The organism is Nocardia sp. NPDC058114 (genome assembly GCF_042884695.1).
Classification (GTDB): domain Bacteria; phylum Actinomycetota; class Actinomycetes; order Mycobacteriales; family Mycobacteriaceae; genus Nocardia.
Window position 1 is genome coordinate 1,202,389 of record NZ_JBHVTK010000001.1, and the last position, 54,685, is coordinate 1,257,073.

The 54,685-nt window shown below is 69.1% G+C and carries 59 protein-coding genes (2 of these 59 running past the window's edge); 27 read left to right on the forward strand and 32 right to left on the reverse strand.

Going from position 1 to position 54,685, the window contains the following annotated elements; genetic code table 11:
• Positions 1-467, forward strand: partial view of a TetR/AcrR family transcriptional regulator gene (locus tag ACFVVI_RS05440; RefSeq protein ID WP_379314750.1) — the 3' portion only. The gene continues 136 nt to the left of window position 1, outside the view; only the last 467 of its 603 coding nucleotides appear in the window; its start codon lies off the left edge, out of view; its stop codon occupies positions 465-467.
• A gap of 51 nt (positions 468-518) precedes the next feature.
• Here ACFVVI_RS05440 and mqo read toward each other — a convergent pair whose 3' ends face one another.
• Positions 519-1,961, reverse strand: a complete 1,443-nt coding sequence (mqo, locus tag ACFVVI_RS05445; RefSeq protein ID WP_387443399.1) for a malate dehydrogenase (quinone) — start codon at positions 1,959-1,961, stop codon at positions 519-521.
• A gap of 90 nt (positions 1,962-2,051) precedes the next feature.
• Here mqo and ACFVVI_RS05450 point away from each other — a divergent pair, with 90 nt between their 5' ends.
• Positions 2,052-2,954, forward strand: coding sequence for a LysR family transcriptional regulator (locus ACFVVI_RS05450; protein WP_387443400.1), 903 nt, complete (start codon positions 2,052-2,054; stop codon positions 2,952-2,954).
• A gap of 6 nt (positions 2,955-2,960) precedes the next feature.
• Here ACFVVI_RS05450 and ACFVVI_RS05455 read toward each other — a convergent pair whose 3' ends face one another.
• Positions 2,961-3,722, reverse strand: coding sequence for a M23 family metallopeptidase (locus ACFVVI_RS05455; protein ID WP_387443402.1), 762 nt, complete (start codon positions 3,720-3,722; stop codon positions 2,961-2,963).
• A gap of 184 nt (positions 3,723-3,906) precedes the next feature.
• Here ACFVVI_RS05455 and ACFVVI_RS05460 point away from each other — a divergent pair, with 184 nt between their 5' ends.
• On the forward strand, positions 3,907-4,245 hold the full coding sequence (locus tag ACFVVI_RS05460) for an ArsR/SmtB family transcription factor (RefSeq protein WP_378987898.1): 339 nt from the start codon (positions 3,907-3,909) through the stop codon (positions 4,243-4,245).
• Here the strand turns inward: ACFVVI_RS05460 and ACFVVI_RS05465 are convergent.
• The gene (locus tag ACFVVI_RS05465; RefSeq protein WP_378988464.1) at positions 4,227-5,201 is read right to left on the reverse strand and encodes a glycosyltransferase family 9 protein; all 975 of its coding nucleotides are present in this window, start codon (positions 5,199-5,201) and stop codon (positions 4,227-4,229) included. The two genes, ACFVVI_RS05460 and ACFVVI_RS05465, sit on opposite strands and share 19 nt — an antisense overlap.
• Before the next feature lie 161 nt (positions 5,202-5,362).
• On the opposite strand from ACFVVI_RS05465, the gene ACFVVI_RS05470 reads away from it, so the two are divergent.
• The 3 genes from ACFVVI_RS05470 (at position 5,363) to ACFVVI_RS05480 (ending at position 6,863) form a co-directional block, all read left to right on the forward strand.
• Positions 5,363-5,947: an HdeD family acid-resistance protein gene (locus ACFVVI_RS05470; RefSeq protein WP_378987895.1), complete on the forward strand. Its 585-nt coding sequence runs from the start codon at positions 5,363-5,365 to the stop codon at positions 5,945-5,947.
• A 98-nt stretch (positions 5,948-6,045) separates the two neighbouring features.
• Positions 6,046-6,396 (forward strand): hypothetical protein, encoded by a 351-nt coding sequence (locus tag ACFVVI_RS05475; RefSeq protein ID WP_379315110.1) that lies wholly within the window; start codon positions 6,046-6,048, stop codon positions 6,394-6,396.
• Positions 6,397-6,476: 80 nt separating this feature from the next.
• Positions 6,477-6,863 (forward strand): VOC family protein, encoded by a 387-nt coding sequence (locus tag ACFVVI_RS05480; RefSeq protein WP_379315109.1) that lies wholly within the window; start codon positions 6,477-6,479, stop codon positions 6,861-6,863.
• On the opposite strand, the gene ACFVVI_RS05485 is transcribed toward ACFVVI_RS05480, so the two are convergent.
• The 3 genes from ACFVVI_RS05485 to ACFVVI_RS05495 form a co-directional block, all read right to left on the reverse strand.
• Entirely contained in the window at positions 6,864-7,664 is an 801-nt protein-coding gene (locus ACFVVI_RS05485; protein WP_387443405.1) for a HugZ family protein, read from the reverse strand.
• Positions 7,661-8,917: a lipase family alpha/beta hydrolase gene (locus ACFVVI_RS05490; RefSeq protein ID WP_379315107.1), complete on the reverse strand. Its 1,257-nt coding sequence runs from the start codon at positions 8,915-8,917 to the stop codon at positions 7,661-7,663. The genes ACFVVI_RS05485 and ACFVVI_RS05490 overlap by 4 nt, the downstream gene beginning before the upstream one ends.
• A 215-nt stretch (positions 8,918-9,132) precedes the next feature.
• Complete coding sequence (locus tag ACFVVI_RS05495; protein ID WP_378987879.1) at positions 9,133-9,849, reverse strand: metal-dependent hydrolase; 717 nt, start codon at positions 9,847-9,849, stop codon at positions 9,133-9,135.
• Between the two features lie 113 nt (positions 9,850-9,962).
• On the opposite strand from ACFVVI_RS05495, the gene ACFVVI_RS05500 reads away from it, so the two are divergent.
• Both ACFVVI_RS05500 and ACFVVI_RS05505 read left to right on the forward strand, forming a co-directional pair.
• Entirely contained in the window at positions 9,963-10,373 is a 411-nt protein-coding gene (locus ACFVVI_RS05500; RefSeq protein ID WP_378627590.1) for a nitroreductase family deazaflavin-dependent oxidoreductase, read from the forward strand.
• Between the two features lie 57 nt (positions 10,374-10,430).
• Complete coding sequence (locus ACFVVI_RS05505; RefSeq protein WP_387443410.1) at positions 10,431-10,886, forward strand: SRPBCC family protein; 456 nt, start codon at positions 10,431-10,433, stop codon at positions 10,884-10,886.
• A gap of 57 nt (positions 10,887-10,943) precedes the next feature.
• Here ACFVVI_RS05505 and katG read toward each other — a convergent pair whose 3' ends face one another.
• Together katG and ACFVVI_RS05515 are read right to left on the reverse strand one after the other, a co-directional pair.
• Positions 10,944-13,172 carry a catalase/peroxidase HPI gene (katG, locus tag ACFVVI_RS05510; protein ID WP_378988462.1) on the reverse strand — a complete coding sequence of 743 codons (2,229 nt, stop codon included), beginning with the start codon at positions 13,170-13,172 and terminating at the stop codon, positions 10,944-10,946.
• Positions 13,173-13,183: 11 nt separating this feature from the next.
• Positions 13,184-13,618, reverse strand: coding sequence for a Fur family transcriptional regulator (locus ACFVVI_RS05515; RefSeq protein ID WP_056809750.1), 435 nt, complete (start codon positions 13,616-13,618; stop codon positions 13,184-13,186).
• 139 nt (positions 13,619-13,757) lie between these two features.
• On the opposite strand from ACFVVI_RS05515, the gene ACFVVI_RS05520 reads away from it, so the two are divergent.
• On the forward strand, positions 13,758-14,276 hold the full coding sequence (locus ACFVVI_RS05520) for a hypothetical protein (RefSeq protein ID WP_378987873.1): 519 nt from the start codon (positions 13,758-13,760) through the stop codon (positions 14,274-14,276).
• A 107-nt stretch (positions 14,277-14,383) separates the two neighbouring features.
• Positions 14,384-15,430: a fused (3R)-hydroxyacyl-ACP dehydratase subunits HadA/HadB gene (locus ACFVVI_RS05525; protein ID WP_379314354.1), complete on the forward strand. Its 1,047-nt coding sequence runs from the start codon at positions 14,384-14,386 to the stop codon at positions 15,428-15,430.
• 34 nt (positions 15,431-15,464) lie between these two features.
• On the opposite strand, the gene ACFVVI_RS05530 is transcribed toward ACFVVI_RS05525, so the two are convergent.
• Positions 15,465-17,660: a molybdopterin oxidoreductase family protein gene (locus tag ACFVVI_RS05530; RefSeq protein ID WP_387443414.1), complete on the reverse strand. Its 2,196-nt coding sequence runs from the start codon at positions 17,658-17,660 to the stop codon at positions 15,465-15,467.
• A gap of 161 nt (positions 17,661-17,821) precedes the next feature.
• Here ACFVVI_RS05530 and ACFVVI_RS05535 point away from each other — a divergent pair, with 161 nt between their 5' ends.
• Entirely contained in the window at positions 17,822-18,166 is a 345-nt protein-coding gene (locus tag ACFVVI_RS05535) for a hypothetical protein (RefSeq protein WP_387443415.1), read from the forward strand.
• Positions 18,167-18,216: 50 nt separating this feature from the next.
• Here ACFVVI_RS05535 and ACFVVI_RS05540 read toward each other — a convergent pair whose 3' ends face one another.
• Positions 18,217-19,668, reverse strand: coding sequence for an MFS transporter (locus tag ACFVVI_RS05540; RefSeq protein ID WP_387443417.1), 1,452 nt, complete (start codon positions 19,666-19,668; stop codon positions 18,217-18,219).
• A gap of 14 nt (positions 19,669-19,682) precedes the next feature.
• Positions 19,683-20,486 carry a thioesterase family protein gene (locus ACFVVI_RS05545; RefSeq protein ID WP_387443419.1) on the reverse strand — a complete coding sequence of 268 codons (804 nt, stop codon included), beginning with the start codon at positions 20,484-20,486 and terminating at the stop codon, positions 19,683-19,685.
• Positions 20,487-20,539: 53 nt separating this feature from the next.
• Between ACFVVI_RS05545 and ACFVVI_RS05550 the strand changes: the two genes are divergently transcribed.
• Positions 20,540-21,022, forward strand: coding sequence for a winged helix-turn-helix transcriptional regulator (locus tag ACFVVI_RS05550; protein ID WP_387443422.1), 483 nt, complete (start codon positions 20,540-20,542; stop codon positions 21,020-21,022).
• Between the two features lie 103 nt (positions 21,023-21,125).
• Here ACFVVI_RS05550 and ACFVVI_RS05555 read toward each other — a convergent pair whose 3' ends face one another.
• Positions 21,126-21,734 (reverse strand): TetR/AcrR family transcriptional regulator, encoded by a 609-nt coding sequence (locus ACFVVI_RS05555; protein WP_378987851.1) that lies wholly within the window; start codon positions 21,732-21,734, stop codon positions 21,126-21,128.
• A gap of 117 nt (positions 21,735-21,851) precedes the next feature.
• On the opposite strand from ACFVVI_RS05555, the gene ACFVVI_RS05560 reads away from it, so the two are divergent.
• On the forward strand, positions 21,852-22,712 hold the full coding sequence (locus ACFVVI_RS05560; RefSeq protein WP_387443424.1) for an SDR family NAD(P)-dependent oxidoreductase: 861 nt from the start codon (positions 21,852-21,854) through the stop codon (positions 22,710-22,712).
• Positions 22,713-22,714: 2 nt separating this feature from the next.
• On the opposite strand, the gene ACFVVI_RS05565 is transcribed toward ACFVVI_RS05560, so the two are convergent.
• From ACFVVI_RS05565 to ACFVVI_RS05615, 11 genes are all read right to left on the reverse strand, one after another.
• Positions 22,715-23,320 (reverse strand): ATP/GTP-binding protein, encoded by a 606-nt coding sequence (locus tag ACFVVI_RS05565; protein ID WP_101467406.1) that lies wholly within the window; start codon positions 23,318-23,320, stop codon positions 22,715-22,717.
• On the reverse strand, positions 23,301-23,675 hold the full coding sequence (locus ACFVVI_RS05570) for a DUF742 domain-containing protein (protein WP_387443427.1): 375 nt from the start codon (positions 23,673-23,675) through the stop codon (positions 23,301-23,303). Before ACFVVI_RS05570 ends, ACFVVI_RS05565 begins: the two co-directional genes overlap by 20 nt.
• A 12-nt stretch (positions 23,676-23,687) precedes the next feature.
• Complete coding sequence (locus ACFVVI_RS05575; RefSeq protein WP_067453425.1) at positions 23,688-24,092, reverse strand: roadblock/LC7 domain-containing protein; 405 nt, start codon at positions 24,090-24,092, stop codon at positions 23,688-23,690.
• Position 24,093: 1 nt separating this feature from the next.
• Positions 24,094-26,439 carry a nitrate- and nitrite sensing domain-containing protein gene (locus tag ACFVVI_RS05580; RefSeq protein ID WP_387443430.1) on the reverse strand — a complete coding sequence of 782 codons (2,346 nt, stop codon included), beginning with the start codon at positions 26,437-26,439 and terminating at the stop codon, positions 24,094-24,096.
• Between the two features lie 221 nt (positions 26,440-26,660).
• Complete coding sequence (locus ACFVVI_RS05585; RefSeq protein ID WP_378987837.1) at positions 26,661-27,068, reverse strand: DUF779 domain-containing protein; 408 nt, start codon at positions 27,066-27,068, stop codon at positions 26,661-26,663.
• Positions 27,068-28,585 (reverse strand): aldehyde dehydrogenase family protein, encoded by a 1,518-nt coding sequence (locus tag ACFVVI_RS05590; protein ID WP_387443432.1) that lies wholly within the window; start codon positions 28,583-28,585, stop codon positions 27,068-27,070. The genes ACFVVI_RS05585 and ACFVVI_RS05590 overlap by 1 nt, the downstream gene beginning before the upstream one ends.
• An 87-nt stretch (positions 28,586-28,672) precedes the next feature.
• Complete coding sequence (locus ACFVVI_RS05595; RefSeq protein WP_378987832.1) at positions 28,673-29,944, reverse strand: transcriptional regulator; 1,272 nt, start codon at positions 29,942-29,944, stop codon at positions 28,673-28,675.
• 154 nt (positions 29,945-30,098) lie between these two features.
• Entirely contained in the window at positions 30,099-30,419 is a 321-nt protein-coding gene (locus ACFVVI_RS05600) for a hypothetical protein (protein ID WP_378987829.1), read from the reverse strand.
• 63 nt (positions 30,420-30,482) lie between these two features.
• On the reverse strand, positions 30,483-31,631 hold the full coding sequence (locus ACFVVI_RS05605) for an alkaline phosphatase family protein (protein WP_387443436.1): 1,149 nt from the start codon (positions 31,629-31,631) through the stop codon (positions 30,483-30,485).
• On the reverse strand, positions 31,628-31,948 hold the full coding sequence (locus tag ACFVVI_RS05610; RefSeq protein ID WP_301900910.1) for a nuclear transport factor 2 family protein: 321 nt from the start codon (positions 31,946-31,948) through the stop codon (positions 31,628-31,630). The genes ACFVVI_RS05605 and ACFVVI_RS05610 overlap by 4 nt, the downstream gene beginning before the upstream one ends.
• Positions 31,949-32,044: 96 nt before the next feature.
• A complete protein-coding gene (locus ACFVVI_RS05615; protein ID WP_387443438.1) occupies positions 32,045-32,668 on the reverse strand; it encodes a TetR/AcrR family transcriptional regulator in 624 nt (207 codons plus the stop codon).
• Positions 32,669-32,782: 114 nt separating this feature from the next.
• Here ACFVVI_RS05615 and ACFVVI_RS05620 point away from each other — a divergent pair, with 114 nt between their 5' ends.
• Both ACFVVI_RS05620 and ACFVVI_RS05625 read left to right on the forward strand, forming a co-directional pair.
• On the forward strand, positions 32,783-33,859 hold the full coding sequence (locus ACFVVI_RS05620; RefSeq protein ID WP_387443440.1) for an NAD-dependent epimerase/dehydratase family protein: 1,077 nt from the start codon (positions 32,783-32,785) through the stop codon (positions 33,857-33,859).
• Between the two features lie 16 nt (positions 33,860-33,875).
• Positions 33,876-34,118, forward strand: coding sequence for a hypothetical protein (locus ACFVVI_RS05625; protein ID WP_387443442.1), 243 nt, complete (start codon positions 33,876-33,878; stop codon positions 34,116-34,118).
• Positions 34,119-34,120: 2 nt separating this feature from the next.
• Here the strand turns inward: ACFVVI_RS05625 and ACFVVI_RS05630 are convergent, their stop codons facing one another.
• From ACFVVI_RS05630 to ACFVVI_RS05645, 4 genes are all read right to left on the reverse strand, one after another.
• Positions 34,121-35,650 carry a polyamine aminopropyltransferase gene (locus ACFVVI_RS05630; RefSeq protein WP_387443444.1) on the reverse strand — a complete coding sequence of 510 codons (1,530 nt, stop codon included), beginning with the start codon at positions 35,648-35,650 and terminating at the stop codon, positions 34,121-34,123.
• Complete coding sequence (locus ACFVVI_RS05635) at positions 35,650-36,075, reverse strand: DUF350 domain-containing protein (protein ID WP_378914280.1); 426 nt, start codon at positions 36,073-36,075, stop codon at positions 35,650-35,652. Before ACFVVI_RS05635 ends, ACFVVI_RS05630 begins: the two co-directional genes overlap by 1 nt.
• Positions 36,076-36,116: 41 nt before the next feature.
• Complete coding sequence (locus tag ACFVVI_RS05640; protein ID WP_387443446.1) at positions 36,117-36,554, reverse strand: DUF4247 domain-containing protein; 438 nt, start codon at positions 36,552-36,554, stop codon at positions 36,117-36,119.
• Between the two features lie 159 nt (positions 36,555-36,713).
• Entirely contained in the window at positions 36,714-37,649 is a 936-nt protein-coding gene (locus tag ACFVVI_RS05645; protein WP_387443449.1) for a LysR family transcriptional regulator, read from the reverse strand.
• Positions 37,650-37,820: 171 nt separating this feature from the next.
• On the opposite strand from ACFVVI_RS05645, the gene ACFVVI_RS05650 reads away from it, so the two are divergent.
• From ACFVVI_RS05650 to ACFVVI_RS05660, 3 genes are read left to right on the forward strand one after another with little or no spacing between them, the layout of a single operon-like run.
• Positions 37,821-38,744: a zinc-binding dehydrogenase gene (locus ACFVVI_RS05650; RefSeq protein ID WP_387443451.1), complete on the forward strand. Its 924-nt coding sequence runs from the start codon at positions 37,821-37,823 to the stop codon at positions 38,742-38,744.
• On the forward strand, positions 38,741-39,796 hold the full coding sequence (locus ACFVVI_RS05655) for an alpha/beta hydrolase family protein (protein ID WP_387443453.1): 1,056 nt from the start codon (positions 38,741-38,743) through the stop codon (positions 39,794-39,796). The genes ACFVVI_RS05650 and ACFVVI_RS05655 overlap by 4 nt, the downstream gene beginning before the upstream one ends.
• Positions 39,793-40,536, forward strand: coding sequence for an SDR family NAD(P)-dependent oxidoreductase (locus ACFVVI_RS05660; RefSeq protein ID WP_387443456.1), 744 nt, complete (start codon positions 39,793-39,795; stop codon positions 40,534-40,536). Before ACFVVI_RS05655 ends, ACFVVI_RS05660 begins: the two co-directional genes overlap by 4 nt.
• A gap of 4 nt (positions 40,537-40,540) precedes the next feature.
• On the opposite strand, the gene ACFVVI_RS05665 is transcribed toward ACFVVI_RS05660, so the two are convergent.
• The 3 genes from ACFVVI_RS05665 to ACFVVI_RS05675 all read right to left on the reverse strand — a co-directional run bounded on the left by ACFVVI_RS05665 (position 40,541) and on the right by ACFVVI_RS05675 (position 43,282).
• Positions 40,541-41,122 carry a class I SAM-dependent methyltransferase gene (locus tag ACFVVI_RS05665; RefSeq protein ID WP_387443458.1) on the reverse strand — a complete coding sequence of 194 codons (582 nt, stop codon included), beginning with the start codon at positions 41,120-41,122 and terminating at the stop codon, positions 40,541-40,543.
• A gap of 67 nt (positions 41,123-41,189) precedes the next feature.
• Entirely contained in the window at positions 41,190-41,801 is a 612-nt protein-coding gene (locus tag ACFVVI_RS05670; RefSeq protein WP_387443460.1) for an HAD family hydrolase, read from the reverse strand.
• A gap of 326 nt (positions 41,802-42,127) precedes the next feature.
• A complete protein-coding gene (locus tag ACFVVI_RS05675; protein WP_387443463.1) occupies positions 42,128-43,282 on the reverse strand; it encodes an LLM class flavin-dependent oxidoreductase in 1,155 nt (384 codons plus the stop codon).
• A gap of 179 nt (positions 43,283-43,461) precedes the next feature.
• Here ACFVVI_RS05675 and ACFVVI_RS05680 point away from each other — a divergent pair, with 179 nt between their 5' ends.
• Positions 43,462-44,961 (forward strand): flavin-containing monooxygenase, encoded by a 1,500-nt coding sequence (locus ACFVVI_RS05680; protein ID WP_387443466.1) that lies wholly within the window; start codon positions 43,462-43,464, stop codon positions 44,959-44,961.
• A gap of 46 nt (positions 44,962-45,007) precedes the next feature.
• Here ACFVVI_RS05680 and ACFVVI_RS05685 read toward each other — a convergent pair whose 3' ends face one another.
• Positions 45,008-45,508 (reverse strand): hypothetical protein, encoded by a 501-nt coding sequence (locus ACFVVI_RS05685; protein WP_387443468.1) that lies wholly within the window; start codon positions 45,506-45,508, stop codon positions 45,008-45,010.
• A gap of 275 nt (positions 45,509-45,783) precedes the next feature.
• Here ACFVVI_RS05685 and ACFVVI_RS05690 point away from each other — a divergent pair, with 275 nt between their 5' ends.
• From ACFVVI_RS05690 to ACFVVI_RS05700, 3 genes are read left to right on the forward strand one after another with little or no spacing between them, the layout of a single operon-like run.
• Positions 45,784-47,055 carry a hypothetical protein gene (locus ACFVVI_RS05690; protein WP_387443470.1) on the forward strand — a complete coding sequence of 424 codons (1,272 nt, stop codon included), beginning with the start codon at positions 45,784-45,786 and terminating at the stop codon, positions 47,053-47,055.
• Complete coding sequence (locus ACFVVI_RS05695) at positions 47,052-48,017, forward strand: glutamate ABC transporter substrate-binding protein (protein WP_378987779.1); 966 nt, start codon at positions 47,052-47,054, stop codon at positions 48,015-48,017. The genes ACFVVI_RS05690 and ACFVVI_RS05695 overlap by 4 nt, the downstream gene beginning before the upstream one ends.
• Positions 48,014-49,186, forward strand: a complete 1,173-nt coding sequence (locus ACFVVI_RS05700; RefSeq protein ID WP_387443472.1) for a hypothetical protein — start codon at positions 48,014-48,016, stop codon at positions 49,184-49,186. The genes ACFVVI_RS05695 and ACFVVI_RS05700 overlap by 4 nt, the downstream gene beginning before the upstream one ends.
• Before the next feature lie 40 nt (positions 49,187-49,226).
• On the opposite strand, the gene ACFVVI_RS05705 is transcribed toward ACFVVI_RS05700, so the two are convergent.
• Entirely contained in the window at positions 49,227-49,508 is a 282-nt protein-coding gene (locus ACFVVI_RS05705) for a hypothetical protein (protein WP_387443474.1), read from the reverse strand.
• Positions 49,509-49,521: 13 nt separating this feature from the next.
• On the opposite strand from ACFVVI_RS05705, the gene ACFVVI_RS05710 reads away from it, so the two are divergent.
• The 5 genes in view from ACFVVI_RS05710 to ACFVVI_RS05730 are tightly spaced (at most 33 nt apart) and all read left to right on the forward strand, a layout consistent with a single transcriptional unit that may run on beyond the window.
• Positions 49,522-51,618, forward strand: a complete 2,097-nt coding sequence (locus ACFVVI_RS05710; RefSeq protein ID WP_387443476.1) for a tetratricopeptide repeat protein — start codon at positions 49,522-49,524, stop codon at positions 51,616-51,618.
• A complete protein-coding gene (locus ACFVVI_RS05715; RefSeq protein WP_378987767.1) occupies positions 51,615-52,625 on the forward strand; it encodes a PP2C family protein-serine/threonine phosphatase in 1,011 nt (336 codons plus the stop codon). Before ACFVVI_RS05710 ends, ACFVVI_RS05715 begins: the two co-directional genes overlap by 4 nt.
• Positions 52,622-53,911, forward strand: coding sequence for a VWA domain-containing protein (locus ACFVVI_RS05720; protein WP_378987764.1), 1,290 nt, complete (start codon positions 52,622-52,624; stop codon positions 53,909-53,911). Before ACFVVI_RS05715 ends, ACFVVI_RS05720 begins: the two co-directional genes overlap by 4 nt.
• Position 53,912: 1 nt before the next feature.
• Positions 53,913-54,605: an FHA domain-containing protein gene (locus tag ACFVVI_RS05725; protein WP_387443479.1), complete on the forward strand. Its 693-nt coding sequence runs from the start codon at positions 53,913-53,915 to the stop codon at positions 54,603-54,605.
• Positions 54,606-54,638: 33 nt separating this feature from the next.
• Positions 54,639-54,685 carry the 5' portion of an SDR family oxidoreductase gene (locus tag ACFVVI_RS05730; protein ID WP_378987759.1) on the forward strand. It continues 808 nt past the right edge of the window, so 47 of the gene's 855 nt are visible here — the first part of the coding sequence; its start codon is at positions 54,639-54,641; its stop codon lies off the right edge, out of view.

The window sequence follows — 54,685 nt, forward strand, 5'->3', positions numbered from 1 at the left end:
CCAAGCCGCTGGTCTACACCTACTTCCAGTCCAAGGACGGGCTCTACATCACCTGCGTGGACCGGGCGGCCACCGTCCTGTTCGACGCGATCGAATCCGCTATCGCCGGGGCCGGCGGTCTCAGCAAGGCGGAACGGACACTCGACGCGATCTTCGTCGCGCTGGAGCCGCGCCCACACGACTGGACCGTGCTCTTCGACCGCTCCCACCCCGACGACGGCCCCGCCGCCGACGCCGTCCGCGCCGCCCGCCGCCGCATCGCCGCCCAGGCCGCGCGCGGTGTCGCCGATGCCATCGGCGCTGTCGAGCTCACCGACCCCACCGACCTCTCGGCGCTGACCGACGTCTGGATGGGCGCGGTGACCTCGCTGGTCCTGTGGTGGTTGCGTCATCCCGACCAGACCGCCGCCCAGATGTCGGCCCGCAGCCACCGCCTCATCGGCGCACTCGTCACCGCCCCGCGGTGAACGCAATCCGCACCCCGGCCGGGGTGCGGATGTGCTTGTCCGACAGGTGTTCTACGACGTGACGTCGGTGGTCGATCGGGCAGGCGGCAGCAATTCGGCGAGCAGTGTGGCCCACTCGTATCGGCGTTCGGGGAAGCAGCGCTCGAGCAGGTCGCTCATGATCGACGGTGCGATGGAGGCACCGGGGGAGGCGCCGAGAAGGCCGGCGATGGTGCCGTCCGCGCCGGTGACCAGTTCGGTGCCGAATTCGAGGACGCCGCCGCGCTCGCGATCGGGTTTGACCAGTTGGGCGCGTTGCCCGGCTTGGACCAGGGTCCAATCAGCGGGGTCGGCGGTGGGGTAGAAGCGTTGCAGTTGGGCGAACTTGCGCCGGGGTGTGGCCAGTAGCTCGGTGACGAGGTAGCGGACCAGATCGAAATTCCGCAGACCGACCGCGACCAGCGGGACGATATTGTGCGGGCGCAGCGTGGTGAACAGATCGGTGAGCTTGCCGTGGCGCAACAGGCGGGTGCTGAAGGTGGCGTAGGGGCCGAACAGCAGCGCGCCGGTGCCGTCGACCTCGCGGCGATCCAGATGCGGGACCGACATCGGCGGTGCGCCCAGCGCGGCCTGGCTGTAGACCTTGGCGCGATGCTCGGCGACGACCTCGGGGTTGTCGGTGCGCAGGAACTGCGCGCCCAGTGGGAACACCCCGTATCCGCGCACCTCGGGGAGACCGGCCCGCTGCAACAGCCGCAACGCGTACCCACCCGCACCGACGAACACGAACCGCGCCCTGACCTGGAACCGCCGCCCACTGTCGAGATCGCGGCCGCGGACGGTCCACAGCCCGTCAGCGCTGCGGGTGAGTCCGGTGATCTCACGATGCATCCTGACCGCGTTGCCCGCCGCGCTCATCGTCGACAACAACGACTTGGTCAGCGCCCCGAAGTCGACATCAGTGCCCGCGGTGTGCCGGGTGGCGGCCATCGCCTCGCCGTCGGCCCGGCCGCGCACGAGCAGCGGCGCCCAGCCGGCGATCACCGCACGATCCTCCGTGTACTCCATCTCCGCGAACGCGGGCAGCGTGCGCAGCGTGGCGTACCGCCGGCGCAGGTAGGCGATGTCTCGCTCGCCGAAGACCGCCGTGACATGCGGTGTCGAGGTGAGGAACGTGTCGGGCGCGAGCTCACCACGGTGGGCCAGCGCCGACCAGAACCGGCGCGAGAGCGCGAACTGATCGGCGATCCCGGCCGCCTTGGCCCCGTCGCCCGCGTCGGGCATGTAGTTGAGCTCGCACAACCCGGAGTGTCCGGTGCCCGCGTTGTTCCACGGATGGCTGCTCTCGGCGGCCGGTTCGCCGAGCCGTTCGAACAGTGCGATCGACCAGTCGGGCGCGAGGGTGCTCAGCAGGGCGCCGAGCGTGGCCGACATGATGCCGCCGCCGATGAGTACCGCGTCGAGAATGTCGTCGCCGCTGCCGGTGCTGGGCCGTGTGGGTGTGGTGTCGTTCATGGTCGAACCTCCCGTGAGCTGTGTACCGCCATCGTCACGCCGGAAACAGCGATCCGTCCAATACGGAATCGCCGAGGATATGATCCGGATATGGATGATTCAGCGGAGGCGGGAGCACAGGCACTGGCTCCGCTGCTGACCGCCTTCGACGCGGCGGCCGAAGAAGGCCACTTCACGCGCGCGGCCCAGCGACTCGGCGTGCCGCAGTCCTCGCTCAGCCGCCGGATCAGAACGATGGAGCAGCTCCTCGGCGTGGCGTTGTTCCAGCCGATCGGGCGCGGGGTCACCCTCACCCCGCAGGGGCGTGATCTCTACGCGCACACCCGGGGACTGGTGCGCGCACTCGACGACGCGGTGCGGCAGGTGCGCGCCGACGCCGACCCCGACAGCGGGCTGGTGCGGTTCGGATTCCCGCTCACGCTCGGCCCGGTCAGCATTCCGTCGTTGCTCGCGCAGTTCCACACCCGCGCGCCTCGGATCCGGTTGCATCTGGTGCAGGCGCACGGCGAGGCGCTGGCCGAGCAGGTGCGCGAGGGCAGGCTCGACCTCGCGGTGATGATCCCGCCCCCGGCCGACCTGCCGACCGTCGATCTCGGCCGTCAGCGCATCGACCTGCACGTGTCGCGCACGCATCCGCTGGCCCGGCGCGCCCGCGTCGACCTCGCCGAACTGGCCGATGAGGCGTTCATCGCGAACCCGCCCAGCTACCAGCTGCGCACCCTGCTCGACAGCTGGTGTGCCGCAGCGGGTTTCACACCGCGAGTGGTCTTCGAGATCACCGAGTTCGAAACCCTGCGCGCACTGGTCGCACTCGGGCAGGGCGTCGCGCTACTGCCCGCCGCCGAGGTCGCGAACCCCGACCTGGCGGTGATACCCATCGATGGCGAACGCGACCGCGAGGTCGGCCTGGTCTCGGGAGACCATGACTCGACGCTCGCGGTCGCGCGGCTTCGGGAATTCCTGATCGCGCGCCGGGCGGCGATCAGTGGGTGAGCGGTATCAGTCCTGGGCGACGCCGGCATCGACGCCACGCGCGGCGAGCCACGGGTGCGGGTCGATCGGGGCGCCGTAGAGCGAGCCGTCGGGCACATGCACCTCGTAGTGCAGGTGGGGGCCGGTGGAGTTGCCACGGTTACCGACGGTGGCGATGGTGTCACCGGCGTTGACGTGCTGACCGACCTCGACCAGGATGTCGTTCACGTGGCCGAACACACCGATGGTGCCGTCATCCTGCTGGACGCGGACCCACAGGCCGAAGCCCGACGCCGGACCGGCCTCGATCACGGTACCGTCGGTGACGGAGAAGATCGGCGCGCCGATCGGGTCACCGAAGTCGATGCCGTTGTGCGCGGTGCCCCAGCGGGCGCCGTAGTAGGAGGTCAGCCTGCCGCTGACCGGGCGAACGGTCTGCGGGCGCGGCGGCGGCGGGGGAGCGATGAACGGCAGCGGCGGCAGTTCCAGGCCGACGGCTTCGCGGTGCTCCTCCCACGGGATCGGGGCGGACGCGGGGGTCGCGCCCTGCGGGCCCTGGGCCTCGGCCGGGGTGTACGCGGTGAAGCGGTACGGCGACTGGCCGGCGTTGATGGCCTCGGTGGCGTCCGCGGCGATCGTGGTAGTGGGAACAGGGCTCTCGGGCTCACTGAAAGTGGCGACGGAGGTACCCACGAGTGCGGACAGAGCCACCGCACCCGCGACCACGCCTCCCCAACGACCTGCGAAGGCGTCGGAGACTCGAGCAGATAACGGGTTGGTCACGAACATGGTTATGAACGTAGCTAAACCGTAACCGTCGCGGCCAATCCTGTGGCTGCGATCACGAAGCGCTATAACCCCAGTTGATCTATAACGATACTCTAACGAATGGCCAACATCCTGTTACTCACCGGGTGAAATTGCCCTGGTCAAGATCGTTGCCGAAATTCCGCATCCCAGGGACACTGATTCAGTGGACGCTAACGGAGTCCGTGCCATCACGGCGTTATCCGACCCCACCCGGCGCGCGATCTTCGAATTGCTGCCGCAGGGTCCCCGCTCGGTGGCCGACCTCGCCGCCGCCACCGGAATCACCAGTTCAGCCGCGTCGCAGCACCTGCGCGTCCTGCGCGAGGCCCACCTGGTCCGCATGCGCCGCGACGGGAACAGGCACCTTTACTCCCTCGACCCGCGCGGCCTCAACGACGCGCGCGACTACCTCGACAAGTACTGGCCCAGCGCGCTCGCCGCCCATGCCGCCGCTCTGCGCGAGGCGGCCGACGCCGACCCGGCTCAGCCCACCCGGCGGTAACGTGACCGGCCGGATTCGGCCCACGCCTGCTTGTCCAGCTGCATATCGACCGCCGCGATCACCTCGGGCACGCCGATCCGCAGCAGACCGGGGTCGGTGCTCAGGCCGTCCGGATCGCCGACCTGTCCGGCCCAGAGCACCGCGTGCCTGCCCAGCAGATGTGCGGGCGGGCCGCCGCGGCGCGGTGGCGTGGGACCGAACAACAGGACCGTGCGGGTGCCGAACGCTGTCGCCAGGTGTGCGACACCGGTATCGCCGCTGATCACGAGGGCGGCCTCGGCCACCGTCGCCGCGAGGTCGGTGAGGTTCTGCCGACCGGCGAGGACCCGGTCGTCGGGCAAGCCGGCCTGCGCGGCCACCTGTCGAGCGATGTCGTGCTCGAACGGGTCGCCGGTGAGCACCACGTCGCGGCCCAGTACCAGCAGGTGGCGCACCACCGCGGCGAACCGCTCCGGCGGCCACCGCCGGGCGGGCGCGCCCGCGCCGATATGGACGACGATGCAATCGCGCCGGCTGATCGAGGCCACCGGCGGCACCAATCCGAGGTTTCGCCGATCCGCGTCGATGCCCTCGCCCTCGAGCAGGCGGCACCACCGGTCGACGACATGCGCGTCGGGATCCCAGCGCGGACCGGCGAGCTTGGGCAGCGCGGGCGTGCGATGACCGATGATCCGCGCGGCGCCGGTATCGGCCAGTGCTCGGGCGCTGGCGCCGTCGGGGCCGTGCAGGTTCACCGCTAATTCGGGCGCGGGTCCATCCCAGATCAGGGCGGCCGGGTCGGCGGTGGCGACGAGTTCATCGACCGAGGAGATCAGGTCGACGATCTGTTCCAACCGATGCGGCGCCGCCAGGACGATCCGGCTCTGTGGTTCGGCCCGGCGCAGGGCACGCAGAGCCGGGACCGCGGAGAGAAGCTCACCGAGGCCCCGAGCTTGCAGCACGAGTACAACCGACACATTCTTCATCTACCCGAGACTGTCGGCGACCAAACTTTCGCGAGGGCAACGATGTGACGGCTCGCCTGTGGGCCCGCTCACGGCGCTGTGCGTGATCGCGACACGATGACAGCTCCAGCTAATTTCCGGAAAACCAGAGCAAGCGGGCATAACATCTCGTCATGACGACAAATACCGTGATTGGGAGCCCGTTCACGGCTCTTGCCAAGAAAACCTGGCAAACAGTTCTGGTCACCGGCCTCCTCGCGGTGGTCCTCGGCATCATCGTGCTGGTGTGGCCCGGTCCGTCGCTGCTCGTGGCGGGCATTCTGTTCGGTATCTACATGGTTGTCAGCGGTATCTTCCAGCTGATCGCCGCCTTCACCCACCTGCCGAGCACCAGCTTTCGGGTGCTGTCGTTCATCAGTGGTGTGCTGTCGCTGATCATCGGTGTGTTCTGCTTCCGCGACGACCTCACCTCGATTGTGTTGCTCGGCTTGTTCATCGGCATCAGCTGGCTGTTCCGTGGCGTCGCCGTCCTGTTCGCCGCCATCTCGGAGTCGGGCGTGCCCGGCCGGGGCTGGCAGATCTTCTACGGCATCATCAGCGCGCTGGCCGGTGTCGTCCTGATCGTGTGGCCGATCAGCTCCCTCACCACGCTGGTCTGGGTCGTCGGCATCTTCTTGATCGTCATCGGTGTCATGGAAGTCATCACCGCCTTCGGCATCCGCAAGGACGCGCATCTGCTGGACGAGCAGCTGGGCTGATCCTGGCCACGGAATAGTTCGTCTGAACCGGCCGGTGCCTTCGGGCACCGGCCGCTTTCGTCTGAACCACGCTGCCGTCTGAACTACGCTTCGCACCCATGGAATTCGTTTATGACCTGGTGGTTGTCACCCACCTGCTCGGCATGGCCGCGGTGGTCGGTGGGTACGTCGCCTCGCGTCCGGTGGTGTCCGAGCTGATGGTGTGGGGCGCGCGCGCCCAGCTGATCACCGGGGTGATCCTGGCGGGGCTGGCTTCGGCGGTCGACTCGCTCGACAAGGATCCGGATACGACGAAGCTGGCTGTGAAGCTGGTTGTCGCGGTCGCGGTGGCGGCGTTCGCCGAAATGGGCCGCGGTGACGCGAAGCGCGGCAAGCAGATCGACTGGATGACCGACGCCGCCGGTGGCCTCGCGATCGTGAACGTGCTGGTCGCGGTGCTCTGGACCTGAGTGCGCGCCCGATACCGAGGAAGGTCGCGCCGGTCGCGTCCGTGCGGGATCCGCCGGCGCGCATCCGCTAGCGTTGCGGCGTGCAATTTCTCGGCATCCACCACATCGCGATCATCGCGACGGACTACGCCCGCTCCAAGAGTTTCTATATCGAGACTCTCGGGGGGACCGTCCTCGACGAGAACTACCGGGCCGATCGCGATTCGTGGAAGCTCGACATCGAGTTGCCCGGCGGGGTCCGCATCGAATTGTTCTCGTTTCCCGACCCGCCCGCACGCCCGAGCAGACCGGAAGCGGCGGGGTTGCGGCATCTGGCTCTGGCGGTCGCGAGCGTGCCCGCCGCCCTCGATGAGCTGCGGGCACGGGGCGTCCGGACCGAGGAACTGCGCACCGATGAGCACACCGGCAAGCAGATGGCCTTCTTCTTCGATCCGGACGACCTGCCGCTCGAGCTGTACGAGGCGTGATCAGGGCGTCGCGCGGGCCCGGCGCGCGAGTTCCACTGTCGCCGCGCGCAATTCGCTGATCTCGGACAGGGGGCTGGCGTAGCCGACTCGGGTGAGCGCCACGCCGCGTGGTGATTCCACCCGCAGGTCGAGGCCGTAGCGGTCGGCCTTCTCGCAGGTGGCGGCGATGGCGTCGGGGAATCCGCCCAGCTGCTGGGCCATCGCCAGCAGCGCTTCGGCATGGTCGGCGTTGAGGTGCGCGACGCCGGGCGCGGCGTGTGCGACGATCGGGTCCGGCTGTGCGGCAAGGTATTCCGCGGCCGAGGCCGAATCCATCCGGCCGTAGCCGCCGACCCAGCGCACCCGCTCGACGCGCAGCACCCACAGCGTGAAATCGCTGTAGTCGATGTAGTACTTGGCCGCCGGGATCGCCGCCAGGTGGGCCGCTCGGGCCGCTTCCGCCTCGGCGCCGGTCGGGCGTTCCACGAAACCGGCGAGGGTGATCCGGGTGCCCGCCAGCGGGTCGGCCGGGATGTCGGGGGTGACGATCGCGATGCTGGCGCGCGGGTCAACGGCCAGGTTGCGGCCGTGTTCGGCCAGGCGCGACACGCTCAGTACCGGTGCGCCGTCGAGCAATCCGTAGGTGATGAACGACGCCCACGGCGCGCCGTCGGCGGTGAGGCTGGCCAGCGTGCCGGTATTGGTGCCCGCCGCGATCGTTCTGGCTTCTTCGGCCGGCGAGGGGCGGGCCTCGTTGGCCAGGGGGGCGGTCGGCAGCGGAATGGCAGGTGCGTCGCCCGGGTCGCCGTGGTCGAGAGTCATGGCCACAGCGTATCCACCTGACGCGCGCGGCGGGGTGCGCTCGTCAACCAGCCGTGCAGCGCTTCATAGACAGCGTCGTGATTGAGCAGGCTGAAATGGTTCGCCGCGGGGATGTGCAGGCTGTTGACCGCGTCGAAATCGAGGCGCCGGGTCCGGCCGCGCCCCGACCCGCTGCCGGTGAGAACCATGCCGTCGCCGATGATCACGCCGAGCGGATGTTTCGGGCTGTGGGTGATGGTGGTGGTGACGAAGTAGTGATCGACGCCGGGCAGCAGCGGTACTTCCTTCACCGCTCGCGCGCGCAGGGTGTCCACGTCGAGGTCGCGCCAGTCCTCGTCGACCAGCGAGCCCTGCCGCAGGTCGCGGATGCCCGCGCTGCGCCTGCGCAGCAGTGTGCTCAGCGGCCGGGTCTCGGGCAGCAGATCGAGCGCGGCCGACGCGTAGTGCACGAGCTGTTCGAGCGGCGCACCGAGGTGTGGTGAACCCAGGCACACCACCTGGCGCACCGATCGCACCCACTGCTGGCCCGACTCCTCGGCCTGATGGCAGGCGCTGCGCATGACCAGTCCGCCCATCGAGTGCCCGATCAGGCAGATCTCGTGCACCGGCATCGGCCAGCTGTCGACCAGGCGGGTCAGCAGGGCGCTGAGCTGGGCGGCGTTCTCGGAGATGTGCAGACCGGTATTGAAGCGGACGAAGAGCGGGGTGTAGCCGAGATCGTCTTCGAGGCGCTCGCCGTAGGTGGGACGATTACCGAGCCGCCAGGAGTGTTCGGTCTCCACGAGTCCGTGCAGGAGTACGACCAGCCGGGTCGTCGGCACCGGGACGTGGGCGGCGAACTCCTCGGGTGGGACGGGGACGCCGTCGACGCGAAAGGTCATGGGGGAGGAGAGGATCGGGGTCTCGTCCTCGAGCGTGTCACCGATCAGCCCCTGGATCGCGGCGAGAATGCCCGCACCCCACACGGTGCGCGAGGGAGCGGTGACACCGGGCAGCTGGACCGCGCTCGCGACCTCGCCGACGACGAAGCCGGTGCCGCTGACGGCGGCGTACACGCCATCGGTGATGGCGTCGTGGACGATTTTCACCGGCGCCGCCGCGGGACCGACGCCCAGCCGCACCGCCGCGAATACCCGGTCGGAGAGGGCTCGGTGGATGGCCGCGATCCCATCGACCGCCCCGGCGAACTCGTCACCGGCGAGCCGTGTGAGCGCCTGTACTTCGGCCTGGGCTTGGGGGAGCTGCTCCGTCACAGAGTTGAGAGTACAACTGTGCACTGAATGATGGTGGGGTTGGGGCGGCTTCGAGATTTGCGACGATGCCCTGAGTGTCGACGTTGGGATGACTCACAAAAATCATTCTGATACTGCGATATGCGCATCTAAACATGTGAACCAAGCGGGGTAATCGGCGAAGAACCGGCTACGCCGGTCGGCTCGGGACGGCGGGAGCCCCGCCGTCCCAGCGATCACGGCCGGTGGACGATCGCGTACCAGAGCGCGCCCATCGTGCCGAGCACGAACAGGGGAGAGATGACCCAGGTCTCGACCCGGTTCCCGGTCCGCTCGATCAGCGGCACCCGGGTGCGCAACGGAAACGGCCACAGCAACCGGCAGCCCCGATCGGTGAGGCAGTCGCCGAGCAGGTGGGCCAGACAGCCGAGACCCACGCAGATCGGCAGCCACGCCGGTCGATCGACGATCCACTGATCGACCGCGAAGGTGCCCGCCGTCGCGAGCACGATCACCGTTCCGTAGGTCCGGACGCTCTTTCCCGGCGGGCACAGGTGCAGCGATCGCACCGCGAGGGCGAGCAGGAAGAACACGAGGCCGAGGGTGAACGGTCGGCCGAGGTAGTGCTCCCCGGCCCAGGTGGCCGCGACCGCGGCGACGACGAACAGCAGTGAATGCGTGCCGTGACGATGTCCGCCCGACGCCCAGGAGATCAACCGGCACAGGTGATGTGACACCGGCCCGAGGACGTGGGAGATGGTGCCGCTGGGATGATCCGCGTCCGGCAGCAGCGCCGCACCGGCGGTGAGCAGCGTGCCCATGATGAGTTCCGCGATGCCGAATCGCGTTGTGTCGCTGTCGAACAGGGGGAAAGCGGCGACTGTGAGCGGTAACGCGGCGGCCGTACCGGCCCAGGCCAGCGCCCCACTGGTCGCATGAGAATGTCCTAGCACCCCGCAACGTTAGAGTAAGTCACTACTTCGGCGCATATGCCGTGGACAGCGCCGGAATGCGGGGCGCGCCTGGATCGTTGGGGCAGGGGGAGTTACCCGACGAAAGGACCATGATGAATGCTTTCAACGACCAGGTGATCGCCGAGTTCCGCGCCAACGGCGGCCGCGTCGGTGGCATGTTCGAAGGCAACGACGCCATGGTGATCATCACCACCACCGGCGCGAAGTCCGGGCGCGCGATCACCAATCCGCTGGTGTTCCTGCCCGACGGCGACCGGATCGTGCTGATCGCCTCCAACGGTGGCGCCGACAAACACCCGGCCTGGTATCACAACCTCCTCGCCGACCCGGAACTCACCGTGGAGGTCGGGACCGAAACATACCGGGGCAAGGCGGAACTCGTCGCCGATCCCGAGCGCACCGCCCTCTACGACCGGATGGTCGAGCGGCTGCCGGGCTTCGCCGAGTACCGCGACAAGACCGATCGGGAGATCCCGGTGTTCGCGGTGTATCGAACGAGTTAGTCGCGTGCTCGAGCGGAATGGTTGCCGGGGTGGGTGAGCTGCTGGTTCTATCGCCCGGTGACCGAAACCATCGACGTGCCACGCATCGTCCACGCCTCCCGCGACATCGCGGCGCCCACCGCCGCGATCTTCGACCTGATCGCCGATCCCGCGCAGCAGCCGCGCTGGGACGGCAACGACAACCTCGCGCAGGCCGTCGAAGGCCAGCGGGTCCGCGCGGTCGGTGACGTGTTCACCACGACGCTGACCAACGGCGCCGACCGCGACAACCACATCGTCGAGTTCGAGGAGGGTCGCCGTATCGCGTGGAACCCGTCGGAGCGGGACAAGACCCCGCCGGGACATCTGTGGCGCTGGGAGCTCGAGCCGATCGACGACACCCACACCCGGGTGACCCACACCTACGACTGGACCGAACTGCACGACGAGTTGCGTCAGGTGCGGGCCAAGGCCACCACCGCCGACAAGCTGCAGGCATCGGTGGACCGGCTGGCCGCCCTCGCCGAGTCCTAGCCACCAACGCAACACCCTGCGACTCGAGCTGAGCCGCAGGGTGTTTCGCTGTTCGGATCAGGCGGTGACGTCGAACCGGTCCAGGTTGCTGACCTTGGTCCACGCGGCGACGAAGTCGTGCACGAACTTCTCCTTCGCGTCGTCGGTCGCGTAGGCCTCGGCCACGGCCCGCAGCTGCGAGTTGGAGCCGAACACCAGGTCGACGCGGCTGCCGGTCCACGTGACCGCACCGGAGGAGCGGTCACGGCCTTCGTAGCTGTTCTCGTCGGCGGCCGAGGGCGCCCACTCGGTACCCATGTCGAGGAGGTTGACGAAGAAATCGTTCGTCAGCGCACCCGGGGTATCGGTGAACACGCCCAGCGGTGAGGACTGGTAGTTCGCGCCGAGCACGCGCAGACCGCCGATCAGCACGGTCATCTCCGGCGCGCTGAGCGTGAGCAGGTTCGCCTTGTCGATCAGCAGGAACTCCGCGGGAATCTGCGCGTCCTTGGACACGTAGTTACGGAACCCGTCGGCCGGGGTCTCGAGCGCGTCGAACGACTCGACGTCGGTCTGGGCCTGGGTCGCGTCGGTACGACCCGGCGTGAACGGCACCGTCACCGGGAAACCGGCAGCCTGGGCGGCCTGTTCCACACCGACCGCGCCGCCGAGGACGACCAGGTCGGCGAACGACACCTGCGTGCCGCCGCCGGCGTTGAACGTGTCCTGGATGCCCTCGTAGACGCGCACCACCTGGGCGAGCTCGTCGGGCTGGTTGACCGCCCAGCCCGCCTGCGGCTGCAGCCGGATCCGGCCGCCGTTGGCGCCGCCGCGCTTGTCGCTGCCGCGGAACGACGAGGCCGCCGCCCACGCCGTCGTCACCAGCTGGGCGATGGACAGGCCGGCGGCCTGGATCTGACCCTTGAGCGCGGCGATCTCGGAATCACCGATCACCGGGCCGTTCTGGGCGGGCACCGGGTCCTGCCACAGCAGTTCCTCGGACGGAACCAGCGGGCCCAGGTAGCGGGCGATCGGACCCATGTCGCGGTGGGTGAGCTTGTACCAGGCGCGGGCGAACGCGTCGGCGAACTCCGCGGGGTTCTCCAGCCAGCGGCGGGTGATCGGGCCGTAGATCGGGTCGAACCGCAGCGACAGGTCGGTGGTGAGCATGATCGGTGCGCGCTTCTTGCCGGTGATGAACGGGTCGGGCACGGTGTCGGCGCCCGCGCCGTCCTTCGGAATCCACTGGTGCGCGCCCGCCGGACTCTTGGTCAGCTCCCATTCGTACCCGTAGAGGGTTTCGAGGAAGTTGTTGTCCCAGGTGATGGGGGTGCTGTTCCAGATGCCTTCCAGGCCGCTGGTGATCGCGTCCTCGCCGACTCCGGTGCCGAAGCTGCTCTTCCAGCCCAGCCCTTGCTGTTCCAGCGGTGCGGCTTCCGGTTCGACGCCGACCAGATCGGCGTCGCCCGCACCGTGGGTCTTGCCGAAGGTGTGGCCGCCGGCGATCAACGCGGCGGTCTCCTCGTCGTTCATCGCCATCCGCGCGAAGGTCTCGCGGATGTCCACGGCGGCCGCGATGGGATCCGGATTGCCGTTGGGGCCTTCGGGATTGACGTAGATCAGGCCCATCTGGACCGCGGCGAGCGGACGCTCGAGGTTACGGTCACCGGTGTAGCGTTCGTCGCCGAGCCAGGTGCGCTCGGGGCCCCAGAACACGTCTTCCTCGGGCTCCCACGCGTCGACGCGGCCGCCACCGAAACCGAACGTCTCGAAGCCCATCGACTCGAGCGCGACGTTGCCGGTGTAGACGATGAGGTCGGCCCACGACAGCTTGCGGCCGTACTTCTTCTTCACCGGCCACAGCAGCCGGCGCGCCTTGTCCAGGCTGGCGTTGTCGGGCCAGCTGTTGAGCGGGGCGAAGCGCTGCAGGCCCGCGCCCGCGCCGCCGCGGCCGTCGCCGACCCGGTAGGTGCCCGCGGAGTGCCAGGCCATCCGGATGAAGAACGGGCCGTAGTGGCCGAAGTCGGCGGGCCACCAGGACTGTGAGGTCGTCATGACCTGCTCGATGTCGGCCTTCACTGCGGCCAGGTCGAGGGTGGCGAATTCGGCCGCGTAGTCGAAGTCTTCGCCCATCGGGTTCACCGAGGGCGGATTCTTCTGCAGCAGTGTCAGATTGAGCTGGTTCGGCCACCACTCGGCGTTCGCTCCGCGCGCGTCGGTGGAGGCGAACGGACGATGCATGACGGGGCAACCACTGTCACCGGCTTCCGTGTTGGCTTCCGCGATAGGTGGGTGTTCCTCGGGCACGGTGAATCCTTTCAGGAGAGTGATGGTGATGTCGTGCAGTCGGGGCACCTGCCCCAGTAGATGACTTCTGCCTCGTCGACGACGAAACCGCGGTCGTCGAGGGGAGTCAGACAGGGTGCGTCGCCGACGGCGCACTCGACATCGACGATCACCCCACAGGATCGGCACACCAGGTGATGATGGTTGTCACCGACGCGGGTCTCATAGCGCGCGACGGTGCCCATCGGCTGGATCCGCCGGAGCAGTCCGGCGCTGGTGAGTGCCCGCAGTACGTCGTAGACGGCCTGCTGGCTGACGGCCCCGAGGGTGGCTCTGACTCGGCTCAGAATGGTGTCCGTATCGGCATGCGGATGCTGGTGCACTGCGGTGAGCACCGCCAGGCGTGGCGCGGTGACGCGCAGGGAGGCTGCGCGCAGCATCTGTTCGAAGTCCGATGTGGTGGACACATTCCAGATCATGACTCATTCCAGATGATGTGGGGGCGGGTTTCCAGGATGAGTTGTGATGACATACCGGGCAATTCGCGCAATACTGGCGAGGAAGACCGGATCGGGGAGTCCGGTCCATGAGCATGGGGTGGGAACGATGTCGAATCGTCAGTGGTATGCCGTGTCCGCGATCGCGGTGGCCCTTCTGGTAGCGGGATGCGAGTCGGGACAGTCCGTCGATGCCGCGCCGGCGAGCAGTTCGTCGAAGGCGACCACGACCGTGCGCGCGACCACCCCCGCGGCGCCGGTGCTGAACCGTCGTGGCGAGAACGGAGCGGTGGTCCAGCAGGACGGGCTGGTCGGTGCGGGCAAGCTCGACATCGTCAACGGCAACAGCGACGACTTCGCGGTCGTGGTGACCAACGGTGATCCCAAGAAGCCGCAGGCCACCATCTACGTGCAGGGCAATTCCAACGCCACCCTCACCGGGATCGACGGCACGTACTACGTCTATCTGAAGACCGGCAAGGATTGGGACGAGGCGACGCTGGCCTTCACCCGCGAGCGTGAGTTCCAGAAGTTCGACGACCCGTTCGACGGTGACTCCGATTGGGAGATCACGCTGCAGCCTTCGATCGGTGGCAACGCCAGCACCAGCGACGTACCCTCGTTCTGACCGCGGTGGAAGAGCGCAGAACTGTGAACTGTGCCAAGGAATGCCCGGTCCGCCTGCGCGTCGACTAGCCTGCCGGGTGTCCGTTCCCCGAACGAAGGTGATTCATAGTGACTTCCGTAGTCGATGCCCCGCCCATCGATGGCCCTGACACCGCGTCGAAGGTAGGGCACTACTACCGGGTCGAGGGCGTCTACGAGGTCGGTCGCGAGAAGATCCGCGAATACGCGCGCGCCGTCCAGGACTTCCATCCTGCCCACTGGGAGGACGAGGCCGCCGCCGCGCTCGGCTACCCGGGTCTGGTCGCGCCGCTGACGTTCGTCTCCATCCCGGCTATGGCGGCGAACAAATTGTTGTTCGAAACGGTGGTCGTCGGCTACGACATGTTCGTGCAGACCGAGCAGGTCTTCGAACAGCACAAGCCGATCGTGGCCGGTGACCGGCTCGTGGTCGATGTCGAGCTGACCTCGGTGCGCACGATCGCGGGCAAGGACCTGATCACTGTCACCAACACCTTCGTCGACGAGCTCGGCGAGACCGTGCACATCATGCACACCACGGTCGTCGGTATCACCGGGGACGACGGCGTGGATCCCGCGATCACCGCCGCGGTGGAGAACATCATGCTGCACGGCGTGAGCATCTACAGCGCCGACAAGAACGCCGTGGTGGAGACCACCCTGCGTCCCGAGGGCGAGGTTGTGCTGTCGGTCGAGGGCGCCGCCCGCGTCCCCAGCACCACGCTGTCGTTCGACGAACTCACCGTCGGCGACGAACTCCCGCTCCGCGACGCCCGCGTCTCGCGCGGTGATCTCGTCAACTACGCCGGCGTCTCCGGCGACGGCAACCCCATCCACTGGGACGAGAAGATCGCCGAGCTGGCGGGCCTGCCCGACATCATCGCCCACGGCATGCTCACCATGGGTCTGGGTGCGGGCTTCCTGTCCACGTGGTCCGGCGACCCCGGCGCGGTCACCCGCTACGGCGTTCGCCTGTCGACCTACACCATCGTCGGCCGGGAGGGCGGCCAGGTCGAGTACACCGGCCGCGTGAAGTCCCTCGACCCGGAGACCCGCAGCGCGGTGATCGCCATCGTCGCCAAGTCCGGCGGCCGCAAGATCTTCGGTCTCGCCACCGCGAACCTTCGCTTTCGCTGACCCCGGCGCGGTGGACCCGACCTCGTAGCCGGGTTCACCGCGGCGCGGCCACGACCTCGGATCGTGGTGTGGCGTCCGGGGTTTCGGACGCCACCGGGTTCACCCGCACCCACGTGCTGTTGACCGCTGATGTGCCGGAGAGCAGGTCCGTGCGGGCCGGGTCGTGCAGCAGGTTGACATTGGCGCCCGGCAGGCCCGCCGCGACCGACCAGCCGACCCCGGGTTCGCGATGGCCCCATCCGTGGGGGATCGCCACCACCCCGGCGCGAATATCGCCACTGATCTCCACCGGAACCACGATCGAACCGACGGGGGATTCGATCGTGGCCGGATCACCGTCGGCGAGACCACGGGCGGCGGCGTCGTCGGGATGGATGAGCACGGTGCAGCGGTCGCGGCCCTTCACCATCGACGGGATGTTGTGCAGCCAGGAGTTGTTGCTGCGCAGGTGCCGCCGTCCGATGAGCTGGAGGTCGTAGCCCTGCTCGGCCGTCCCGGTCGCGTCGTCGAGGACCGTGCGCACCGCCGCCAGGAAATCCGCGGGTGCCAAGTGCGTCTTGCGGTCGCCGGTGCCGATCAGTTCGGGCAGCCGTGGTCGCAGCGGTCCGAGGTCGACACCGCCCGCCGTGTCCCGAATCTTCTTCAGCGTCAACCCGTTCCGTCCACGACGCAGGATTCCGTAGGGGCCCGTCGCGACGGCCGCCGCGGACAGTCGCAAGGGGCTGAACTGTTCGAACGCGGCATTGAGCACGCGTGCGGTGAGCCGTCGGGCCGGCAGCGGGACCATTTCGGTCACCAGCCGTGCCAGGATCTGCCAGTCGTCCAATCCGTCGGCCGGCGGCTCGAACACCCTGGCGTCGTAGCGGGCGTTGTTGCGAACGCTGAAGATCGGGAACAGCAGGCTCAGTTCCTCGCGTTCCAGCGCGGAGACGGGTGGCAGGATGAAGTCGGCGTGCCGGGTCGTCTCGGTGATGTACATGTCGACGGCCACATAGCAATCCAAAGATTCCAGCGCGGCATCGAGCTTGTCCGCCTGCGGGGTCGAGAGCACCGGATTGCCCGCGTAGGTGATCATCGCTTTGATCTGGCCCGGTCCTTCGGTGCGGATCTCCTCGGCGAGGACCGCGACCGGCAGTTCGCTGCGGAACGACTTGTGCGCGCCGGAGCGGTCGGTCCACGCGCCGTGTCCCACGGGCAGGTACTTCGCGTAGCGGGCGGCGTCGACGACGGGGGTCGCGAACATCTGACCGCCCGCGCGATCGAGATTGCCGGTGACCGCGTTGATCGTGTTGACCAGCCAGTGGGTGAGTGTGCCCGTCACCTGCTGGCACACCCCGATTCGCGCGTACAACACTGCCGAGGGTGCCGCCGCGTGGTCACGGGCCAGCCGTCTGATGGTGTCCGCGTCGACGCCTGCCAGTGGCGCCATGCGTTCCACGGTGGTGTCGGCGACCAGTGCGGCCAGCTCGTCCCAGCCGGTGCACAGCGCGCGGACCGCCCGTTCGTCGCACAGTTCCTCGGCGACCAGCACATGCAGCATCGCGAGCAGCAGGTACACATCGCCGCCGGGACGGACCGCCACGTGTTCGTCTGCCAGCCGGGCGGTTTCGGTGCGGCGCGGGTCGATCACGACGACGGTGCCGCCCCGGGCGCGGACCGCTTTGATGCGCGATTTGGCGCCGGGCATGGTGGTGATCGATCCGTTGGACACCGCCGGATTGGCGCCGAGCACCACCAGCCGATCGGTGCGATCGATATCGGTGATCGGCATGAGAACGTTCGAGCCGAACATCCGCCACGCGACGAACTCCTGCGGGAACTGATCGATCGAGGACGCGGAGAAGAAGTTCCGGGTCAGCAGGACGGCCCGCAGCAGCGCTGCGTACATCACCGAGGAGCTGTGCGCGGCCGGGTTGCCGATGTACATCCCGATGGCGCTGGGACCGTGCGCGGAACGCACCGCGCGCAAACGCTGACCGATCTCGCGGAAGGCCTCGTCCCAGCCGACCGGTTCGAAACTGTCGCCGACGCGGCGCATCGGTGTCCGCAGCCGGTCGGGGTCGTGGTGCAGACCGCCCATGGCTGTCGCCTTCGGGCAGATGTAGCCCTTCGACAGCACGTCGTCCGGGTTGCCTTCGACGCGGGTGACCCGCGAATCCTCGACCGTGACCAGAATCCCGCAGTGCGCTTCACACAATGTGCACTGCCGGGCAATCGTCGTGCTGTCCACAGCTTTCCTACCCTCCGCCGAACCGCTCCTGCCACGGTAGCGCGACCGAACGGCTCGGCAGATCCGTCTGTGGTCTGATTTTCGTGCCGATCGACGACCGGGCGTAATATCGTTCGCGATACGAAGAGCCTTCATTTCCGCTCAGGTCAGGAGCAGATTCGATGCGTTGCACCGTTCGTCTCGGCCTCGCGGTCGCCGCTGTCACCGTCGCCGGGATCGCCGGACAGGCCACCGCCGCCGCCCAGCCCAGCTATTACGACCCCGTCATCACGCCGTGCAGTCACCTGTTCCGCACCCCGCTCGAGATGCCACGTCCTGGCACGGATGTGTACTGGAGTCCGTTCGGGACGTCGAACATCGTCTGCTACGACGACGGCACCGGGATGGAGAACTACTACCAGCGCGACCCCTGGGGCCGCTGGCACGACATGAACGAGCTGACTCCCGGTCACTTCTTCTACGTGATCGTCGATTCCTCGGTCCCCGATCAGGCGACCTGGGGCTGAGCGGACCGGAGGACGCGGCCGGCGACATCGTGGTCGCCGACCGCTCGGGGTCACGCCGACACTGCCGCGCCCCCGGATCTTTCGGTCGCCTCCGGAGTGTGGCCGGGCGATTCGATCGGTGGTCCGGCCTGCGCTGGGGTCCGCACGGCGAAGCCGATCAGTCCGGCGAGGACCGCGACCGCGGCGGTCACGTACCAGGCGCGCTGGAAGGCGTCGAGCGTGGCAGCGGGGGTGTCGGGCGTACCGAGCAGCGCGACGAGAAGTGCGACGCCGAGGGCGAGGCCGAGTTGGCGGGCCATGCTCAGGACGCCCGATCCGGTCGCGAAGCGTTGCGGGGGCAGGGTTCCCGCGCCGACGGCGAACGCGGTCGGCAGGGTGAGTCCCACGCCGAGACCGGTCAGCAGCATGCCGCCGAGCAGGCCACCGACATAGTCCGGTGACAGTTCGGCTGCGCGCGCCCACCACAGGAGTCCACCGCCGAAGGCGAGTCCGCCTGCCGCGATCACCGGTCCCGCACCGAGTCGCGCGATGAGTTTGCCCGCGGCGATGGCGACGAACGGCACGACCAGGGGGCCGGGCGCGATCGCGAGTCCGGTCTGCAAGGCCGACCACCCCCACACGTTCTGCGCCCAGAGCGTGACCGAGAGCAGCATGCCCGCGAACGCGATCTGGAACACCAGCGAATTCGCACCCGCGAGCACGAAATTCGGGACCCGGAGCAGGGCGGGGTCGACGATCGGGCTGTGATGACGAGCCGAGCTCACGGCGAAGACGACCCCGAGCACGATCGCGATACCGAACGCGGCGAGGACTCCGGTGGAGGTCCAGCCCCAGTCGGGACCCTGGACGACGGCCAGGATCAGCGACCCGACCGCCCCGATCAGCGCGCCCGCACCCAGCAGATCGGGCAGCGGGCCGCCCGCGGCGGGCGGGCACGGCAGCTTACGGACGCCGATCGCGAACGCCGCCAACCCGATCGGCACGTTCACGAGAAACACCCAGCGCCAATCGATTTCGACCAGCAAGCCGCCGAGCACCGGGCCCAGCGCGGCGCCGAGACCACCGAACGCGACCCACAGCCGCACCGCACCCGCGCGCCGCTGCGGCGGTGTCGCGGCGAGTACCAGTGCGAGGGAGGACGGGGTGAGCAGGGCGCATCCCACCGCCTGCAGAACACGGAAGGCGATGAGCGACTCCACGTTCCAGGCCGCCGAGCACAGTGCCGATCCGATCACGAAGATCGCCAGGCCGGTGAGAAAGGTGGCGCGGTTGCCGCCGCGGTCGCCGAGGCGACCGGCCGGAACGAGCAGGGCGGCGAAGACGATGGCGTAGAGGTTGAGCACCCAGGACAGTTCGGTCAGGCCGGCGCCGAAGTCGTCTGCCATGGCGGGCATGGCGACATTGACGATGAACAGGTCCAGGCTCGACAACAGCACGCCGATGGAGACGATGGCGAGCACCAACCGGGGATTGGTCTCCCGGAGTGGGGTAGTGGATGGCATGTTCCAGCTCTCGTTCAGCCGAGGACGCGGCGGGTTTGACGGGCGGTGGCGAGCAGCACGCCGTCGCCGTCCCAGATATCGGTGTCGTCGACCGACCAGCCGTCACCGGAACTGACGTTCGTGGCGCGGACCAGCACGGGCGTGTCGCCGAGGTGGGTGAGATCGGCGTGCAGTTGCAGCGACAGGGTGACGGTGGGGACGGCGACCGGCGCGGTGAGCAGCGGGAACAGTCCCGGTGGCAGCGCGTCGGCGAGGACGGCCAGGCTCGGCGCGTCGAGGGGCAGCGCGGGGTCGAGTGCGATCCAGGCGCACATCATCGCCTCGTCCGCGCCGCTGAGAGGCAACGGGCCCGCGGCGGGACGGATGACGAAATGCGCGCCGACGGGCACGATCTCCGGCGGCAGCCGGAACAGCGCGCAGTCCGGTGCGGCCGCGACGACGGGTGCGGGTCTGGCGCTGTGGGCGGGGATCCCGGTCGCGCCGGGCGCGCCCAGGGTGACGGTGGCCGCGGCGACCCGCGCACCGTCCTGTTCGGCGACCACGTCCAGCATCGTCGTGCTGCGCCCGACCAAGTATTCGGTGGCGTGCAGGGTGAACGCGCCGGTCGCCGGTCGGCCGAGGAACCGGACATCGGCGGCGCGTACGGGGTGCTCGCGCGAGCTCGCCTGCTGGGCGACGTCGATCAGGAGCCCGGCGAGCGTGCCGCCGTGTGGGCCGGTCCAGCCGCGCCACGAGTCGTCGACGACGGCATGCCACCGCCCGGAGTCCGTGGCGGTGAGGGCGAATCGCGCGCCGAACCGCCCAGTGAGTTTCATCATGCAACTCACCGTAGATGGGTGAGTTCTTTCATGCAACCGACTAGACTCGGGGCATGCGGCGCACCAGCTTCGAAGACATGAACTGCTCCCTGGCCCAGTGCTTGGAAGTGGTCGGGGAGTGGTGGACCTTGTTGATCGTGCGTGACGCCCTCTTCGGCGTGACCCGTTTCGACGAGTTCCGCGACCGCCTCGGCATCGCCCGCAACGTGCTCACTCAACGCCTCGAAGGCCTGGTCGAACACGAGATCATGACGAGAGAGCCCTACCAGGACAACCCCGTCCGCTACGACTACCGCCTGACCGCCAAGGGCCGCTCCCTGTGGCAGGTGATCACCGCGATGCGCCAGTGGGGCGACGAATGGGCCGCCCCGAACGGGCCCCCGGTAGAGGTCCTGCACCGCACCTGCGCCCACCTCACCACCATCGAACCCACCTGCTCGCACTGCGGCGAGCGAGTCCACGGCCGCGACCTGACGCTGATGGACGGCCCCGGCGCGGGTGATCGTTCTCCGCTACCCGAGTCGCTACGCGGGTGAAGTCGCCCCGGCGTCATCGTCGCGCGCGCCGGTCATGGGGGCGCCGGCACGACACTTGCGCGGTGCGGGCCGAATGTCGTTGATAGGACGTGCTTTCGATCAGTCAGCCGCGCAGTCCGCGCAGCGCGGTCTCCACGACGCGATCGGCGAATTCGGTGGTGAGGGTGCCGGTGCGCAGGAGCCAGCGGTCCATCAGTGGGCCCCAGATCATCGCGATGGCCACGTCGAGGTCGATATCGGGGGCGATCTGGCCCGCGGTTTGCGCGGCGGCGAGTCTGCGACGTTTCAGGTCGTCCACGGGGCTCTGTAGGCGTTCGACGTAGGTGGCGGCCAGGGCGGTGTCGTGCATGATGGCGCTGGTCAGGCCGCGCAGGGGGAGGTCGAAGCGGGGGTCGGCGAGTTCGGCGACGGTCGCGCGCAGGACCAGTTTCAGGTCGGCTTCCAGGTCGCCGGTGTCGGGCAGGCCCGGTGTCGCGTCGTCGCCGGTCTCGCTGAGCATCAGGAAGGCGTCGAGCAGGACGGCGCCCTTGGACGGCCACCACCGGTAGATCGTCTGCTTGCCGACACCTGCCCTGGCGGCGATCGCCTCGATGGTCAGCTTGTCGTAGCCGATCTCGCCCGCCAGCTCGAAGGCGGCGGACAGGATGGCGCGCCGAGATCCTTCGTTGCGCCGGGTCGCGTCGGCCGACGGCCGGGGGTTCTGCTGACTCATGCCGCCATCCTAGCAATCGAGGAGACGAGACGTTGCGTCTTGACAGGGCGGTGAACCGCTGGCATCCTCGGATCATCAGACGAGACGCAACGTCTTGTCTAGTCAAGGAGGAACGCCATGACCACCGCCGCTACCACCGCATCCCGCGTCTGGTTCATCACCGGAGCGAGCCGCGGTCTCGGTCGCGCCTTCGCCGAAGCGGCGCTGGCGGCGGGGGACCGGGTCGCCGCCGCCGCGCGCACCGGATCCGCCCTCGACGAACTCGCCGCGGCCCATCCCGGCCGGGTACTGCCGTTGACCGTCGATGTCACCGACCGCGCCGCGGTGCACGCGGCGGTCGATGCCGCTGTCGCCCACTTCGGCCGCCTCGACATCGTGGTCAACAACGCGGGCACGCTTTCGATGGGCATGATCGAGGAGTTCAGCGAAGCCGAGGCTCGCGCGCAGATGGAGGTCAACTTCTTCGGCGCGCTCTGGGTGAGTCAGGCCGTGCTCCCGCATCTGCGCGCGCAGCGCAGCGGGCACATCGTGCAGGTGTCGAGCATCGGCGGACTCGCCGGGTTCCCGCTGTCGGGAATGTATGCCGCGAGCAAGTTCGCGCTCGAGGGCATGAGCGAGGCCCTGGCGATGGAAGCCGCGGAATTCGGTGTGCGCGTGAGTATTCTGCAGCCGGGCGGGTACTGGACCGACCTGTATTCGGCGATGGTGAACACCACCCCGATCCAGGCCTACGCCCCGCTGCGTGCCCAGCTCGAGGCCCAGTGGGCCGAGGGATCGGTCGACAGCGAGCCCGCCCTCGCCGCCGAGGCGCTGCTCACACTCGTCGGCGCCGGGGAGCCGCCGCTGCGCCTGCTGCTCGGAAACATGGTGTACGACTTGGCCTTCGACCTCGCGCGCGCCAAGATGGCCACCTGGTCGGCCTGGGAGCAGACCAGCCGAGCCGCGGAACGGGCAGTCCCCGCGCCGGGCTCGGCATAGTCTCAGGTGGTGACGGGAGTTCGTGCGGCGCGATCGATCAGGTACTCGACCAGGTGGGTCAGCACCGCCTTGGCCGAGGGCCGATCGCGCGCGTCGCACAGGATCACCGGCGTGTTCGGATCCAGGTCCAGGGCATCACGCACCTCGTCGACCGTGTAGCGCGGCGCGCCGTCGAAGCAGTTCACCGCGATCAGGAACGGCAAGCCGCGCCGCTCGAAGAAGTCCACCGCCGCGAACGAATTGCTCAATCGCCGGGTGTCGGCCAGCACGATCGCGCCGAGGGCGCCACGGCACAGCTCGTCCCACAGGAACCAGAAGCGGTCCTGTCCGGGCGTACCGAACAGGTACAGCACCAGATCCCGGTCGATGGTGATGCGCCCGAAGTCCAGCGCGACGGTGGTCGTGTGCTTCTGCTCCACCCCCGACAGGTCGTCGACGCCGGTGCTGACCTCGGTGATCAGCTCTTCGGTCCGCAGCGGCGCGATCTCGCTGATCGCACCGACCATGGTGGTCTTGCCGACGCCGAAGCCGCCGGCGATGAGGATTTTGACCGAGGCGGCCATGTGCTGGTCGCCTGCGGACATCGGGTCAAAGTTTTCGGATGCCATCCAGAACCGCTCGCAATATGTTGAGGTCACCGGCACCGGCCTCGGCCGCTACCGGAGCCCGGAAGATGAGGTGGCCCTCGGCGATGAGATCACCGACGAGGATCTTGGTTACCGCCAGAGGCAGTTTCAGCACGGCCGAGACCTCGGCCACCGACTGCGGACGCTTGCACATCTGTGCGATCGTCGCGTACTCGGGTTCTGGTTTGCGCAGGGTGGGGGCGGGGTATACCGCCACCACCACTGTGAGCATGTCCAGGTCGTGCGCCGCGCCCATGGTGCGGCCGCGGGTCACCGCGTACGGCCTGACCAGGGGTCCGGCCGCGTCGTCGAACCACGGATCGCCGAGTCGAGTCATTGTCGAGACTTTCTATAGCTGCGCATGCCCGTGCCGCGGCTCCGTAGACAGATAGCTGCCGACCCGCTGCACGGTGAGATTCATTTCGTAGGCGACCATGCCGAGATTGGCCGATTCGTTGGCTTGCAGTGCCAGGCAAGCGTTGTCACCGGCCGAGGTCACGAAGAGCACGGCCCGATCGAGCTCGATCACCGCTTGGCGCACGCCGCCGCCGTCGAACCGGCTGCCCGCGCTGCGGGCGAGACCGTAGAGGGTCGAGGACATGGCGGCGAAGTGTTCGGCGTCTTCACGCTTCATCTGCGAGGAGCGTCCGAGCAGCAGTCCGTCGGTGGACAGCACGACCGCGTAGCGGACCCCTGCCAGCCGGTCGACGAGATCGTCGAGTAGCCAGTTGAGATCACCGGGGGAAGAGTTCACCTCAGCCTTCCTGTTCGTCCTGGTTCGATGTGGTCTGTTGTTTGCGACCCTGGCGGGTGCCGTTCTCGATCGCGGACATGATGTCGCGCGCCTGTTCTGCGGAGCGGGGGCGCTCGGGTGCGCGCGGCGCCTCGGCGGCGGGCTCGGCGAGCTCGGGCGCCAGATTGGTCTGCCTGCTGCGACGCGGCAGCGCGGGTCGTTCGTCGGAGCCGGTGTCGTAGTGCGGGGTCTGCGCGGGGGGCGCCTCGGGGGCCGGTGCCATCGGGCGCGGGGTCGGCGGGTCGGCGACCAGGGTCGCGACCGGCGCGGGCGCGGATTCGAGGGCGGCGATCGGTCCCGAATCCTGCGGTGCGGGCAGCCCACGACGCAGCGGGCCGGTCATCGTGGGCGGCGTGCCCGCGAGGTCGGCCTCGCCGGCCAGCAACTGCTGGGGGATCAGCACGATGGCGCGGATGCCGCCGTAATCGGATTCGCTCAGCCGCACCGACACACCGTGCGCGAGGGCCAGCCGGGCGACCACGAACAGGCCCAGGCGCGAGTCCGAGGACAGCGTGCCGACACCGAAATCCGGCGGATCGGCCAGCATGGTGTTGTAGCGGACCAGGTCGTCGGCGCTCATGCCCATGCCCTGATCGGTGATCTCGACGACCACGCCCTTGCCGACGACATTGCCGCTCGCCTCGACCCGCGACTGCGGCGGGGAGAACGCGGTGGCGTTGTCGACGAGCTCGGCGAGCAGGTGCACGAGGTCGGCCACGACGGTGCCGACGACGCTGACCTCGGGCAGCTTGGTGACCCGCACGCGCGCGTAGTCGAGCGTTTCGCCGATGGCGCTGCGCACCACGTCCATCACCGGCACGGGCTGACGCCACTGCCGTCCCGGGCGACCGCCGCCGAGGATGATCAGGTTCTCGGCGTTGCGACGTTCACGGGTGGCCAGGTGATCGAGCCGGAACAGCGTCTCGAGCAGTGCCGGATCCTCTTGGCGGCGTTCGGCTTCGTCGAGGATCTCGAGCTGGCGGTGCACCACGATCTGGCTGCGGTGGGCGATGTTGAGGAACACCGCGCGCACGCCCTCGCGAGTACGGGCCTCGTCGACCGCGGCACCGATCGCCGCGGCGGCGGCGTGTTCGAAGGCCTTGGCGACCTGACCGATCTCGTCGTGCCCGAAGTCCAGGGTGGGCGCGGTGTCGGCCGGGTCGACCTCGCCACCGTCACGCAGGGTGCGCATGGTGGCGGGCAGCTGCTCGTCGGCGAGTTGCAGTGTCGCGGTACGCAGCCGGCGCAGCCGGCGAATGATCCGGTTCGCCAGGACGATCGCGATGAGGAAGACGAGCGCACTGAGCGCGAGCACGCCGCCGCCCGCCAGCGCGGCATTGGTCTCGGCCTTGCGCGAGGAATCCTCGGCAAGCTTCTGCACATGGTCGTTGTAGCTGGTGTAGGAGTCGAGCAGGCTCCGGTTGACCTCGGCCGCGGCGTTCTGCCATTCGGGAATCGGCATCGGCAGTGCGACGGGGGTGGGAGCCTTGCTGGTCGAGGTACTCGCCTGGGCGGCCGCCGACACCGCGAAACGCTGCACGAGAGCGGATTCCATCGCGCTCAGCCGCTGCCAGTGCCCGGTGGCCGTCAACGCGACGACGGCGCCGCGCTCGGGTTCGTCGAGTCCGGCGGCCAGGTTGGCGATTTCGCCGTGGTAGAGGCCGCTCTGGTTGGTGAACTCGTCGAGCGGGATGGTCGAGGCGCCGTCCGAGGCCACCATCGCGGCGGCGACCGCGTTGCTGCGCGACATCGCCTCGGCGGCACCGAGCAAGCGCAAGCCCTCGGACACACCGGTCGCGACGACCGCGTCGGGTGCCGCGCGCTCGGCGACCTTGGTGCCCTGGATGATCACGTTGAGCAGCGAGTTGTAGAACAGGTAGGCGTCCGCGATCGGCAGCATCCGGGCGTCGGCGCCCTTGCGCACGCCGTCCAGATGCGTGCCGAGAGTGGCGAAGCCGGCCTTGTCGTTGCCGATGTTGGAGTCATCGATCGCGCGCAGGTTCTCACCGGCGGCGATCAGGCCGCGAAAGGCGCCGTCCATGCGCGTGCGCGCGGCGGCCAGGCCGAGTGCGGCGGTCTCGTCGCCCGCGATGTGGGCCAGGGTCAGGTGGCGCTCGGATTGGACCGCCTCGATCAGCTCACGGGCCGGTACGGCGGCATCCTGCAACTGCACGGCCCACGACTTGGCCTTGTTGCTCTGCTCGACCAGGTAGCCCGCCGTACCGACGCCGACCACCACCAGAGTCAAACTCGGGATGAGAGCAATCGCCAGAATCCGGGTGCGCACACCGAGTCTCGCTAAGAACATCGCCATAACGTAACGGAATCGTTGCACTGTTGTCGCCTGTGTCTCGCTGAGCGAGACGCGATTTGGTTTGCGCGGGAACACATTTGCTATATGGGGGTGAAAACGAAAAAACGGCGAGCTCACCCCGCCGGCTGAGCCGCGATGGCCCAGTCGGCGGGGGCTCGCCGCGACCTGGCAGCGCCGGGAAAGATGCTGCCAGGTCAGGTTTTCGGCGGGCGCCGCTACAGTGTGCGGTCGGCGCCCGTGCGTGGTGGCGGCCCGGCCGCCAGTGCCGCGTGCTCCGCCTCGGTCAGCAGCCTGGCGCGCAACACGAATCGCATGCCCTGGCCTGCCTCGAGCGAATCCTCGGCAGCCTCACCGCGCGTCACATCGACGGTGAGGTGGGTATCTTTCCAGCATTCGAATTGTGCCGCGCTGATCCAGAATTCGGTGTGCCAGCTGAGCCGGCCGAGCAGGATGTCGGCCTTCTCGATCGGGAACTGCTTGGCCGACAGGCACACCGGTGCGGCGTCGTCGTCGCAGCCCTCGCCGGCCTGGCGGAACAGCACCGGGCCGTTGTCCTCGATGAGGCGGCGGAGCAGGGTCTGAGCGCGCTCGGTGATCTCCACACGGTGGATTCGATTCTGCATCAGAACATCCCGAGTTTCGTCGTCGAATAACTGACCAGCAGGTTCTTGGTCTGCTGGTAGTGCCCGAGCATCATCGCGTGGTTCTCCCTGCCGAACCCCGACTTCTTGTAGCCGCCGAACGCGGCATGGGCGGGGTAGGCGTGGTAGCAGTTGGTCCAGACCCGGCCTGCCTTGATGCCGCGGCCGAGTCGGTGGGCGGTGTTCATGTCGCGGGTCCACACGCCCGCACCGAGACCGTAGAGGGTGTCGTTGGCGATGCGGATCGCTTCGTCGACGGTATCGAAGCGGGTGACCGCGACGACCGGGCCGAAGATCTCCTCCTGGAAGATCCGCATCGTATTGTCACCGGAGAAGACCGTGGGTTCGATGTAGTACCCACCCGGTAGACCGTCGACCTTGCGTGCTTCCCCTCCAGTGAGCACACGGGCGCCTTCGGCTCTGCCGATGTCGAAATAGGACAGAATCTTCTCGTACTGGTCGTTGCCGGCCTGTGCGCCGATCATCGTCTCGGTGTCGAGTGGATGACCGGACACGATGGCCTCGGTGCGGGCGATGGCGCGGGCGAGGAACTCGTCGTAGATCGACGAGTGGATCAGCGCCCGCGACGGGCACGTGCACACCTCGCCCTGGTTCAGGGCGAACATGACGAACCCCTCGACGGCCTTGTCGAGGTAATCGTCGTCGGCGGCCAGCACATCGGGCAGGAAGATGTTGGGGCTCTTGCCACCGAGTTCGAGAGTGACCGGAATGATGTTCTCGCTGGCGTACTGCATGATCAGCCGCCCGGTGGTGGTCTCGCCGGTGAAGGCGAGCTTGGCCACCCGTGGGCTCTGTGCCAGCGGTTTGCCCGCCTCGACACCGAAACCGTTGACCACGTTGAGAACTCCGTCGGGTAACAGATCCGCGATGAGTTCGACGACGAGCAGCAGCGACGCCGGTGTCTGTTCGGCCGGTTTGATGACGACGCAGTTGCCCGCCGCCAGCGCGGGTGCGAGTTTCCAGGCGGCCATCAGGATCGGGAAGTTCCACGGAATGATTTGGCCGACCACGCCGAGCGGTTCGTGGAAGTGATAGGCGACCGTGTCGGCGTCGATCTGGGACAGCGAGCCCTCTTGGGCGCGAAGCACACCCGCGAAGTACCGGAAGTGATCGATGGCCAGCGGGAGGTCCGCCGCCAGGGTTTCGCGCACCGGTTTGCCGTTGTCCCAGGTCTCGGCCACGGCCAGCGGTTCGAGACTGTTCTCGATCCGGTCGGCGATCTTGAGCAGGATGTCGGCCCGCTCGGTGACCGAGGTCGCGGCCCATCGCTCGGTGGCGCGGTGTGCCGCCTCGAGCGCCATGTCGATGTCGGCGGCGCTGGAACGGGCCACCGCGCAGAAGATCTCACCGTCGACCGGTGAGGTGTTGTCGAAATAACGGCCTTCGACAGGGGGCGACCAGTCACCTCCGATGAAGTTGTCGTATCGGGCGGCATAGCTGACTATGCCGGTATCCGATCCGGGTTTGCCGTAGATCATTCGCCTCGCTCCTCGCGACCTCTGCGTGGTGCCCCACACTATGGTCGGCGAAGGTTGGTACGAGGTTGGTGACGGCGTCTGCGCAGGTCAGCCCTGGCGTGCGGTGAAAAGCCGGGCCGTCACGACGGCGCGGCGGACATCGTCGCGAGGCAGTAGCCGCAGGGCGTGCTCGTGCACGGCGACATCGCCGGGGCAGCGCTGCCCGAACGCGACCGCGTGCTCGGGCCGGTCGCTGCCCAGCACGGCGTTGCGAATGCCGACATCGAGGTGGGCGCGCCACTGTTCGACGCCGGGCAGATCCGATCCGGGCAGCAGTGGTCCGCGATACAGCCACAGCGCCGAGGTGAGGTCGCCGCCCTCGATGGCGGCCAGTAGGTCCACCGCGTCGCAGGACACCTGGCCGGTGAGCATGTAGCGCCGGTTGGTGATCTCGCCGCGGGTGGCGCGGCGCAGGTGCGACACATCGGCTTTGAGCGTGTTCAGCGACACCGGCCGCTCACCGTAGACCGCGGCGTGCAATTGCTCGGGGGTGTAGCCGTCGGGCTCGAGCGCCAGCAGCGCGAGGATCTCGAGTTGGCGCGGCGGCAGCGGCACCGGCCTGCCGTCGCGCAAAAGCCGTGCGGCGCCGAGGCATTCGAGCCGAACACCCGGTGCCGGGGTGGGCGCCTCGGCGCGCAGCATGGTCTCCACGGCGGTGACCAATGCGCGGACCGAGGTCATCACCATCGGATGCGAACGTTCCCACGTCGAGGACAGATCGAGCACGCCCACCGTGCGGCCGTCGGGGCCGTGGATCGGCGCGGAGTAGCAGACCCAGCCGTGCAGCGCGGCGACGAGATGCTCGGCGGAGAACACGGTGACGGCCCTGTCGTCGTGCAGGGCCAGAGATAACCCGTTGGTGCCCATGTGGCTTTCGTCCCAGACCCCGCCCGGCGCGAAGTTCACCGCCTCCCCTTGGCGGCGCAGCGTGCGATCGCCCGCGGTCCACAAGATGGTGCCCGATTCGTCACTGACGACGGCGAGATAGCCCGACTCCTCGGCCATTCCGCGCAGCTGACCCGCGAGTTCGGTGACCGGTCTGCGCAGCGGGGATTCCGACCAGCGGTCACTGATGTCGTTGAATCCGGGAGCGACTTCGGTGGCGGGGTCGACGGTGTGCAGGGAGCGCTGCCAGGATTTGGCGACATCGTTGCGCACGGCCCCGGTGTCGCGGGGCAGGGTCAGCGGGCGCGAGGGTGCGGCGAGGCGGTTCCACTGCTTCTCGAGTTCGACCCGGTAGTCCGAGAGTCGTTCGGGCCGGTGCGGTCCGGCGATCGGGTCGTCGTGGGCGCCTGGTGCCCTGCCCAGTTCCTCGCCCACGTTCACTCCCTGCTCGTCGGTGACGCACCGTTCCAGCGACGAGAACGGGTGTGGCGCTTACTGTCTATCAGCTGTGCCACCGCCGTGGGAACGTTTGTGCCCAGGACGGCCGGTCACCGGTCGCCGGGTTGTCGCGTTGCCTTGACGCCGGTGACTATTTGTTCAGGAATATCCCGGCGATATCGGCGTTCTTGATCGGGGTGTCGACATTGCGCTGAGTCGCGCACAGCAGATCGACCTGCACGATCATCGAGTCGACCACGGTGCCCGCCGGTTCGTTGTCGTTGCCGGTCTGCTGCTTGATCGCCTTGGTGATGGTGATCCGCTTGGTGTTCGCGTCCTGGTTGACGTAGTCGCGACAGCTCGTGTCACCGCCCTGGTTGAGCACTCGCTCGACCTCGGTGCATCCGGTGGCCAGTGCCGCCAGCACCGCGACGCCCACCGCGACGGCGCCGGTTCGGGTGTTGGCGTGCATGATTCCTCCTGGAATGGTTCGCTGCGCGCGGTTGCGCGTCGACGCCAGCTTATGCGGTGGTGCTCAGGCGCGGTGGATTCGCAGGGGAACCCGCAGCTCGGCGGCGGTGAGTGAGCCGTGGTGGCCGATCATCATCGATTGCAGCGGTTCGGCGCCCGACCGCACGACACCGCCGTCGCCGCTCGCGATCACGACGAGATCGCCGATGCGCGCGGCGGCGTCGCGGGTGACGACCGGGCCGAACCAGCCTGCCTCGATCGCCTCGTCTCGGGTGCGCACCAGGAATCCGCTCCCGAGAACGCCGCGCCAGGTGTCGGCGACCGCGGCGGGGTTGTCGGTGTAGACGTGGCGGGCGCGTGGTTCACCGCCGAGTGCCGCGACATCGTCCGACAGGTGCGGGTGGGTGTCGAAGTCGACGCGCTCGCGCAGTTCGATCATGCCGTGATCGGCGGTGACGATCAGCGCCGAGCGAGCGGGCAGGCGCGCGGCGATCTCGGCGGCGATCCGGTCGACATTGGCGAGTTCGAACCGCCATGCGCGGCTGGCGGGCCCGCGAGCGTGGCCGGTGGTGTCGAGTTCCGAATGGTAGGTGTAGACCAGGGTTTTCGGTGCCGAGGTGAGGGCGTTGAGAACTCCGTCGACGAGATCGCCGACCGAGTAGGCGGTGCGGAATTCGCCGCCGCGCCAGCCGGCCGAGGTCAGGCCGGAACCGTCCTGGTAGCTCGGTGCGACCTGTACCGCCGTGATGCCCGCCGCGGTGGCGCGCTCGAAGACGGTGCGATGCGGCTGGATCCGGTCTGGTGGGAGCGTGGCGCGTGCGTCGGCCTTCGGTCCGTCGCCCATGAGTTGCCACCTGAGCGAGTTGAACAGGCGTTCCTCGCCGGGCAGGCGCATGCAGTAGCCGACGATGCCGTGCTCGCCGGCGGGCAGGCCGGTGCCGAGGGTGGTCAGACTCGTCGCCGTGGTGCTCGGGAACCCGGCGTCGATGCTCGCCTCGGGCAGGCTCGTCAGGAACGGCGCCGCAGCGGATTCGGCCGCCAGGGCTTGTGCGCCGAGTCCGTCCACGAGTAATACGCAGACGCGGTCGACGTCGAGATCGAGGCCGAGTCGGTCGGTGTCGCCGGGGACGCCGAGGCAGCTCAGTACCGACGGGAGGAGATCGGCGAGTGTGGCTGTGCCGTAACGCGGGGTGAGAAGAAGATCGTCGGTCACGCCTGTCCTGTTTCGAATCGGCTGATCAGCCCGTCGCGCAGGACGAACTGCCAGGTGGTGCGCATCGAACCCCACCGGCTGTTGGTGTAGTCGGCGGTGAGGGCGAGGCCGTCGTCGGAGTCGACCGTGTCCACGACCAGATGTCCGTTGCTGCTGAAGATCTCGGCCTCGGTCCACTGGGCGAGATTGCGTTCGACACCGTCATCGGACATCGTCGCGTCCTCGGTGAGCACACCGTAGAACTGGTCGGTGTCCTGCGCGTTGAGCGCGTCGACGAACGCTTCGACCACGGGATCGAGTTTCGCGGTGCCGGACATCGGGCCTCCTGCTCGAAGCGGGTACGCACGGACAAAGACGGTGTTACTCACTCTAGGTGAGTGCACGTGCCGGGTCGCAGGAATTTGGGCGGCGCGTCAGGCGGTCGCCGATCCCGGCGCGATCAGCGCGGTGAAGGTGCGCATGATCGTGTCGACGAGTTCGGGGGCGTGCGTGCCCATCTGTTCACTGCGCTTCTCGAGATGTCCGTCGAGCCACAGCGATGCCAGCCCGTGTGCCAGTCCCCACCAGGCGACGGCCAGGGTCTCGGCGCGATCGGCGGGCAGCGCCCCGACGGCGACACAGTCGGCGACCGTCCGGACCAGGACGTCGAAGGCGGCGTCGCCGGCGGCGTGGGCGTCGGGGTGCTTTTCCGGCTGGGACAGTTCGGGCCGGAACATGAGCCGGAACTGGGCCGGGTGTTCGCGGGAGAACCGCACGTAGGCATCGCCGAGTTCGGTGAGGGCAGCCAGCGGGTCGGTGGTCGTGGCCCTGGCGGCGGTCAGATAGGCCGCCAACTGCTGGAAGCCGTCGATCGACAGGGTGGAGAGCAGCGCGGCGCGGTCGGCGAAATGGTGATAGGGCGCGCCGCTGCTGACCCCGGCCTCCCTGGCGACCCGGCGCAGGCTCACCGCGGCCAGGCCCTCGCTCTCGATCAGGCGCAGGCAGGCGTCCATCAGCGTGGCGCGCAGGTCGCCGTGGTGGTAACTGGTGCGCTTCACCCTCCGAGCGTATGCGAGACCCCTGTCGGAATTGGCACTGGACAGGAAATCTATGCAGTGTTTAGATTAATTGAGCATCGCTTAGATGCGTGCTCCACCGAATCGACGGAATGGATGACCACCATGACCACCCGGGTACTCGTCACCGGCGCGACAGGTTTCGTCGCCGGCCACTGCATCGCCGAACTCCTCGACCACGGCTATGCCGTCCGCGCCACCGTGCGCGACCTCGCCGCGCACGCCACCCGCGCCCACCTGACCGAACTCGCCCGCCGCACCGGGGGCGAGCTGGAATTCGTCGCCGCCTCCCTCGACGACGACGCGGGCTGGGCCGCGGCGGTCACCGGCTGCGACACCGTGCTGCACGTCGCCTCGCCGTTCCCCGCGGCACCGCCGGAGGACGAGCAGGACCTCATCGAGCCCGCGGTGCAGGGCACCCTGCGCGTGCTGCGCGCCGCAGCGGCCGCCGGTGTCCGCCGCGTCGTGCTGACCTCCTCGGTCGCCGCCGTCGCCTACGGCCACGACACCGACGAGGTACGAACCGAGGACGACTGGTCGGTGGTCGAGCGCATCCCCGCGTATCAGAAGAGCAAGACCCTCGCCGAGCGCGCGGCCTGGGACTTCGTCGAATCCCTGCCCGCCGCCTCGGGTCTGGAACTGGTGGTGGTCAATCCCGGCATGATCCTGGGCCCGCTGCTCGAAGCCAGGACCAGTACCTCCCACGAGCCGGTCCGCCGACTGCTGGCCCGCGACGTCCCCGGTTCGGTGAAAACCGGCTGGACCCCCGTCGACGTGCGCGACCTCGCCGTGGCGCACCGGCTGGCGATGGAAGTTCCCGAGGCCGCGGGCAATCGATACATCTGCGCGGCCGATCCGCTCTGGATGGGGGAGCTGGCCGGCCTGCTGGCCCGCGACTACGCCGCCGAGGGCTTCCGTGTCCCCACCCGGGTCCTGCCGAACTGGGTGATCCGCGTGGTCGCCGTCTTCGACAAAGGTGTGCGCCTGACCGTGCCGGTGCTGGGCCGCACCGAACACGTCAGCGCCGACAAGGCCCGCCGCGAACTGGGCTGGACCATGCGCCCGATCGAGGACACCGTGCGCGACACCGCCGACAGCCTGATCGCGTTCGGCATCGTCACCGCTCCCGGACGGCCCGCGAACTCATCGCGTGCTGTTGTCGGGACCCGTTGAGCGGGAAGGAAAGACGATGTTGATCACCGCGCTCGTCCTCACACTGCTCGGCGTCGTCCGCCGCAAGTTCCGCGGGCGCGCGGACGGCGAGCCCACCGGGCGTCCGGCCCTCGCGAGCCGGCTGGAGCGGGCAGGTGTCGCTGTGCGGCGCGGCGCGTCCCGGTTGGTGCGAGAACCGGCCCCGGCGTTGTCGGCGGTGGTCGCCGTCCTCGGGCTCGTCGTCGTCGGTACGCACCTGGCCTGTTCGGGTCAGGTCTGACGTCAACGCCATTCTTGGCGTTGCAGATCCAGGATCACCGGACGCATCAATGTCGAGACCTCGGGGTCGACCGCTCGGCGGTCCGGTGGGAAGACGGTGGCCGCGGTGAGGGTGGTCTCGTCCAGGGAACGCAGGGGGCCGGGGCTGCGCAGGGACGGCGTCGGCGCCGCGCCCGCCGACGCCAGCACGAAGCCCCAGTCGCCGAAGCTCGGGACGTCCACGTGATACGGGGTGGTGTGCAGACCCGCCGAGCGCACGGTGGCGTCGATGGTCCAGAAGGATCGCGGGGCGAAGAAGGGCGAGCCCGATTGGACGACCATGCGGGCGCCGGGGGCCAGCACGTTGGCGGTCATCGCGTAGAACTCCTGCGAGTACAGCTTGGCCACCGAGGTCTGGTCGGGGTCGGGCAGATCGACGATCACCGCGTCGAAAAGCCCTGGGGCGCTGCGTAACCAGGTGAAGGCGTCGGCCTCGACCACGGTGACCCGTCGATCGTCGAACGCGCGGCGGTTGAGATCGGTGAGCCGGTCGTCGGTGCGGGCCAGCTCGATCATCGCCGGATCGAGTTCGACCAGGGTCACCTCGGCGACGTCGCGATAGCGCAGGATCTCGCGCAGCGCGAGGCCGTCGCCGCCGCCCAGCACCAGCACCGAACGGTGCGGGCCCGCCAGCACCGGGTGCACCAGCGCCTCGTGATAGCGGTACTCGTCGACCGAGGAGAACTGGAGTCCGCCGTTGAGATAGAGCCGGGTATCGGTGGTGGCGAACGGGGAGAACGATTCGGTGAGCACGATCTGCTGATAGGGCGTGCGTGTCTGCCACACGATCGGGTGGGCGAACAGCGCCTGCTGCGCGGTCGCCTCGAAACGGTCGGCGTAGAGGTAACTACCGGTCAGCCCGCAGGCCACCACGACGGTCGCGGCGATCAGGGTGTGGCGGGCGCCGCGCGTCATCTTGTCGCGAAAGAAGAAGAACGCCAACGCGAGTCCGGCGATCGCGTTCACGACCCCGACCACCAGGCTGCCGCGGATCTGCCCGAACACCGGCAGCAGCAGGAACGGAAACGCCAGGCCACCCAGCAGCGCACCCACGTAGTCGGCCGCGAACAGGTCGGCGACCGCGCTGCTGGCCTCCTGCTCGCGGATGTCCTGGAGCAACTCCATCAGCAACGGAATCTCCGCACCGACGAGCATCCCGATCACCGCCGCCGCCAGCACCAGCGTGCCGGTATAGAGATTGAGCCACGCGTAACTGGCGTACAGGGCAGCCACGGACAGCCCGCCGACGACGGCCAATGCCAGTTCCACGGCCACGAAAGCCGCGGCGGCACGCGACCGCAGCGGTTTCGCCAGCAGCGCGCCGACACCCATCGAACAGACCATCACGCTCAACGTGATCGACGCCTGCGCGGCGGTGTCACCGATCAGATAGCTGCCGAGGGTGACCAGCGACAGCTCGTACACCAAACCGCATGCCGCGCAGACGAACACGGTCGCCAGCAGTGCCGCCCTGGCCAGGCGGTGCCGGGGCATCAGGTCAGGCCCGCGGCCACCACCAGCGCGACCGCGACATGCGCCGACGCCGTGACCCACACCGCCGGATGCGGTTCGGCGTCGGCGACGACGGCCCGGAAGTCGCCGGGGGTGAGCGCGTCGAGCAGCACGAACGCCACCGCCATCGCGGCCAGCCCGATCACCCCGTAGATCGCGCTGGACAGCAGCGCCTCGGCGATCTTGCCTTCCGAGGTCCAGATGGCCACGGCCACGATGATCCCGACCCCGAACAGGTTCGAGGCGAGCAGGATCGCGGCATTGCGGTTGCGTTCGATCCAGATCTGGGCGCGCAGGTCGCCCGGGGTGAGCAGGTCGACGACGCCGAAACCGACGGCCATCAACACGATTCCCACCGCGGAATAGGCGAGCGCGGCGCCCGCGTCCGCCGCCAGGTCGGCGAGCATGAGTGTCCTCCTGTGCTGTGCGGGCGAGATGCCCGAATGAACTACTTGCCGCCGTTGTCGCTGCCGCCGCCGCGGTAGTCGCCCGCCGCGGAGCCGCTGGTCCAGCCGTAACCGCTGGTGTGGGCGTGATGGCGGCGCGTGCCGTTGGCGTAGCTGTCGACGAGGATCAGGGAGCCACCGGCATGCGGTGACACCGCGAGGAGGTCGTGGTCGAAGCGTAGGTAGTGGTTGTCGCCGGTGTTGCGCCGGTCGCGCGGGTCGGTGGCTTTCGCGATCGTGGCGGCCACCGCGGCCGGTGCGGCGGTGGCGAGGAACGCCAGGCCGTTGTTCGCCTGATCGAGTTGCTGCGCTCGCCGGTACTTCTCCGCGACGAATTCACGCGGATCCTCGTCACGGGTGACCACCACGACGACCACCACCGCCACGACGACCGCGACTACCGCCACCAGGCTCGCGATGATCCACCTGGTGCGATTCATCGAGCCGACCCCCCGAACCCGGTGCGCCACCCAACTGTCCGTGCTGCGTTGATGACTGACCCTCCCCATCGAAAAATCCTGCCGGACTGTATCACCGGGTGAGCGGACCTCCCGCATCGATTCGGACAATACGGACCGACAGAGTCGCTGTGCCCGTGATCAGGCGAGGGTGGGTTCCTGCGTCGGTAACCAGTCGCGGGCCGGGTCGTACTCCAGCCACCGATTCTCGCCTGCCGTCCGGACCAGGGCGGTCACCAGCGCTTCGAGCAGTGGCGGTTCGGCGCCGGTACGCCAGATCAACGACCAGGCGTAGAGGGGAGTCGGGTCCACCAGCGGTATCGCGGTGACCCCTGGCACCTCGGGGAACTCGACGTCGGCGGGCAGGAGGGCGAAGCCACGCGGATCGGCGGCCAGCGTCGAAAGCATCGGTGCGAGACCGAGATTCGGCGTGGTGAGGTGCTCGCTGATATCGAAACGTTCGGCGAAACGGGCAAGAAAGTCCAGGCGGCCGAGATCGGCCGGTGCGTGCAGGACGCTGTCGCGCAGCTGGTCGGGGCGCAGCGAGGTGGCCCCGGCGAGCCGATGATCGGTGCTCACGACCACATCGACCGGCTCGAGGCGGACGAGACGATGGGTCAAACCGTCCGGTAAGGGCGGGTGGACCCGGCCGAATCCGGCGTCGATCTCACCGTGGACGACGGCCGCGGCGGCGGTGGGCAGATCGCGTCCGTGGCCCGGTCGTAGTGGCGGTGCTGCCGGTGCGGTCGCGACCTGGGCGACCGTGCGCAGCGGAGCGAACAGGTGTCCCCACACGTCGATGTGCAGGGGACCGTGCTCGCCGACGAGGGCGGCCACCGCCCGATCACCGGCGCGCAGGGTCTCCTCGGCGCCCGGCAGAAACCGCGCGCCGGCCTCGGTGAGTCGTACCCCGTGCTGGTCGCGGTCGAGTAGGCGGACACCGAGGCTGGATTCCAGTCGGGCCACTCGCTTGGACAGCGCCTGCTGAGTGATCCCGAGGTTCGCGGCGGCACGGCCGAAATGCCGTTCGTGCGCCGTGCGCACGAACGCGCGCACGGTTGCCAGGTCCAGGTCCACGTTCGCACCATAGCGCTCCTCTCGGCCGCCCTGACACGGAGTTCCACCGACTGCGGCGAAACCGTCGGCGGTCGGCGTCGAGGTATGACACGCAGCGGCGACAACCGTGCGTTGTCACCATCGTGGCCCAGTTGTTGGCCCGGGCCGACGGTACGGCGGTTACATCACGGCATGCGACGTTTGATTCCGACCGGCGACCCGAAGCGGCCGGTCACCATGACCGAAGCGGCCGAACCCGTGCCCCGCGCCGACGAGGCACTCGTCCGCGTCGAGGCTTTCGCGCCCAACCGTGGCGAGACCTTCCTGTTGGCGGATCCGCGCCCGGATCTGTTGCCGGGCAAAGACATCGCCGGACTGGTCGTGCAGGCCGCGGCCGACGGATCCGGCCCATCGGTCGGGACCCGGGTCGTCGGTCATCCGCCGCTGGGTGGCTGGGCGGAATACGCGGCGGTGCCGACGGACGCACTGGTTCCCCTGCCCGACGGGGTGGACGCGGTCCGTGCGGCCGCCCTTCCGCTGGCCGGCATCACCGCCCTGCGATTGATGCGTGTGGCGGGGCCGGTAGCGGGGACTCGGATCCTGCTCACCGGGGCATCGGGCGGCGTCGGGCACTACGTGACCGAACTCGCGGCGGCAGCCGGCGCCTCGGTCACCGCCGTCACGGCGTCGCCCGAACGCGGACAGCGGCTCTCGGCCCTGGGCGCCGCCCAGGTGGTGCACGACCTCGACGCGGCCTCCGGGCCCTTCGACCTCGTCCTCGAGTCGACCGGCGGCCCCGCTCTGGCATTTTGCCTGGCAAAGCTCGTTCCCGGTGGCACGGCGGTCTGGTTCGGGCAGGCGAGCCGAACACCGGCGACGCTCGATTTCTTCGACTTCTTCACCGGCCCGGAGAACGCGACGCTCCGGCACTTCCACTACGCGGGCGCGCCCTACGATCGCGACCTCGCCACGCTCGTGCGGCTCGTCGCCGAGAACAGGCTGCATCCGGAGATCGGCCGGGTCGCCGACTGGTCCGAGACCGCTGAAGTGCTGGTAGATCTGCGGGATCGGCGCATTCGAGGCAAGGCCGTCCTGACCACGGGTGCGGCGCGGTGAACGCCGAACTGGTCGAGTCGATGTTCAGTCGCGCCACGGGCGCGGGAATCGACCCACACGCCTATCGCCGGGCCTGTGCCGCTGTCGCGACTCCCGCCGACTGGGCGCCCGCGTGCGCGGCCGCGGCCCTGCGGTTCCGGGCCGCGGCCGAGCAGCACCGGGGGGTTACGCAACCGCACCCCGAGCATGACCGGGCGGACCGTGGGTCGGCGGCCGCGCGATATCCACCAGCGCCGCCGTCGACGGTCACCCGAGGCGAGAATCTCCTGATGGCAGCGCGATGGGCGCACTTGGCCACGCTCATCCCCGACAGCGATCACCACGTGCACGCGGCGGCGGCCGACTCCGCCGCCGAAGCGGGCTTCTCGCTCCTGGAACCGGATTCGCGGCGGATCACCGGTCGCGATTTCACCGGCATCCTGCGCGGCCCCGCTGACGCGGCACGCACTGTGATCGTGGTGCCGGGACTGGACTCGAGCAAGGACGAGTTCCATGTGCTCGCCGACGCACTCGTCCGTCGAGGCGCGGCCGTGTTCGCCATGGACGGACCCGGGCAGGGCGCGCTCGCCGCGACCTCGACCGTGACCACCGACTATCCCGTCGTGATCGGCGGGGTGATCGACGCGCTCGGTGTCGCGGAGGTGGGCATCGTCGGGCTCAGCCTCGGCGGGTACTATGCGGCAGCCGCCGCGGCACTCGACCCGCGAATCACCGTGGCCGCCACGGTGAGTGGACCGTTCCGACTCGACTGGCCGGCACTGCCCGACCCCGTCGGTGACCTCATCACCCGCCGAGCAGGGTCCCGCGAAGCCGCCGAAGCCTTCGCCTCCACAGTCGATCTGACACCCCTCGCCCCGGCCCTGCGCTGCCCACTGCTGGTGGTCGACGGCGCGGACGACGCCATCCCCGGGGTCACCGACGGTGCACTGCTGGCGCGCACCGCACCCCGTGCCCACTACCTGCGCATCCCCGGCGGCGACCACCTCGTCGGGAACAACCGGCCGGCCTGGCTGCCCACCGTCGCCGACCACCTCACCGAAGGAATCTCATGAACCGTTACACCGACAGGATCGCGCTCGTCACCGGCGGCACCAGCGGAATGGGCCTGGCCACCGCACAGCGGTTGATCGACGAAGGCGCCCACGTCGTCATCACCGGCCGCACCGGCGAACGCGTCCGGGCCGCCGCCGCGCAGCTCGGCCCGCGCGCCACCGGTCTCGCCGCCGACACCGCCGACCTGAACGCCATCGACACGATGGTCGCCGCCGTCACCGCGCGATTCGGCCGCCTCGACCTGGTCTTCGCCAACGCGGGCACCGGCGCCTTCGCCGCGTTCTCCGACATCACCGAGGCCGACTTCGACCACACCGTCGACGTCAACCTCAAGGGCGTGTTCTTCACCGTCCAGAAGACGTTGCCGCTGCTCACCCCCGGCGCGGCCGTGGTCCTCAACGCGTCGTGGACCCTGCACCGCGCCGACAGCGCCCTGACCCTCTACGCCGCCACCAAGGCCGCGGTCCACAATCTCGCTCGCACCCTCGCCACCGAACTCGGCCCCCGCGGCATCCGGGTCAACTCCATCAGCCCCGGCTATATCGATACCCCCATGTCCGCCGGGGCGATGACCGAGGAGTTCGCCACCATGGCCGCGTCCCGGGTCGTGAGCGGACGATTCGGCAACACCGACGAGATCGCCGCCCTCGTCGCCTTTCTCGGCTCCGCCGAGGCGTCCTACATCAACGGTCAGGACATCATCGTCGACGGCGGACTGGTCGCCGCGTACCCGCGGTGACACCTCAGCGTGGGCGCTGCCAGCGCAGCGTGTAGCGCCACATCAGGCGGCGGTGGATCTCGGCACCGGGCAGGTGTTCGGCGGCGGCGGAACGGATTTCGGCGAGGGTTTCGCGTGGGTCGGCCAGCGCCACATCGGGGCCGCCGTGCGACCGGCGCCGCCACCGATCCAGGCCCCAGATCGCGGGGAGGAGGGGGAGGTAGTGGAAGTCGCTGACCGGGTGCATCTTCCAGAGGCCGACCACCGCGAGGGTGCCGCCGGGGGCGACGAGATGGCGCAGGGCGGTGACGCCCTCGCGTACCGGGACATGGTGCAAGGTGGCGACGGCGGTGACCACGTCGAAGGTTTGGTCGAGGTCGCGGAAGTCGGCGTGTTCGAGGTGGACGTTGGGGGCGGCGGGCGCGTTGGCGATGACCCGGTCATCGATGTCCACGCCGAGCACCGCGTCACAGCGGGTCGCTAATTTGCGGGCGAGTAACCCGTCACCGCAGCCGATGTCCAATGCCGTGCGGGCAGTGTCGGGCACCTGATCGAGTACCCAGGGGTGGTAGTGCGTGTTGTGGTTCCAGTAGGGGTCGGTCGGCATGACCGGTGAACGCGCCGGGCCGCGGATGGGTTCCGGAACTGGTGTGCGTCACAAGCTGTTTCGAGGACTATCGCCCGGATGCGTGCTCGGACAGCCATTCGCCGAACCGGGTGAGATCGTCCAGGACCACATCGGCGCCCGCGGTCCACAATCCGTCGGCGTCGTAGGGTCCGGTCGTGACGCCGACGGCCACCACGCCCGCCGCCTTGGCGCCGCGCATGTCGCCCGCGTGGTCGCCGACGAAGACGTGGGCCGACTCCTCGCGCAACACGTCGGCCTTTCCGGTCGCCCACAGGTCACCGGCGAGGCGATCGACCCGCCAGCCGAGATGGTCGACGTGCAGGCGCGCGTGCGGCTCGAATTTGCCGGTGACGACCAACGTCCGCCCACCGCCGGCCCGCACGGCGGCCAGCGCGTCGTCCGCGCCGGGGAGGGCGCCGATGTGGCCGATGACGTCCGGGTACAGCTCGCGGTAGCGGGTGACCAGATGGGGGATCAGATCGTCGGGCGCGCCCGCGTCGCCGAGCAGCGTGGCCAGTGGCGGGCCGAGGTGCTCGGCGAAGTGTGAGCCGTCCATCGGGAGATCGAACTCGCGCGCGAGGGTGTCGATCGCCAGGGCGACGCCCGGACGTGAATCGATGAGCGTCATGTCCAGGTCGAAGCCGACGGTGAGAGTCACGTTGTCGAGCCTATCGCCGAGGGGCCACCGGCCCTGTGGGTCGCTGCCCGGACCTGTCCCGAACTGCACTGATTCACGTGGAACCCCCGCTGCACTCGATGCCGAAATCGGTTGGGGGAGTGCGGTGCAGCCAAGCACGCTGTGCGTCATGGCATTTGAGTCCTACCGCTGGGTAACCGGATAACCCGCAGGTCACACGCCCATCGAAAGATGTTGGGACAGCGTGCCACCCGGCAAACGGCAGTAAGGGCAATGGTGCAGTGACTGCCGTTCCAGGGTTTCGAACCCCGGGGCGCGACCCTGAACCGGGGGCGCGCCCGGAGTCGTCAGCTACTGGCGGCCGCGGTGAACGGTGCGACGGTGGGTACCGACACCGGCCGTGAGGGATGGGTCCACACGCCTTTGCGCTCCAGGATCGGCAGCACGCCCTCGCCGAACCAGTACGCCTCCTCCAGATGCGGATACCCGGACAGGATGAAGTGGTCGATCCCGATGGCGGCGTATTCGAGCAGTCGATCGGCCACCTCGGCGTGCGACCCGACCAGCGCCGTGCCCGCGCCACCGCGCACCAGGCCGACGCCCGCCCACAGATTCGGGGCGATCTCGAGCCCGTCGGTGCGCCCGTTGTGCAGACGCGCCATCCGGCGCTGCCCCTCGGAGTCGCTCTTGGCCAGGTTCGCCTGCACCCGTTCGATCTCACCGGGTGAGATGCCGTCGAGGAGCCGTTCGGCCTCGGTCCACGCCTCGGCGGCGGTGTCGCGGCTGATCACGTGGATGCGCAGGCCGAAGTCGACGGTGCGGGCCTCGATCGCGGCCAGTCCGCGGATCCAGTCCAGTTTCTTCGCGACCGCGTCCACCGGTTCGCCCCAGGTGAGGTAGGTGTCGGCGTAGCGGGCGGCGATCGGCCCGGCAGGCCCTGACGAACCGCCGAAGAACACCGGCGGAACCGGATCGGGACGGGCGCTGAGGATCGCGTCCTTCACCCGCAGGTGCTCGCCGGTGAAGCTGAACGGCTCGGTCGACGACCACAGCTCGCGCACGATGTGCAAGAACTCGCCGGTGCGCGCGTAGCGCTCGGCCTTGTCCAGGAAGTCGCCGTAGGCCTCCTGCTCGCGCTGCTCGCCACCGGTGACGACATTGAGCAGCAGACGCCCGGCGGAATGGCGCTGGAAGGTCGCCGCCATCTGGGCGGCCAGGGTGGGGCTGGTCAGACCGGGACGCAGCGCGACCAGGAACTTCAGCGTCTCGCTGGTCTGCACGAGCATGGCGGTGGTCAGCCACGCGTCCTCGCACCAGGCGCCGGTCGGGGTCAGGACACCCTCGAAGCCGTTGTCCTCGGCCGCGGCGGTGAGCTGGTTGAGATAGCGCAGCGTCGCGGGGCGATCACCGGACATGAAGCTCCCGTGTCCGCCCGCCATCAGGCCGCGTGAGTCGCCGTAGGTGGGCAGGAACCAGTGAAACGACAGTCGGTGATCGGTCATCCCTCGATGCTGACCGGTGCGCTCGCCCCCGTCACGGATTCCGATCACCGTGCGCGCAACCCCCGACACGCCGCAGTGCGGGCATGCCGAACTAGACGTAACTAAGCGAAACACGTAACCTCGTGAAAAGCTCGGGCGACGGTGCTCGGGCCGGCGACCCTACGAAACGAGTTTCCTCAATGACGCGGCATGTCGACGTACTGATCATCGGCGCTGGCCTCTCCGGAATCGGTACGGCCTGTCACCTGACTCGCGAGCAGACCGGACGCACCTACGCGATCCTCGAGCGCCGCGAGAACATCGGTGGTACCTGGGACCTGTTCAAGTACCCCGGCATCCGCTCGGACTCGGACATGCTCACCTTCGGTTTCGGCTTCCGCCCCTGGATCGGCACCAAGGTGCTCGCCGACGGCGCCAGCATCCGGCAGTACGTCGAGGACACCGCCAAGGAATACGGCGTCACCGACCACATCACGTTCGGCCGCAAGGTCGTCACCGCCGATTTCGATCGTGGCACCGCGCTGTGGACCGTGCAGGCCGTGATCGAGGCGACCGGCGAGACCGAGACCTGGACCGCGAACTTCGTCGTCGGCGCCAGCGGCTACTACAACTACGACAAGGGCTACCAGCCCGAATTCCCCGGTCAGGACGACTTCAAGGGTCAGATCGTGCACCCGCAGCACTGGCCGGAGGATCTGGATTACGCAGGCAAGAAGGTCGTCGTCATCGGTTCCGGCGCCACCGCGATCACGCTGATCCCGTCGATGGCCGACACCGCCGCGCACGTCACCATGCTGCAGCGCTCGCCCACCTGGATCCAGGCGCTGCCGTCGGACGACCCGGTCGCGATCGGTTTCAAGAAGTCGCGCGTGCCCGACGCCGTCGCCTACAAGATCGGTCGCGCCCGCAACATCGCCCTGCAGCGCGCCAGCTTCCAGCTCTCGCGTACCAACCCCGAGCTGGCCAAGAAGCTCATGCTGGCGCAGGTGCGCCTGCAGCTGGGCAAGAAGGTGGACCTGCGCCACTTCACCCCCAGCTACAACCCGTGGGATCAGCGCCTGTGCGTGGTGCCCAACGGTGACCTGTTCAAGGTGCTCAAGAGCGGCAAGGCCGACATCGTCACCGACCGCATCGCGAAGTTCACCGAGAAGGGCATCCTGACCGAGTCGGGCCAGGAGCTCGAGGCCGATATCATCGTCACCGCCACCGGCCTGAACGTGCAGATGCTCGGCGGCATCACGCTCACCATCGACGGCGCTCCGGTGAAGTTCAACGAGACGGTCGCCTACAAGAGCGTCCTGTACTCCGACATCCCGAACTTCCTGATGATCATCGGCTACACCAACGCCTCCTGGACCCTGAAGGCCGACCTCGCCGCCGCGTACCTGTGCCGCGTGCTCAACATCATGCGCGACCGCGGCTACACCACCTTCGAGGTGCACGCCAACCCCGACGACATCGCCGACGAGTCGCTCATGGGTGGCGCCCTCACCTCGGGCTACATCCAGCGCGGCAACGACGCCATGCCCCGCCAGGGCGCGCGCGGTGCCTGGAAACTGGTCAACAACTACTACCGGGACCGCACCCTGATGCACAAGGCCCCGATCGAGGACGGCGTGCTCCAGTTCAGCAAGATCGGCACCAGCGTGGAGCCGGGCGCGGAGAGCATCGGCGCCTAGGCGCGCTACTGACGATCGCCGGTGGCAGCGCTAGCTCTCCTCGGAGCTAGCGCCCGTCCTTCGCGGCTTGGCGCCGTGCCCCCGCGGCGATGCTGGAGGCCTCGAACTTCTTTCGACCGGAGGACTCGCGGGTGGCGTCGATGCGCGCTTTCCCCGCGGAGCGCACCTTCCCGTCACTGTCGCCGATATCGCTGAACGACGGCGCGTCCTTGCGGGCGCGGGCGAGCCTCTCGGCCTTCAACTTGCGGGCATTGCGCTTCGAGGCCGTGGCCAGCTGGCGGCTCACCCGGCTGAGCGCGCTTTCGAAGACTTCCGCTTTGCCGGCGTTGTGGGTGTTCGCCGATTTTCCGGCGCCGCGCGCTCCCTTGGCTTCTACCTTGGCCGCGCCGGACCGGCGGTACACCTTGACGAATTTGTTGCGCGCCCGCCGCACACGGGTATGCAGCCGGATCAGCGCCTCTTCGTCGAGATCGGCCATCTGCGCTTTCTTTGTGCCGCGGATCAGGACGTACTCGTCTTCGGACAAGGAGTTCATCAACTTCGACATGTCGACTCCGATCTACCCGAGGGTCACCGTAGGAAAAGAGTGTAGTCCTACCCGTTAAGGGTCACTGTCGACGATCTTGTGCCACGAATTCGGGGGCTGTCGCGGTCAGGAATCGGCCGCAGTGGATTCTTGCGTGTCCGCACCGGGTCGCTGGGCCGTGTGGCGGGCCTGCTCGCTGTCGCGTTTCGGCCGATTTCCTTCACCCGGGCGAACTTTCAGCGGCTCCCGTACTATCGCGATCGAAGACACCGCCCGGGGAGATGAAGGAGGACGGTGTGGGATCTCGCCTACCGGCGACCATCCGTGACGCGGGGACGTGGCTGCGGCGATTCGCCGCGACGACACCAGGTGCGATCGGGGTGGTCCTCGTCGTGACCACGGTGGCCTGCCTGGTTGCCGGATCGACGGCGGGACGACAGCTCGACGCCAAGATCGTGCGCACCGAACAGGTGCTGGATCGGACCGAGCCGCTGGCCTTCGCCGCGCAGAGTCTGTATGTATCGCTCTCGGCCGCCGACGCGGGCGCCGCGACGGCCTTCCTGTCCGGCGGCATCGAATCACCGCAGGTGCGAGACACCTATGAGCAGGCGCTCGCCGAGGCCGCCGCCGCCCTGGCGGAGGCGACCGCCGGTGCCACCGACGCGCAGACCAGGGCGATCGTCGCCCGCATCGCCGCCGACCTGCCGACCTACACGGGCTTGGTGGAGACCGCGCGCGCCAACAATCGTCAGGGCTTCCCGGTCGGTTCGGCGTATCTGCGCCAGGCCTCGGACCTGATGCAGACATCGCTGCTGCCCAATGCCGAACAACTCAGCGAGGCCCGCTTCGCCGCGGTGCGGGAGGACCAGCAGCGCATCGGCGCGCTGCCGTGGACGAGCATCGTGCTCCTGCTGCTGGTCCTCGCGGTGTGCCTGGTCGGGTCGATCGTGTTGCTGCGCCGGACGAACCGCCTGGTGAACACCGGCCTGGCGCTGGCGGCGCTGGCCGCTTTGGTGGCGCTGCTGTGGACCGCGGGCGCCACCTCGACCGCCGCGCAATTGCTCGAGGACGGAAGTTCCGGCGCCGGAGCGCGCGTGGAGAACCTGGCAGGGGCCCGCATCCTGGCCCAGCAGGCCCGCACCGACGAAACCCTGGCCCTGATCACCCGCGGCGACATCACCGCCACGGAGAAGGCCTTCCAAACCCACAGCGGCGACCTGCGCGGGCGCCTCACCGCGGCCGGTGGCGGCGACTCCGATGCCGAACGCGCGCTGACGAATTGGAACGCGGGGCACAATGCCCAGCGCACCGCCTACGAGAAGGCCGACTATCCCGGCGCGGTCACCCAGGCGATCGGCACCGGCCCCGACAGCTCGGCCACCAGCTTCGCCCGCCTCGACCAGGAACTGCGCGACGACCTCGCCCAGGCCCGCGACGACCTGCGCGACGGTGTCGCCGCCGCCGCAACATCGTTGACCCTCAGCCCCTTCGGCACCCTGCTCCTGCTGCTGGCCGCGGCCGGCGCGGTGATCTCCGGACTCTGGCCACGACTCAAGGAGTTCTTGTGAGGCGTCCACTGCTGGTCGCGCTCGCCGCGGCCGTCGCGCTGGTCGCGGGCTGTGCCGACGCCCCCGAACCGTCGACCATCGCCGCCACCGCCGTGGCCCCACCGCTGCCCGGTGCCGAGGCGATCACCTCGGCGCCGACCGCCGAGGGCACCGGAACCTGTGATACCGAAGCGACATTGGCGCCGACGACCCAGCCGCGACCGGGTGCGATGCCCGCGGGGTCGGCGATGGCCGCCATCATCGCCAACGGCAGGCTGCGGGTCGGCGTCGATCAGAACACCTACATGTTCGGGTTCCGCAACCCGTCGACCGGCAAGCTCGAGGGTTTCGACATCGACCTGGCCAGGGAGATCGCGCGCGATCTGTTCGGTGACCCGGACAAGATCGAACTGCGTTCCGTCACCGCGGCCGACCGGATCCCGCTGTTGCAGGAGAAGAAGGTCGACATGATCGTGCGCACCTTCTCGGCGACCTGCGAACGCCGCCGTGAGGTCGATTTCTCGAGCGTGTACTACCGTGCGGCGCAGCGCATCGCGGCCCCGCACGGGGCGGGCATCACCAACGGCGCCGGGCTCGCGGGCAAGCGGGTCTGCGTCGCGAAGGGCACCACCGCCGCCGCGCCGCTGTTCACGCTGCCGACCCCACCCACCGTGCTCGGCGTGACCAATTGGACCGACTGCCTGGTGGCCCTGCAGCAGGGCACCGTCGACGCGATCAGCGGGGACGAGCCGATCCTGGCGGGGCTGGTCGCCCAGGACCACAATCTCGAGGTCGTCGGCGACCCGATCGGCGCGGGCGCTTACGCCGTCGGGGTGCCGCGCGGCAGCGACGAGCTGGTGCGTTTCGTCAACGGTGTCCTCGACCGCGCCCGTACCGACGGCACCTGGCAGCGGATCTACGCCCAGCACCTGTCGACTCTGGGCCCCTCGCAGGGGCCGCCGGTACCCCGGTACGTCGGATGAGCTGGCCGATGCTCGGCGTGCTCGAGATCGATCGTGAACTGGCGGGGCGCACAGCGGAATTGGCGACGGTGACCACGACCCTGCTGGAACTGGACCGCCACCCCGGCCTGGCCCTGGTCCGCCGCTATCCGCCGACGGGGGAGACCGCGCGTCGGTGGGCGCCGGTGGAGAAGGCACTGGGCGAACTCTGGGAGGACCTGGGGCGGGTGCGCGCCATCCTCGGCGAGGCGCAGGCGGTGCGGGCCGGTCGCGGCAGGGTCGACGACCGGTCGCGGGGGCGGCTCACCGAGCTGCTGCGCGGGCGCCCGCACGAGGTGGCGCGGATCCCGATCCCCTTGGCGCAGCGCGGCCTGACCGGTCCCAGTGAGACCGTCGTGACAGTCGGCATCGCCGATTGCCTGGACCGGATGCGCGCCGCGTTCGCCTTCGTCGCCCCGTTCGCCGACGAGGTCGCGGCGGTCGATGAACAGGTGCTCGGCGCACTCGCCCCGCTGCAACAGCGCGTCGAGCAAGCGCGTGGCGCGCTGGACGCGGCCACCGAACCACTGTCCACACTCTTGGGTCGCGCGGGCACCGATCCGCTCGGTTTCGGGCCGGGTGAGATCGCCGGCGCCCTCGCCTCGCTCACGGCGCTGATCGATACCGAATCCGCCCGCCACAGCGACCATCTCGCCGTTGCCGCCGATCTGCCCGGCGCTGTCGCCGCCCTGCGCGCACAGTTGGCCGATCTCGGCGAACGGCAAGATCGCGCCGACGGCACCGTCACCCAGGCTCAGCACAAGGTCGCGACCGGCGAGCTACCCGACGGCGGCGAACCGGCCACGAGATTGCGCGCCGAACTCGACACTCTCGGCGGTACACCCGATCGGCCGACAGTGGAACATCTGCTCGCGCTGCGCGTGCGGGCCGGCGACGCTGCCGAAAAGGCCACACGGCGTGAGGAATTGGCGCGTGGTCTGCTCGATCGGCGCGCCGAACTGCGCGGCAGACTCACCGCCTACCGTGCGAAGGCCTCGCGGCTCGGAGTGAGCGAGGACCGGGATGTGCTCGCCGCCGACCGGATCGCGGCCGGTCTGCTCACCCGCACACCGTGCGATCTGGCCGCGGTCACCCGGGCCGTCGCGGACTATCGTTCGATCATCGGGGAGAAAGCGGGGCGGACAGCATGAGGTGTAGTGAACCGGGGTGCGGCGGCACGATCGAGGACGGCTACTGCGCACTGTGCGGTACCGCGCCCGTCGCGAGCGCGCCACCGGTACCGCAGGCCGGCCTCGCGGGCAACAGCCGATCGGGGCGCACGACAGCGCAGCCGCGCAGGGCGAACCCGCAGCCGCCACCGATACCCGTGCCGGTTCCCGGCGCCTGTGGCGAACCCGAGTGCGACGGCACGATCGTCGACGGGTACTGCGACACCTGCGGTACCGCGCCGGCCACGGTGACGGGTCCGATGCACAGCCCGTCCGCGTCGACGGTCAGCGCGAGCGGGCGCACCTCGAGTCGCTCGGTGCGAACCCGTTCGGGCTCGGCGCGTTCGGCCGCGCGCGGCAGGCTCGGCGCCGGGCTCGTCGAAGTGCCGCCGGTCCCGCGCGTCGACCCGGCCACGGCGGTGCTCACCGACCCCCAGGTGCCCGAATCTGACCGCTTCTGCGGCAAGTGTGACAAGCCTGTCGGGCGCGGCCAGGCCGGTGTTCCCGGCCGCACCGCCGGGTTCTGCCCGCACTGTGGCACCCGCTACTCCTTCGTGCCCCGGCTGCGGGCAGGCGATCTCGTCGGCGGCCAGTACGAAGTGGCGGGGGCGCTGGCCCACGGTGGTCTCGGCTGGATCTATCTGGCCACCGACCGCGCCGTCAACAAACGCTGGGTGGTCCTCAAAGGGCTCATCGACACCGGCGACGCCGACGCCCTGGCCGCGGCCCTGGCCGAACGGCGTTTCCTCGCCGAGGTCGACCACCCCAACATCGTCAAGATCCACAACTTCACCGAACACGCCGACGCCGACGGCGAACCCGTCGGCTACATCGTCATGGCCTATGTCGGCGGCACCTCGCTCAAGCAGATCCTGCGCGCCCACCGCGCCGAAACCCAGCGCTATCTGCCGCCCGCGCAGGCGATCGCCTATGTGCTGGAAATGCTGCCCGCCCTCGGCTATCTGCACGCTCGCGGCTGGGCCTACTGCGATTTCAAGCCCGACAATGTGATGCAGACCGAGGAACGCCTCGAGCTGATCGACCTCGGTGCGGTGATCGCGATGGACGACCGCACCAGCCCCATCTACGGCACCCTCGGCTACCAGGCACCCGAGATCGCCGAAACCGGGCCGACGGTGGCCACCGAGATCTACACCGCGGGCCGCACACTGGCCGTGCTGATGATGCGAGTGCCCTCCGTCGACGGCAAGCTCGGCCCGATCCCCGGTCCAGAGACCGAACCGGTACTGGCCGAACATGATTCGCTGTACCGATTCCTGCAGCGGGCCACCGACCCCGACCCACTGGCGCGTTTCGCCTCGACGAGCGAAATGGCCGACCAGCTCACCGGTGTGCTGCGCGAGGTGCTGGCGACCGGCGACGGGATCCCACGGCCCGGCATGTCGAGCCAGTTCGGTCCCGCCCGTGCCGTCTTCGGCATCGACAGCGTCACACCCGAACCGGGCGCCCTCATCGCCGGCCTGCCCGCCCCGCTGGTCGACCCCGGCGACAGTGGCGCCGCCCTGCTGGCGACCACCGATGCCGCGACCCCGGCCGAACTCGAGCGGGCACTCACCGCCGGACTGCGCGCGGTGGTGACCGGATCGGGCGAGTCGGTCGAGATCCCGCTGCGACTGGTGCGCGCCGAGCTCGAAGCGGGTGACGCGGCAGCGGCGCTGACCCGGCTGGCCGCCTTGGACGCCGAGCTCGAATTCGACTGGCGCCCCGTCTGGTATCGAGCCAAGGCTGCCCTGCTCACCGGCGACTATGCCGATGCGGCCGCCGATTTCGAGTCCGTCTACGCGGCACTGCCCGGTGAATCCGCTCCCAAACTCGCGCTGGCGGCCGCCCTGGAGCTCGGTGCAGGCGCCCGCGGCGAGCAGCCCGACACCGGAGCCTTCGAGCTCGGCCGCGCGCTGGCGCTCTACGAAACGGTCTGGCGCACCGACCACACCTATCTGTCGGCCGCCTTCGGCGCCGCGCGACTGCGCCGCGCCGACGGTGACCGCACGGGCGCGGTGGCGGTCCTCGATCAGGTCGACCGCACCTCCTCGATGTTCACCGAGGCCCGGCTCTCCGCCGTCGAAACGCTACTGACGCACCGGGATCCGGCCGACCTCGACGAGGACCTGCTCCGCCGGACCGGCGAGCGCGTCGACCACTTGCGCCTCGACTCGCGCACACGCACCGCGCAGGTGCGGATGGTCGTCCTCGAGGCGGCCCTGAACTGGATCCGGTCGGGACAGCAACCGAGGACACCAGGCAAGCTGTTGGACGTGGAATTCACCGAGCAGGGCGTGCGGACGGGATTGGAACGATGCTTGCGGACACTGGCGCGCGAGGCCGACGACATGTGGACCCGATTCGTCCTGGTGGACCAGGCGAACTCGGTGCGCCCCAGGACCACCCTGTGACGGCGCCGGGCTGTGCCGACTGCGCGGGCTCGGCGCGGGCGGGACACCGCTTCTGTGAAGGCTGCGGTCGCGAACTCGGCGTGCGCAAAGTCGCACTGCCCGTGCATGATCCGGTCGCGGTGCCGCAGTGCTCGACCTGCGGTGAACGCCGCTACGAGGGCGGCTACTGCGTCAAATGCGGCAGCCCCAAGCCTGTCCCTGATCGTTTCGAGGAAGACCTCGGCGCGGTGTATGTCCTCACCGACCGCGGAATCAGCCACTCCCGCAACGAAGACGCGGTCGCGGCCGCGGTGCGCGAGGGCGACGGCATCCGGGTGATCGTGGTCAGCGACGGCGTCTCCACTTCCCAGGATCCGCAGGCGGCCTCCGGCAATGCCGCCCGCACCGGTGTCGACGCCGCGCTGGCCGCCCTGGCCGAGGGCAGGGCCGACTCCGATGCCGCGATGGCGGGCCTGGCGGCGGCGACCGCCGCGGTGCGCGGCATGTCACGCACCCCCGAGTACGCGCCGTCGTGCACCTATGTCTCCGCGATCGTGCGCGAGACGAGCGTGGGTACCGACATCACCGTCGCCAATGTCGGTGACAGCAGGGCATTCTGGCTGGCGGCGGGCGATCCGACCGCGTCACGCCGGCTCAGCGTCGACGATTCCTGGGCCCAGGCTCTCGTCGACGCGGGCGCCCTCGACGAGACCGCGGCGATGAACGACCCGCGCGCCCACACCCTGCTGCGCTGGCTCGGCGCCGACGGTGGCGAAGCACCGTGGTCGGCGAACTGCCTGCAACGCATGCTCGCCACCGAGCCGGGCACGCTGCTGCTGTGCAGCGACGGCCTGTGGAACTACCTGCCCGAGGCGGTCGCGCTCGCCGGCTTCACCGTCGAGACGTCGCCGCAGGCCGCCGCGCGCGCGCTCGCCGACTTCGCCCTCAACAGCGGGGGCAGTGACAACATCACCGTCGCCCTGGCTCCGGTGCCCGTTGCCGTATCGCCCGAACCAGGAGTGTCATGAGTTCCCCTGAGACAGCCGGTATCTCGATCGCCGTCGACCAGAACGAATTCCTCGCCGAAGGCGCGAGCGTGGTGGACGCGGTGCTGACGGTGACCACCGGGCCCGAACTCGCCGCCGTCGCGACACCGCCGCCGCGGCTCGAGATCCTGATCATCGACTGCTCCGGATCGATGGGTAACAAGCGCAAATTCGAGAACGCGCGCAACGCCACCCGCACCGCGCTCGACGAGATCCCCGACGGCACCGCGTTCGCCATCATCGAGGGCACCGAGTCGGCCCGGATGATCTACCCGAGCGACAACACCCTGTCCGCCCCCGCCGACCGCACACATCGCGCCTCGGCCCGGCGAGCCCTGGATCGGTTGCGGCCCGACGGCGGCACCGCGATGGGTTCATGGCTGGCGCTGGCCCGCGAGGTCGCCGCCGCGCACCCCGGCGCGCAGGCGCACGCGATTCTGCTCACCGACGGCAAGAACGAGCACGAGACCCCGCAGGAGCTCGCGACCGAACTCGACCGTGCCGAAGGGCTTTTCGTCTGCGACTGCCGCGGTGTCGGCGACGACTGGGTCGCCGAGGAGGTGCGCAAGATCGCCTCGAAACTGTCCGGGGACGCGAACATCGTCGCCGATCCGAAGGACCTGGCCCGAGATTTCGCCGCGATGATGCGTTCCTCGGCCGCGCGCGTGATCCCGGAACTGACGCTGAAGGTGTGGACTCCGGCCGGTGCGCGGGTGCGGATGGTCAAACAGGTCTCGCCGGTGCTCGAGGATCTGACCGGGCGCCGGATCGACGTGGGTGCGCAGGTGGGGGACTACCCGCTGTCGTCGTGGGCCGCCGAGGAGCGCGAATACCACGTGCAGATCGAACTGGAACCGGCCGCGCCGGGCCGGGAGAAGCTGGCCGCGCGGCTGAGTGTGCTGGCCGGCGACGAGGTACTGGGCCAGGGCCTGGTGCGCGCGGTCTGGACCACCGATTCGACGCTGTCGACCCGCATCAGTACCCGCGTCGCCCACTACACCGGCCAGGTCGAACTGGCCCAGGCCGTGCAGGAAGGTCTGGCGGCGCGCCGCACCGGCGATGTCACCACCGCGACCGCGAAGCTGCGTCGCGCGGTGGAACTCGCCGCCGCCTCCGGCCACGAGTCCACCGCCAAACTGCTGCGCGGTGTGGTCGAGGTCGAGCACGACGGCACCGTGAAGCTGCGCGGCCAGGTCGCCGCGGCCGACGAACTCGCCCTCGACATCCGCTCCACCAAGACCGCCCGGGTGCGGCCGGAGGGCGGCTGACATGCCGATGTGCGCGGACGGACACCAGTCGCGGTCGACGGACTACTGCGATGTGTGCGGATCGGCTCTGGGCACGGCGCCCGCGCCCGACCCGGCGGCTCTGCGCCTGTGCCCGAACTGCCACGCGCCGACCAGCGGACGCTTCTGCGAAGGATGCGGCCACGATTCCGCCCTGCCACCGGCGACAGTGACGTCGGCGCGTCCCGGTGACCGAGCGGAATCGGCCGATACCGGATTCGACCCCACCATGATCGCTGCCGGCGCGCCCCCCGACAGTGGCCGATCCGGGGTGTGGGTCGCGCGGATCTTCGCCGACCGCGAGTTCTACGCGCGCGTCCGAGCCCGCAAGGGACCCGATGCCGAGCGTGTCGAATTCCCGGACTTCTACCCCGAACGTCGAATCATCTTGCGTGGCAACCAGTTCCTGATCGGAAAACGATCGGCCTCGCAAGGGATCGTGCCCGAGATCGACCTCGGCATCGCCCCGGCGGATATCGGCGTCTCCCGCGCGCATGCGATGATCCAGGTCGATCAGAGGGGCGCGCTCACCATCACCGACCTCGGTTCCACCAACGGAACCAGCCTGGACGGCGCCGAATCATCGATCACACCGCAGCAGGCGGTCGCACTGCGCGAAGGCAGCCGGATCCATGTCGGCGGCTGGACCACCATCGCGATCACCGCGGAACCGTAGACGCATCTGTTCACCAAACGTAGGGTCGGGACCATGACGAAGTTCGACGGGAAGACCTGCCTGATCACCGGTGCCGCCAG

What these genes read in the sequence shown, in the direction of transcription:
- ACFVVI_RS05500 (WP_378627590.1), top strand. Translation starts at nt 9,963, where the DNA reads ATGAATGCTTTCAACGACCAGGTGATCGCCGAGTTCCGCGCCAACGGC.
- mqo (WP_387443399.1), bottom strand. Translation starts at nt 1,961, where the DNA reads ATGAACGACACCACACCCACACGGCCCAGCACCGGCAGCGGCGACGAC.
- ACFVVI_RS05540 (WP_387443417.1), bottom strand. Translation starts at nt 19,668, where the DNA reads ATGCCATCCACTACCCCACTCCGGGAGACCAATCCCCGGTTGGTGCTC.
- ACFVVI_RS05520 (WP_378987873.1), top strand. Translation starts at nt 13,758, where the DNA reads ATGTCGAATCGTCAGTGGTATGCCGTGTCCGCGATCGCGGTGGCCCTT.
- ACFVVI_RS05590 (WP_387443432.1), bottom strand. Translation starts at nt 28,585, where the DNA reads ATGATCTACGGCAAACCCGGATCGGATACCGGCATAGTCAGCTATGCC.
- ACFVVI_RS05725 (WP_387443479.1), top strand. Translation starts at nt 53,913, where the DNA reads ATGCCGATGTGCGCGGACGGACACCAGTCGCGGTCGACGGACTACTGC.
- ACFVVI_RS05545 (WP_387443419.1), bottom strand. Translation starts at nt 20,486, where the DNA reads ATGATGAAACTCACTGGGCGGTTCGGCGCGCGATTCGCCCTCACCGCC.
- ACFVVI_RS05555 (WP_378987851.1), bottom strand. Translation starts at nt 21,734, where the DNA reads ATGAGTCAGCAGAACCCCCGGCCGTCGGCCGACGCGACCCGGCGCAAC.
- ACFVVI_RS05470 (WP_378987895.1), top strand. Translation starts at nt 5,363, where the DNA reads ATGACGACAAATACCGTGATTGGGAGCCCGTTCACGGCTCTTGCCAAG.
- ACFVVI_RS05660 (WP_387443456.1), top strand. Translation starts at nt 39,793, where the DNA reads ATGAACCGTTACACCGACAGGATCGCGCTCGTCACCGGCGGCACCAGC.
- ACFVVI_RS05535 (WP_387443415.1), top strand. Translation starts at nt 17,822, where the DNA reads ATGCGTTGCACCGTTCGTCTCGGCCTCGCGGTCGCCGCTGTCACCGTC.
- ACFVVI_RS05620 (WP_387443440.1), top strand. Translation starts at nt 32,783, where the DNA reads ATGACCACCATGACCACCCGGGTACTCGTCACCGGCGCGACAGGTTTC.
- ACFVVI_RS05570 (WP_387443427.1), bottom strand. Translation starts at nt 23,675, where the DNA reads ATGACTCGACTCGGCGATCCGTGGTTCGACGACGCGGCCGGACCCCTG.
- ACFVVI_RS05680 (WP_387443466.1), top strand. Translation starts at nt 43,462, where the DNA reads ATGACGCGGCATGTCGACGTACTGATCATCGGCGCTGGCCTCTCCGGA.
- ACFVVI_RS05650 (WP_387443451.1), top strand. Translation starts at nt 37,821, where the DNA reads ATGCGACGTTTGATTCCGACCGGCGACCCGAAGCGGCCGGTCACCATG.
- ACFVVI_RS05455 (WP_387443402.1), bottom strand. Translation starts at nt 3,722, where the DNA reads ATGTTCGTGACCAACCCGTTATCTGCTCGAGTCTCCGACGCCTTCGCA.
- ACFVVI_RS05475 (WP_379315110.1), top strand. Translation starts at nt 6,046, where the DNA reads ATGGAATTCGTTTATGACCTGGTGGTTGTCACCCACCTGCTCGGCATG.
- ACFVVI_RS05585 (WP_378987837.1), bottom strand. Translation starts at nt 27,068, where the DNA reads ATGCAGAATCGAATCCACCGTGTGGAGATCACCGAGCGCGCTCAGACC.
- ACFVVI_RS05665 (WP_387443458.1), bottom strand. Translation starts at nt 41,122, where the DNA reads ATGCCGACCGACCCCTACTGGAACCACAACACGCACTACCACCCCTGG.
- ACFVVI_RS05720 (WP_378987764.1), top strand. Translation starts at nt 52,622, where the DNA reads ATGAGTTCCCCTGAGACAGCCGGTATCTCGATCGCCGTCGACCAGAAC.
- ACFVVI_RS05610 (WP_301900910.1), bottom strand. Translation starts at nt 31,948, where the DNA reads ATGTCCGGCACCGCGAAACTCGATCCCGTGGTCGAAGCGTTCGTCGAC.
- ACFVVI_RS05630 (WP_387443444.1), bottom strand. Translation starts at nt 35,650, where the DNA reads ATGCCCCGGCACCGCCTGGCCAGGGCGGCACTGCTGGCGACCGTGTTC.
- ACFVVI_RS05600 (WP_378987829.1), bottom strand. Translation starts at nt 30,419, where the DNA reads ATGCACGCCAACACCCGAACCGGCGCCGTCGCGGTGGGCGTCGCGGTG.
- ACFVVI_RS05485 (WP_387443405.1), bottom strand. Translation starts at nt 7,664, where the DNA reads ATGACTCTCGACCACGGCGACCCGGGCGACGCACCTGCCATTCCGCTG.
- ACFVVI_RS05550 (WP_387443422.1), top strand. Translation starts at nt 20,540, where the DNA reads ATGCGGCGCACCAGCTTCGAAGACATGAACTGCTCCCTGGCCCAGTGC.
- ACFVVI_RS05560 (WP_387443424.1), top strand. Translation starts at nt 21,852, where the DNA reads ATGACCACCGCCGCTACCACCGCATCCCGCGTCTGGTTCATCACCGGA.
- ACFVVI_RS05675 (WP_387443463.1), bottom strand. Translation starts at nt 43,282, where the DNA reads ATGACCGATCACCGACTGTCGTTTCACTGGTTCCTGCCCACCTACGGC.
- ACFVVI_RS05640 (WP_387443446.1), bottom strand. Translation starts at nt 36,554, where the DNA reads ATGAATCGCACCAGGTGGATCATCGCGAGCCTGGTGGCGGTAGTCGCG.
- ACFVVI_RS05625 (WP_387443442.1), top strand. Translation starts at nt 33,876, where the DNA reads ATGTTGATCACCGCGCTCGTCCTCACACTGCTCGGCGTCGTCCGCCGC.
- ACFVVI_RS05700 (WP_387443472.1), top strand. Translation starts at nt 48,014, where the DNA reads ATGAGCTGGCCGATGCTCGGCGTGCTCGAGATCGATCGTGAACTGGCG.
- ACFVVI_RS05565 (WP_101467406.1), bottom strand. Translation starts at nt 23,320, where the DNA reads ATGGCATCCGAAAACTTTGACCCGATGTCCGCAGGCGACCAGCACATG.
- ACFVVI_RS05580 (WP_387443430.1), bottom strand. Translation starts at nt 26,439, where the DNA reads ATGTTCTTAGCGAGACTCGGTGTGCGCACCCGGATTCTGGCGATTGCT.
- ACFVVI_RS05450 (WP_387443400.1), top strand. Translation starts at nt 2,052, where the DNA reads ATGGATGATTCAGCGGAGGCGGGAGCACAGGCACTGGCTCCGCTGCTG.
- ACFVVI_RS05685 (WP_387443468.1), bottom strand. Translation starts at nt 45,508, where the DNA reads ATGTCGAAGTTGATGAACTCCTTGTCCGAAGACGAGTACGTCCTGATC.
- ACFVVI_RS05635 (WP_378914280.1), bottom strand. Translation starts at nt 36,075, where the DNA reads ATGCTCGCCGACCTGGCGGCGGACGCGGGCGCCGCGCTCGCCTATTCC.